Origin of the sequence: Nocardia sp. NPDC058480, from assembly GCF_042720495.1 — a bacterium.
GTDB lineage: Bacteria > Actinomycetota > Actinomycetes > Mycobacteriales > Mycobacteriaceae > Nocardia.
This window is the reverse complement of the sequence record NZ_JBHXMN010000007.1, coordinates 1-54,734: the sequence shown is the minus strand read 5'-3', so window position 1 is coordinate 54,734 and position 54,734 is coordinate 1. Positions and strand designations below refer to the sequence as shown.

The window sequence follows — 54,734 nt, the reverse complement described above, 5'->3', positions numbered from 1 at the left end:
TCCTCGGGATCGGAATCCAGGACGATCGCGCCGCCCGCGCCGATTCGCCACTCGTCGTCGTAGCGGACGGCCGTGCGGATGACGATATTGAGGTCGGCGGTGCCACCGAGGCCGAGGAAGCCGATGGTGCCCGAATAGATCCCGCGCGCCTCGGTTTCCAGTTCGTCGAGGATCTCCATGGTCCGCAGCTTCGGCGCGCCGGTCATCGAACCGCCGGGGAAGCAGGCGCGCAGACAGTCGATCACACTGGCGTCGTGGCGCAGGGTCCCGCGCACGGTCGACACCAGTTGGTGCAGGGTGGAATAGGTTTCGGTGTCCATCAGCTTCGGGACGTGCACCGAGCCGACTTCGCAGACGCGGCCGAGGTCGTTGCGCAGCAGGTCGACGATCATCAGGTTCTCGGCACGGGTCTTCGGGTCGTCGGCCAGTGCGCGACGCAGGCGCTCGTCCTCGTCGGCGGTCCGTCCGCGCGGTGCGGTGCCTTTGATCGGTTTGCTCTCGACCACCCGGTCCCGGTCGATCTCGAGAAACCGTTCCGGCGAGGAGCACGCCACATCCAGACCGTCGAAGCGCAGGTAGGCGGCGTACGGCGCGGGATTGCAGCGGCGCAGTCGCCGGTAGACGGTGAGTCCGTCATCGGGTGCGGCGGCGACGGCGACCGCGTCGGTCAGACAGATCTCGTAGGACTCGCCCGCGTGTAACCGGTCCTGACACACCGCGATATCGGCCAGATAGCGGTCGCGGCCACGCCCCAGATGCGCTTGCACCGCGTCGGGATCGGCGGGCACGGGCAGATCGGGGGGATTGGCCCAGGTCGGGAGATCGTCGAGGGCATCGGAAGTCTCGCGCAGCCACTGCTCGGCGTCCTGCTCGGTAGCGGGTTCGCTCAGGGCGAGCAGGTGGGTTCGTCCTGCCTCGTGGTCGACGACGATCAGCCGGTCGGCGAAAATCCACTGGGCATCGGGAGTGGGGGAGCGGTGAGCGTCGCGCCCACCGCAGTCGGCCTTCACCTCGTAGCCGAGATAGCCGACGTAGCCGCCCGCGAAATCGAAAGGCAGCGGCGGGGTTTCGCAGTGCCGGGCGCGGAGTTCGCGGTCGAGATAGTCCAGGACCGTGCCCGCGACGGTCCGGGTGCCCTCGACGTCCGTCACGGTGACGGAGCCGTCGCCGACCCGGTAACCCACGATTTCGGCATGCGGCCCGCGCGCGTCACCGAGGAAGGAGAACCGGTCGAGGCCTGGTTCGACATGCTCGCTGTCGAGCCAGAACGCGTACGGAGCGTCGGCACAGCGGCGCAGGAAGATCGCCTCGGTGTCGATCGCTCGCTCGATCACCTTGTGCTGCAAGTGAAATGCGCGTTCGGGCGAAGTAGGGACGACGACCGCGGGTCCGCGCACGACTACAGGTGCGGCAATTCGCACGCGCGCTTTGGTGAGATCGGCGAAGTTGCGCAGCAGCGCGGCACCGAATTCGCTCGATACCGACTCGGGATGGAATTGCACACCCCACTGCGGCCGCTCGCGATGACGCACCCCCATGATCACCCCGTCGCTGGTCGACGCGGTCACCTCGAGCGTCGCGGGCAGCGGGTCCTTGGCCGCGAGCGAGTGGTAGCGCACCACGGTGAAGCCCTGCGGCAGACCGGCGAACAGGTCCCGATCGTCGTGGGTCACCTGATCGAGAAAGCCGTGCCTGGCCTGCGGCGCGCGCTCCACCGTCCCGCCCGCGCCGAGCACGATCCCCTGATGGCCCAGGCACACACCCAGCAGCGGCAGTTCGGTGTGCGCGATCAGCGCCGTCGAGACCCCCATGTCGCGGGCGCGGTCCGGACGGCCGGGGCCGGGCGAGATCACCACATTGTCGAAGTGGTCGAGGTTCAGGGAGCCCTCGGCCTCGTCGTTGCGCACGACGGTCGGCTCGCTCCCGTTGACCTCGCTGATCAGCTGATAGAGGTTATAGGTGAACGAGTCGTAGTTGTCGATCAAGAGCGTGCGCATCGTGGCAGAGACATTACGCCGCGCGTGCGCGTGCGCATTCCCGCGCAGTCCCCACCGGTACCGGGGCAGAATATGTGCCATGGCTGTTTCTCAACCTGTCGATGTTGACCCGGCGATCGCCGATTTCGCGGCGATCGGGCGGTGGATGGACGAACAGGGCTTGCCCGGCGCGGAATTCAGCGCGGTCGCCGCGCTCGGTGGTGGCACGCAGAACGTGATGCTGCGCTTCACCCGGGGCGGGCGCGAGTATGTGCTGCGGCGCGGGCCCAAGCATCTGCGCGCCAAGAGCAATGAGGTGATCGGCCGGGAGTCACGGCTGCTCGGCGCGATCGCCGCGACCGAAGTGCGTTCGCCGCGGGTGATCGCCGCCTGCGACGACGAGTCGGTGATCGGCGCGGTGTTCTACCTGATGGAACCCATCCGCGGCTTCAACCCACAGACCGAACTGCCCGCGCTGCACGCCGGTGATCCCGAGATCCGGCGCCAGATGGGCCTGTCCGCGGTCGAGGCCATCGCCCGGCTCGGCGCCCTCGACTACCAGGCACTCGGCCTCGACGACTACGGCCGCCCGGCGGGTTTCCTCGAGCGTCAGGTACCGCGCTGGCTGCGCGAGCTCGACTCCTACAACGCCAACGAGGGCTACCCAGGCCCGCGGATCCCCGGTGTCGAGCGGATCGGTGACTGGCTCGAACGTCACCGGCCGACGGACTGGATGCCCGGCATCATGCACGGCGACTGCCACCTGGCGAACATGATGTTCGACTACGACGGCCCCGAGGTGGCGGCGATGGTCGACTGGGAGATGTCGACCATCGGCGACCCACTGCTCGACCTCGGCTGGCAGCTGGCCACCCGGCCCGAGCCCGGCACCGTCGGCGCGGGCCTGATGGGCACGCTCGGCACCGTCGGTGGCCTGCCCAGCGCGGCGGAGATGGTCGAGCACTACGGCAAGTTCTCCGACCGCGACCTGAGCGCGGTCACCTGGTACACCGTGCTGGCCTGCTTCAAGCTGGGCATCGTCCTCGAAGGCACCTATGCGCGGGCGTTCGCGGGCAAGGCACCCAAACCGGTCGGCGACTTCCTGCACGCGGTGACACTGGAACTGTTCGAACAAGCGAACCAGCTCGCCGAGTGATGCCCGGATCTCGGCGATAGTTGGCTTGATATTGATGGAGCACAAGAAGCGGACACTCTAGGCTGACTCCCATGATCGTCCCTGACACCAAGAATTGGACCTGGGTCCTCGAACGTGCCTGCTCCGAGTGCGGGTTCGACGCCGAGAACATCGCGTACTCGGCCGTCCCCGAGAGCGTCCTCGACAGCGCCACCCGGCTCGGCTCGGCGCTCGAACGCGACGACGCGCGGGTGCGTCCGGACGAGCTGACCTGGTCCGTTCTCGAATACGGCGCGCACGTGCGCGATGTGTGCCGGATCTTCGACACCAGGCTCGCGCTGATGCTGGCCGGTGACGGTGTCGAGGCGCCGCGGTTCGAGAACTGGGATCAGGACGCGACCGCGGTTGCCGACCGGTACGGCGAACAGGACCCCGCTGTCGTCGCACGGGAATTGACCGTGGCCGCTGATCGGGTGGCGGCCGCGTTCGCCGCGGTGCCGTCGGATCGGCTCGACCTGCGGGGTGCGCGCAGCGACGGATCGCTGTTCACGGTCACCTCGCTGGGTCGGTACTTCCTGCACGACCTCGTGCATCACGTCCACGACGTGCGCGGATAGAAAACAATCGAAATTTTTCTAGAACGTGTTTCAGAAATCGGTGATTTGTCGCTAGGGTGAGTGCAGTCACAACGAGGCACGAGCGAGCTTGGCGAGAGGTCTACCGGCATGAAGACGAAGGGCGCGATCCTGTGGGGCACCGATCAGGAATGGTCGGTCGAGGAGATCGAGGTCGGCGACCCCGTCGCCGGTGAAGTACAGATCCGGATGGAAACGGCGGGCATGTGCCACTCCGACCATCACATCGTCACCGGGGCGACGCCGATGCCGTCCTACCCTGTGATGGGCGGGCACGAGGGCGCGGGTGTCATCACCAAGCTCGGCCCGAACTGTCCGGCCGACCTGGCCGTGGGCGACCACGTCATCCTGTCGTTCATCCCCGCCTGCGGGCGCTGCCCCTCCTGCGTCGCAGGCAACATGGCGCTGTGCGACCTGGGTGCGGGGCTGCTGATGGGACAGGCGATTTCGGACGGCACCTACCGCGTGCAGGCACGTGGCGAGAACGTCATCCCGATGTGTCTGCTCGGTACGTTCACTCCGTACATGACGGTGCATCACACCTCGGTGGTGAAGATCGATCCCACCATCCCGTTCGAGGTGGCTTGCCTCGTGGGCTGCGGCGTGCCGACCGGGTTCGGTTCCGCGACCCATGTGGCGCAGGTGCAGCCGGGCGAGACCGCGGTCATCGCCGGTATCGGCGGCGTCGGCATGAGCGCGCTGCAGGGTGCGGTGCTGGCGGGTGCGGCGAAGGTCGTCGCCATCGACCCGAACCCGTGGAAGCTCGAGCAGGCGCAGAAGTTCGGCGCCACGCACACCTACGAGAGCATGGCCGCCGCGATCGTGCCGCTGATGGAGGCCACCGAGGGCCGGATGGCCGAGAAGGTCATCCTCACCATGGGTGAGATGCACGGCGACTACGTCGAAGAGGGCTTGATCCTCACCGCGAAGGCGGGCACGCTGGTCGTCACCTCCATGGGTCGCCTCGACGAGAGCGACGTGAAGATGAACAGCTTCCTGCTGTCCATGCTGCAGAAGACGGTGAAGGGCTGCATCTTCGGCGGCGGCAATGCCCGTCAGGACGCACCGCGCCTGCTGCAGCTCTACAAGTCGGGTCAGCTCAACCTGGACGACATGGTCACCCGCAGCTACTCGCTGGAGGAGATCAACCAGGGCTACAAGGACATGCTGGACGGCAAGAACATTCGCGGCATCATCCGCTTCACCGAAGCCGACTGGTAGTCAGCTCTTGCGTGCCCGCTCGGCGAGGCGGACCGCGACCTGGGCGATCAGGTCGTACGGAATCGGTTCGCCGAGTGGGAATTTCAAGGTGCCACGACCCGAGTTGTAGGGCTCGATGGCCTGATGGAGCGCCGCGTCCCCGTCGGGGATGGGGTACACGCTCACGTGGGACTTCCAGCCCGCGAAGAAGATGAACACCCGGCCGTCGATGGTGGCGGCCGGGATGGCGTAGCTGATCTTCTCGCCCGTGTCGGGCACCGCGCGGTGGATGGTTTCGCGGATCTGCTGCAGGACAGCGCGTTCGGCCGGCGGCTGGGCCGCCAGATAGGTGTCGACGGAGTCGGGTTTCTCGGTCATGTTTCGACTTTAAGCTCTGACCAGCACTTTCTTCGGGTGCCCCGCGGCCTTCAGTCGACCGTCGCGCAGGAGCAGACAGTGGTCGGCCCTGCTCGCCTCGTCCAGGTCATGGGTGGCCTGCACGACGGTCACACCGGCCGCGCTGATCTGCGCCAGAGCGCGGGAGATCTCGGCCTGCGAGGTCTCGTCCAGACCCGCCGCCGGTTCGTCGAGCAGTAGTAGATCGGACTGCTGCGCCAAAGCCTGCGCGAGCAGAGTGCGCTGGCGTTGACCGCCCGACAGGGTGTCGAGCCGCCGAGTCGCCAAGTCGGTGAGCTCCATTCTTTCCAGGCAGGTGCGTGCGATCTCGCGATCCGCACCGGTCAGTCGCCGCCACGGTCCGCGGTGCGCCCAGCGTCCCATCGCCACCGCTTCCCGCACGGTGATCGGCAGGGTCGGCGGAATCGCTGTGTGCTGCACTACGAAGGCCGGGCGTCCGGTGGTGGTCCGGTGCACTGTGCCTTTTTGCGCCGCCACGGTTCCGGCGAGGACGCCGAGCAAGGTCGATTTTCCCGAGCCGTTGGGTCCGACGATCGCGGTCACCCGCCCGCGCGGGATCGTGGCGGTCACTTCGCGGAACACGGGTCGTCGGGCGTAACCGGCACTCAGGTGCTCGATCCGGATTGCTGCGTCATCTGTGTTCTGCATCTCACCTCAATTGAAACGATAATCATTTTCAGTATATCGTCTCGCGCTATGGATTGGCTGTTCGCCCCGTTCGAGGTGGCTTTCGTGCAACGCGCGCTGTGGGGTGGGCTGCTCGTGTCGTGCGTGTGCGCCCTCGCCGGGACCTGGGTGGTGGTGCGTGGCATGGCATTTCTCGGCGACGCGATGGCGCACGGGATGCTGCCCGGCGTCGCGGTCGCGGCGTTGCTCGGGGGGAACCTGATGATCGGTGCCGCGATCTCTTGCGCCGCCATGGCCGCGGGGGTGTCGGTGCTGAGCCGCGGCAAGCGTTTCGCGCCGGATACCGCGATCGGGCTGCTGTTCGTCGGGATGCTCGCGGCCGGGGTGATCATCGTGTCGCGGTCGCAATCCTTCGCGGTGGATCTGACCGGGTTCCTGTTCGGCGATGTGCTGGCCGTGCGTGCCGTCGACCTGTGGTATCTCGTTGCGGCCCTTGGTATCGCGCTGGTGGTGGCGGTGCTCGGCCATCGTGCGTTCGTGGCGCTGACCTTCGATCCGCGCAAGGCGCACACCCTCGGGCTGCATCCGAAGGTCGCGCACGCGGCGCTGGTGGGGCTGGTGACAGTGGCGATCGTCGCGTCCTTTCATGTGGTGGGGACGCTGCTGGTCTTCGGATTGCTGATCGCGCCGCCCGCCGCCGCGGTGTTCTGGTCGAACCGGGTACCGGTGGTCATGGCGATCGCCGCGCTGATCGGCGGGCTGTCCACCGTTGGGGGACTGGTCATTTCGTGGCACGGGGAGACCGCCGCCGGGGCGACTATCGCGGCGGTCGCTGTCGGCTCGTTCTTCCTGTCCGCGCTCGTCTCCGCGCTGCGGGAACGGGTCGGTCGGGTGGGAGTGCTCGCGCTTGCCGCCGTGCCACTGGTCGGCTGCGGGGCGGGGGAGGTGCCGGTTGTCGAAGAAGCGGTGCCGCACGGGTTCGTCGCCGGTGCGGAGGAGATGAGCGAGGCTCAGACGCGGCTGGTCGTCGCCGATGCGGCCGGAGCTGTTCGGGTGATCGATCTACTGACCGAGACGGTCACTGCGATCGACACCGCCACTCCGGAAAGTGGTCGAACACAGCCACATCCGAGTTTGCCGGGTGGCGCAAGCGGCGATGAGCCGGGTCAGGATTCTTCGCAGTCGCCGAGCGGTGGCGACCAGCGGGCAGCGACTCGTGGAGCGGTTGGTGACGGGCGCTTCGCGTATCTGAGCTCGGGTGCGTCGGTTCGGATCGTGGACAGCGGGGCGTGGACGATCGACCACGGCGACCACCGGCATTACTACCGGGCACCTATCCGGGACGTTGGTGCGGTCGCCGCGCCCGAAGGTGGTGCGGCTGCCGGGCCTGGCGCCGGAAGTGTGTCTACGGGGCCTGGTGGTTCCGGCGGGCCGGAAGGTGCCGGCGGCGCGGATGGTTCCGGGGACCCGGGTGCCGGGCCGAGCGGCGGTTCCGGGGACCCGGGTGTCGGGCCGAGCGGCGGTTCCGGGGACCCGGGTGTCGGGCCGAGCGGCGGTTCCGGGGTTGCTGGTGCGTACAGCGACGCCGCCGTCGCGTCCGTTGTGCTGGATTCCGGGTCGACGCTCTTGTTCGACCGTCCGGCGCTGGACGGCGGTGTCGCCCAGGAACAACGTCGGGTCGAGGGCATCGCGGTGCCGTATGCCGAGCGGATTGTTGTCGCCGACGGCTCGGGTCGCGTCGAGGTGCGCGGGCGTGACGGCGCGGCGGGACAAGTGCAGCCCGCCACGTGTCCGCAGCCGCGGGGGCAGGCCGTCACCAGGCGCGGAGTCGTCTTCGGGTGTGCCGACGGCGCGGTTGTGGTGGCGCAGCGGGATGGCGGGTTCGTCACTGAGAAGATCGCGTACCCGGTGCCGACCGGTACTCGTGCGACGGCATTCACGCATCGGCCCGGCAGCACCACGCTGACTGCCCTCGCGGGTCGTGATGGTGTGTGGACTCTCGATATCAGGAGGAAGACCTGGACGCGGACCGCGATCGTCGATCCGGTCGCGGTGAACACCGCCGGTGAAGGATCGCCGCTGCTGGTGCTCACCCGTGACGGTGTCCTGCGCGGGATCGACCCCGTATCCGGCACGGAGACAGCGCAACTCGCCGTATTGAGCGGGCCTGTCGAAGGGCGCCCGGTGATCCGCGTCGATCCGGATCGCGCCTATGTCAATGACATTCGTGGGCGCAAGGTCCACGAGATCGCCTACAACGACAACCTCCGTGTCGCGCGCACCTTCGAGTTCGACATCGCGCCCGCGCTGATGGTGGAGACAGGCTTGTGAAGCACATTTCCCTCGACGTCGGGCCGTCGACTCGGCGGCAGCGTTCTGACGCAAGCGGCCCAGCCGGGGTTGAACGGGTTCTCGCGGTGGTTGCGAGTTCTTTGTCGTCGACAAACCATGTTGTCCGAATCCTGCTGGCGGCCCGCACTTTCCGTGTCCGCCGCGCACCGGGAGCCGAATCGAGACTCGGCGTGGCGATGAGCCGGACGGCTCGACTGTTCGTCGCGGCTGCCATGCTCGTGCCGTTGATCGCCGCGTGTACAAGCGGGACCGAGCGGTCCGGGATCGTGGTGACCACGAACATTCTCGGCGACCTGACCAGGGCGGTCGTGGGTGACACGGTGCCGGTGACGGTATTGATGCAGGCGGGGGCCGATCCGCATTCGTTCGCTATTTCCGCTCGTCAGGCGGCCGAGATCGAGCGAGCCGCACTGGTGGTGCACAACGGGCTCGGGCTCGAGGAAGGCGTGGCGCGGCATGTGGGGGCCGCGGCGGAAGCCGGCGTTCCCACCCTGGCGGTCGCCGAGCGGGTGGATCCGATCGCCTACACCTCCGATGAGTCGGCGGGGCAACCTGATCCGCACTTCTGGACCGATCCGCGTCGCGTGCGCATGGCCGTCGAGGCGATCAGCGGCGAGGTGCTCGCCGAGATCGACGGCGTCGATGCCGGTGCGGTGCGGGCGAATACGCAGCGCTACCTCGGCGAACTCGACGAGCTGGACCGGTGGATGACCGAGCGGTTCGCCGCTGTCCCGGCCGAGCGCAGGCAGTTGGTCACCGATCATCACGTCTTCGGCTATCTCGCACAGCGATTCGGGTTCCGGGTGATCGGCGCGGTGATTCCCAGCGGCACCACCCTCGCCTCGCCGAGCGCTGCCGATCTCGACGACCTCGCGACCGCGATCAGGACCGCCGGGGTGAGCGCGATATTCGCCGATTCCGCACAGCCCGATCGGCTTTCGCGCGTTCTCGCCGAACACACCGGCCTGCGGGTGCAGGTGATCGCCCTGCACACCGAGTCGCTCACCCCGCCGGGCGGCGGTGCGGGCACCTATCTGGAGATGGCTCGTGTCAATACCGAGGCCATCGCCCGTGGCTTATCCGGGCCGACAACGTAATTCACGCACAAGAGATGGAGCATTACATGAACAGGTCACGGACCACCACGATGGTGGCCATGTCCGGCGTTCTCGCCTCGGTGGTGGCGCTGAGCAGTTGTGGCACAGACGATTCCGGACACGGTCATGAGCACACACCGGGTGCCGAACCGATCGCCCTCACCTACGACGGCGGGATCTACGTCCTCGACGGCGCGTCGCTGACCCAGCGTGCCGATGTGAAGATCGACGGATACAACCGGCTCAATCCGGTCGGCGACGACGACCATCTGATGGTGTCGACCAAGGACGGGTTCCGGGTATTCGACGCCTACGATGCCGCGTTCACCGGAACTCAGTTCCCCGCCGTCAAGCCGGGCCACGTTGTCCGGCACGCGGGCAAGACGGTGCTGTTCGCCGACGGGTCCGGCGAGGTAACCATTCTCGATACCGCGCAGGTCGACGCCGGTAAGTCGACGGAGGTATTCAAGGCGGCCGCGCCGCACCACGGCGTCGCGATCGAGTTGAGCAACGGGAATCTGGTGCTCACCCTCGGCACCGAGGACAAGCGGATCGGTGTCGTCGCACTGGACAAGGGGCGCAAGGAGCTCACCCGCAACGAGGACTGCCCCGGTGTGCACGGCGAAGCGGCTGCCAAGGGCGAAGCGATCGTGATCGGCTGCCAGACCGGCGCTGTCGTGTACCGCGACGGCAAGATCACCAAGGTCACCAGCCCGACCCCCTACGGCCGGATCGGAAACATGGCCGGTAGCGAGGCGTCGCCGATCGTGCTCGGCGACTACAAACAGGACAAGGATGCCGAACTCGAACGCCCCCAGCAGATCTCGCTGGTGAACACCGCCGACGGCACCCTGCGCCTGGTCGACATCGGCACCAGCTACACCTTCCGTTCGCTCGGTCGCGGCCCGCGAGGTGAGGCACTGGTGCTCGGCACCGACGGCAAGATCCATGTGATCGACCCCGTCGCTGGCAAGGAAGTTCGCACCATCCCGGTGATCGGCACCTGGCAGGAGCCGCTCGACTGGCAGGACGCTCGCCCGGCGCTGTTCGTGCGCGACGGTATCGCTTACGTGAGCGACCCGGCATCCAAGCAGGTACACCGCGTCGACCTGGCCGACGGAAAGGTCACAGCCACGGCCACCCTCGCCGCATCGCCGAACGAGATCACCGGCGTCACCGCGCACTGAGACCAGTGCGCGTCCGGCTCGGTGTGAGCTGGACGTGATCGCGGCATCGAGCCGCGGACCGGTCTATTCGTACAATCGGGCCCGTCTCAGTCGAAATACTGACTGGGCGCGGCCCGATTGCGCGAATAGGCCGGTCGATCGGCTCTCTACCGGTCGGCGCACCGCACAACGACCTCGCGCAGGTTGCGGCTGCGCACATCGTCGAGAATCGCCATGCCGAGGCGGTTCATGCTGTAACCGAAGCCCAATCCGGTTGTCGGGTCGGCGAATCCGAACGACCCGCCCAAACCGGTGGTGCCATAGGCGCGTTTGTCCGAGCCGAAGCGGAAAGTGCCGCGCGACTTGCGGAAACCGAGGTGGTAGCGGCTCTTGGTGTGCAAGACCAGGTCATCGGCGGGCACATCGTCGGCGGTGTCGGCGGCGGCGAGCAAGTCGAGAACATCGTCGCTGATCGGCAGCGCGCCGGTGCGGCCCGCCGCGGCGCCGTAGACCTTCGCCAGCGCGCGGGCATTGCCGACACCGTTCATGCCGGGCCATTCGATTTCGAGGAACTCCCGCCGCGCGGCACGTGCGGGCGCGCCAGGGCGCGGGTTGGTCAGTGCCGCATACGAATACCCGCGCTTGGCGTAGACCTCACCGCCGATGCGCAACGGCAGATCGCGACGCTCGTAGCGCCAGATGTCCAAGCCTTTGGTCGCCGACAGCTGGGCGACCCGTTCCATCGGCTCGGTCTCGGGCAGCCCGATGAACAGATCGGCGCCGACCAGGCCCGCGATCTCCTCGGCGAAGAACCGCCCGAGGCTACGACCCGCCGGATCCACCCGCCGCAGCAATTCGCTCTGATACAGCCCCAGCGTCAGCGCGTGATAGCCGTGCCGGGTGCCGGGCTCCCACGCCGGTTTCTGCGCGGCGAGCAGCTCGCCGAGGGCGTCGCGATCGCTCAGTTCCCGCAGTTTCACGATCCGGTCGAGCCCGGACAGCCCGGCCTGATGATCGATCAGCTGACGCACGGTGATCCGCTCCTTGCCGTGCGCGCCGAACTCCGGCCAGTACGTCGCCACCGGCGCCTCGTAGTCGAGCAGCCCCCGCGACACCGCCGTCGCGAGGGTGAAGGCCGACATTCCCTTCGACGAGGAGAACACCGGCACGATCGTGTCGCGCTCCCACGCCACCTCGCGTGTGCGGTCGCGATGGCCTGCCCACAGGTCGACCAGTGGCTGGTCGCCGGAGTAGACGGCAACGGCGGCGCCGATCTCGCCGTGGTCGGTGAAGTTACGGCGGAAGGCGTCGGCGACGGGACCGAAACCGGCCGCCACGTCGCCGTGGATCGATGGTGCGAGACTCATGGTGTTCTCGATCGTAGCCGCGTCTCGTACGCTGCCGATATGCGATCGTTGCAGCAGGTTCAGCACTGGCCGGTCAAGAACGCCGCCGCAGCCGTGGTCACCGCCGACGGTGCGTCGACCATCGGCGATACCGAGCGGGTGTTCCGGCTCGCCTCGGTCACCAAACCGCTCGTCGCCTATGCCACGCTCGTGGCGCTCGAGGAAGGCGCGGTCGAACTCGACCAGCCGGCGGGTCCGCCCGGTTCGACCGTGCGGCATCTGCTCGCCCACACCTCCGGCGTCGCGTTCGCCACTGTCGAAGTTCTCGCCGCACCCGGCACCCGCCGCATCTACTCGAGCGCGGGCTTCGAACTGCTCGCCGATTTCCTCGCCGACCGGACCGGGATCGAATTTCCGCAGTATCTGAGCGAGGCGGTTTTCGAGCCGCTCGGCATGCGCACAGCGGTCCTCGATGGCTCCGCGGGCCATGCGTGCAGCGCCTCCCTCGCCGACCTCACGCTATTCGCCGCCGAGTTGCTGACGCCTCAATTGATATCTCGGCAAACCTTGGACGACGCGACCTCGGTGCAATTCCCCGACCGCAACGGAGTCCTCCCCGGATACGGCTCCCAGCGCCCCAACGACTGGGGATTGGGATTCGAAATCCGCGACGGGAAAACCCCGCACTGGACGGGAACAGCCAATTCCGGCCGCACCTACGGGCACTTCGGCCAGTCCGGCACGTTCCTCTGGGTAGACCCGGAAATCGAGGTGGCGACAATCGCGTTGAGCGACGAGAATTTCGGTGACTGGGCCAGAACAGCGTGGCCGAAATTCAGCGATTCCGTTATCGCAGAGACACATAACACGCAGTAAAGTAACACGCGCAACACCGCACACTTCAGTACACTCGTGCCACGCCAGACCACGACGGGCCGTTGGGGAAGACGTTCCTAGTCGAGGCTGGAGGTGTTGGTAAGTGCGCGCATCGAGTCAGTTCGCTGACGCGACGGCGGGTGTGGTTTACATCCACTCATCGCCCGCCGCGTTGTGCCCTCACGTGGAATGGGCGCTGTCCACCGCGCTCTCGTCGCCCGCGAAATTACGCTGGAACACCCAACCCACCGACGGGCAACTCCGCGCCAGCAGCGACTGGATCGGCCCGGTCGGCACCGCGGCCCGGATAGCCCAATCATTGCGCACCTGGCCGGTCCTGCGCTTCGAAGTCACCGAGGACCCGAGCGAAGGCGTCGACGGCGAACGCTACAGCTTCGTCCCCACCCTCGGTCTCTGGCACGGATCCACCGGTGCCAACGGCGACGTGATGCTGGGCGAAATGCGATTACGCGCCTTACTCCAAGCCGCCGAAGAACTCGACGTCCACGGAACCTTCGACCTCGCCACCGAACTCGACCGAGCACTGGGCGCGCCGTGGGACGAGGACCTCGAGGCATACCGGCAGGGGACCGACAGCGTCGGCGCGGAAGTCACCTGGCTGCGGCGAGATGTGGGCTGAGTGCCTACCACCGGCGACGATTCCGCTGCCCCGCCCCTAGAGCGATCACGAAGATCGCCACGGTGACCGCGAGGAAGTAGACGAGGGAACCGTTGCGGCCGAAGCGCGGCAGGAAGGCCAACTCCTGGCCGGTGGCGGCGACCGCGTTGAGAAACGGTGCGTACCCCTGCAGGGTGTACCCGTTGGGGAGCAGGCTGATCGAGTTCTCGCCCACATACACCCAGAACAGCAGTGCGGCGATCGCCGCGGGTGGGGTGCGGATCACCGATCCGATCGCGATCCCGATGCCGCAGGCGGCGAAGGCGTAGATCGGGACGGTCCACAGGAAACGCAGACCGGCCGGGTCGTCGATCCGCACCTGTCCGTAGACCTGGGGGAAGAACCTCGGCAGCACGGTCATGACCAGGGTGAGCAGCGCGAGGGTCGAGACCGCGGCGATGGCGCCGTAGAAGACCCATCGCGCCAGGGCGGCGATCCACGTCCGGGGGAACAGAAAAGCGTTGAGGTCGCGGATGTTTCCGCGCAGTTGGGTGGCGTGGGCGAAGGCCGCCGTCACCATCATGATGCCGGTCGCGAGCGTGATCACCCAGTAGACGGCGTTGGTGGTGCTGACCGAGGTCACCTGCACCTGCCCGGGGATGGCGGCGAATCGTTCTGCGACAGTGGCGATTCCGAAGGTGATCAGCAGTGGCAGGGCGATCGTCAGCGGAACGGCGACCGTCCACAGGAAGCTGCGTCCGCTGGTCCGGGTCCACTCGGCCGCGATACCGCGGGTGAGCTGGGTGGTCATCGCTGCGTTTCCTTCGCGAGTGCTGCCCCGGTGATGCTGAGATACGCGTCCTCGAGTCGGCCGCCGCCGTGATCGTCCACGAGCTGGGCCAGTGGTGCGTCCGCGAGGACCCGGCCTGCACCGAGAACGACGACACGATCGGCATTACGTTCGGCTTCGTCGAGCAGGTGGGAGGTGACCAGCACGCAAGTTCCGGCGTCGGCGAGCTCGCGCAGCAGCCCGCGCATCCAGTGGATCCCCGCGATATCGAGACCATTGAGTGGTTCGTCGAGCAGGATGGTCCGCGGCGACGACAGCAGGGCGGCAGCGATGCCGACCCGCTGGAGCATGCCGAGTGAATACTGCTCCAGCCTGCGGTCGGCGACCTCGGTCAGATCGGTGGTGTGCAGTACCTCGCCGACTCGGCTCGCGGGCAGACCACGGGCACGGGCGATCCAGCGCAGATGTCTGCGGGCGGTATGGCGGGGGTCGAAGGCCCGGTGATCGAGATGCATGCCGAGCCCCGCTGGGGTGGCACGACCGGATCGCACGGCGGTCCCGTCGACTTCGATGGTGCCGGTGGCGGGGCCGATGATTCCGCATATGCAGCGCAGCAGTGTGGATTTGCCGGTGCCGTTGAGCCCGAGCAGGTAGGTCACCGCCGCGTCGGGCACGGTCAACTCGGCGACCTCGAGCACCGTGACGTTCGCGTAGCGCACGGTGAGACCGCGAATTTCGATCATCGGTCCAGCACCGTCAGAAGTCGCAGGGGATCGGCAGGCCCACGGTCTTCACGCCGGCGCACAGCGAGTTGTTGGCCAATTTCCAGGTGCCGTCGATGCGTTTCCATGTCACCTTCATGGTGATGCTCGGGCGTCCGGCGGAGCTCGAGTGCAGGATCGCGGTGTGCTCGTTGCCGCTGTGGGTTTCGGGTCCGGTCACCTCGTTCCAGCCCAGCGGCGCGCGGAACAGGCCCAGGTTGTAGACGGTGCGCGGCACGACGACGGCGTTGGCGCCGCCTTCCAGGTTCACGGCCTTGGCCTCGTCGGATGCCGCTGTCTCAACCAGGAATCGGACCTGCTCGTTGAGTTCGGCCAGGCTGGGAACCTCGCTGGTGATCCGGAAGCCGCCGGGGTCGGCCGCCGTGGTCGGGGCGGTCACCAGGACCGTTGCGGCGATGGCGGCGAGCGCGCCTCCACTCCTGCGGATCGTGCTGCTCATCATTTATTCACTCCCTCGGGTGACCGGAGTTACACTCCAGATTCCTGGCAAAATCCCAGTTGATGGCAGTAAGTTAGCCTAGCCTTACGGCATCGGTCAAGATTCATTTAAATAAGGTCTGCCGCGGATCAGTGGGATCCGGGTCGAGCATCGGGAAGGGTGGTGAAAGTGGCAGCGCAGGGCTCAGCGCGCGAGCGGCGCCGTCTGTGTCGACCTGGTGCTCAGCCGCAGGGTGACACCGCAATCCCCAGTGGTGTCGGGTCGGACCTCGACCGCGAATTGCGAAGCCAGCGCGGGCGAATGCCGCTCGAGAATCCGCTCGATCATCCCCTGCTGGAGGCCGATCACGATCTCGGGCGCATCGCGCGCGATGCGCCGCAGCGGGCAGTTGCACATCTGGATCTCGTGGGTGCCGAAACTCGACACCGCCGAGGACACCTGGAAGCCGAGCCGGGTCAGCGTCGTGGTCACGACCGTGACCGGATCGGGCAGGTCGGTGGTCGGCTCACCGAGATCGGTCAGGGTGTCCGCCCACATCCGTCCTGCCGCAGTGGCTTTCGCGCGCCGGGCCTCGGTGGTGTCGCCCAGCTGTGCCAGCAGGGCGGCCAGCACCGGTGCGGTGGGATCCGTGCCGACCGCCACATAGCCCTTGCGTGGACGACCCACCGTCTCCGACGGCAGCCACGTGCCCTCCACCTGGCCCGCGTCGATCAATGCGTTCAGATGAAAGCGCGCCGTGGTGATGTGGATGCCGAGCGCCTGGCTGACGACCGGCGCGTCCAAGGGTTCGAGGGAATCACGCACCAGCGCGAACACCCTGTCCCGCTGCCGGGGTGTGCTGACCATCGGCGCTCCTCTCGCGCCATGACCGGCGCCGATCCGGTCCGGCGACGACCACCTGACGACATCACTTCTCGCTTGATTGTAGGACCGCCGCATCCCGCGGCCGAACCGACAGGAAGACGCCTGTGAACACACCACTGCCCTTCGACCACCGCGACTCCGCGCACATTCCCGGACACTGGCTGCTCGCCCGCCTCGGCAAGCGCGTGCTGCGCCCGGGCGGAATCGAGCTGACCGAACGCATGCTCGACGCCGCGCACCTGCCCGGTGCGGATGTGGTCGAACTGGCCCCCGGTCTCGGCAAGACGGCCACCGCCATCCTGGGCCGTGTCCCCGCCAGCTATCGCGGCGTCGAAGCGGACGCCGCCGCCGCTGCCCGCAGCGCCGAGGTGATCGGGACCGCCGGGACCGTCACCACCGGGGATGCCGCGGACACCGGTCTGGAGTCGAGCTCGGCCGACGCGGTCGTCGGCGAGGCGATGCTCACGATGCAAACCGACCCGCACAAGTCCGCGATCATCGCCGAGGCGTTCCGCGTGCTCCGGCCGGGCGGGCGCTACGCCATTCACGAACTGGCGCTGACCCCGGACGATCTCGACGACGGCATCAAGACCGAGATCCGCAAGGCGCTCGCCCGCTCCATCAAGGTCAACGCACGGCCACTCACCCGCGCGGAATGGACCGACCTGCTCACCGCGGGCGGATTCGAGATCGAGACAGTCACTTTCGCGCCGATGGCGCTGCTGCGACCACGCCGGGTGCTCGCTGACGAAGGCCTGCTCGGCACCGCGCGGATCGTCCGCAATGTGCTGCGCGACCGGTCGGCCCGGCAACGCGTGCTCGCCATGCGCGCCACCTTCAACACCCACCGGCGCGCACTCATCGCCATCGCCATCATCGCCAGGAAGCCGAGCGCATGACCACCGAGACCAGCACCCCCATCGCCACCGGCACCACCGCGTGGCAGCCCAAAGACGGCGACCTGCCCAACGCGCAGCGCATTCTGCACGGACCGGGAATAACCCTGGTACGCATCAGCTTCCGGCAGGGTCAGGTGCTCGATGAGCACCGCGCGCCCGGTCCGATCTTGATCAGCTGTGTGTCCGGCGTCATCGATCTGGATGTCACCTCCGGTGCGACGACGCAGGCGCACCGCCTCGAACCGGGGACCACGATCTACATCACCGGCGGTGATCCACACCGGCTCGTCGCCCGCGAGGACGCGGTTGTGCACGTCACGCTGCAACGCAACGTGTCGACCGAGTAGTTCGATACTCGGCGCGATCTCAGTCCGCGACCCGGTCCATCCGAAGGAACTCGGTGATGCGCAGGACCTTCGGTGGGCGGGCGACGTCCGCGGGATCGTATGCTGGATGCCGCGATTCGGGTCGCCGACCGTGAGGGAGTCGAAGCCATCACGATGCGGCGGGTCGCGCAGGAGTTGGGGGTGGAGGCGATGTCGCTCTACAACCATGTGCCGAACAAGGACGCGATACTCGACGGCGTTGTCGACGCGGTGTTCGCGGCGATCGAGTTGCCCGAGGCGGACTGTGCTGACTGGCGGGATGCGATCCGAGGCCGGGCCGGCTCGGCGCGTTCGGTTCTGGCGCAACACAGTTGGGCGCTCGGGCTGATGGATTCCCGTCGGAATCCGGGATCGGCGACACTTCGTCATCACGATGCGGTCCTGGGAGTTCTTCGGGAGGCCGGGTTTTCGCTGCCGATGGCCGCGCATGCGGTCTCGCTGATCGACAGCTATGTCGGCGGGTTCGTCCTGCAAGAAGCGAACCTGCCCGTGTCCGTGGCTGCGGACGTCGAGGATGTCGCGGGCGCGATCCTCGCGAACCTTCCGGCAGGCGAGTTGCCGTATCTCACCGAGATGATCGTCGGCCACGCCCTGCGACCCGGTTACGACTACTCGGGCGAGTTCGGTTTCGGTCTGGATCTGATCCTGGATGCACTCGAAGCGCGCCGAGGTCAGCCGACCCCGGCAAGACGGTCGTGACCTCGCTCGACGGCCTCGAGCCCGGCACCGCGATCACCGCACGCGGTGCTGCGTCAACACAGCCGCAGCGGCATGCGGCCCTCTTCAGCTGCCCGTGCGTCGCGCAGGCAGGGCGACACGGTCGAGATCGTGGGCGAGGACGGCGCCGGGAAAGGCTGCCTGTTCGGTGAACAGGTGATCGTCGCGCTCGGTGTATCGCTCCGAAAAATGGGTCAGAACAAGGGTTGTCACGCCGCAGGCGCGCGCTACCTCACCCGCCTGGCGGGCGGTGAGGTGGCCGCGTTCGTGCGCCTGATCTGTCTCGGAGTCGAGGAAGGTGGATTCGATGATCAGCATGTCGACGTCGGCCGCGAGCTCGAAGACGTTGTCGCACAGGCGAGTATCCATGACGAAAGCCACCTTCTGGCCCGGTCGCGGTGCTGAGCATTCCTCGAGCAGTGGCCCCGACAGCTCACGGATCGCGGCGCCGGAGATGCCGTGCTCGCGGAGTTTCTCGGGCAGAAACGTTCGGCTGTCCGGTTCGGCGAGGCGGTAGCCGTAGGTGGGGATGCTGTGGGCCAGGGGAAGTGCGGTGAGGGTGAAACCGTGGCCCTGCAGCGTTTCACCGGGGCCACTCACCGGGTGCTCGACCAGGCCGGGCGAGCCGTAATAGCTCGTCGCGTACCTCAGTCGTTCCCAGTACTCGGCACCCGCTGCGGGGTAGACGGCGTGTACGTCATGGGGCACCCCGTCGCGACCGAGCCGCTGCACGATGCCGGGAACGCCCAGCGAGTGGTCGCCGTGGAAATGGGTGATACACAGCCAATTCAGTTCGGTCGCGGATGCGCCCGCATGTGCCATCTGGCGCTGGGTGCCCTCGCCGGGATCGAACAGCACGCCCTGCCCGTCCCAGCGCAGGAGGTAGCCGTTGTGGTTGCGGCGGCGGGTGGGCACAGCTCCGGCTGTGCCGAGGACGACGAGTTCTCGTGTCGACATCGACCCATCCTGGCGGGTCGCCGCGTCGGTGTCACGTGGATAGGAACGCGGCCGCGATGGCGGGGTGCGCGAACGCGGGGGATGGTGAGATGGACCGAGTGCGTGCCGCCCGCCGAGGCTCGCACCGAAGACACAGCTTCCGGAGGACGACAATGGATCTGTTCGACTACGACGCCGAACTACGTCTGCACAACGTGCACTTTTTCGCCGCCGCGCGATTCGGTAATGCTGATCGTGTGCTCGACATCGGTTGTGGCACAGGGCAGACCACGCGGGAAGCGGCCCGTGTGGCCGTCGACGGGAGTGCGGTCGGGGTCGATATCTCGGCGGTGATGCTCGAACAAGCGCGTCGGATCAGCGACGACGAAGGGCCGTCGAATATCGGTTTCGAGCTGGCAGACGCACAGGTAAAGCCTTTCTCGCCAGCGTATTTCGACCTGTGTATCAGCAGGTTCGGTGTGATGTTCTTCGCCGATCCGGTCGCGGCGTTCACCAACATCGCGCATGCACTGCGTCCAGGGGGTCGTCTCGCGTGGCTGGTCTGGCAAGGCCATGACCGCAACGAGTGGGCATCGGTGTTCAGCGACGTCCTCGCCGCCGCGATAGCCACGCCCGGTCGCGGGCCGTTCTCACTCGCCGACCCGACGGCCACCGAATCCATGTTGGCGACAGCGGGTTTCACCGACATCGGCTTCACCGAGATCGACGAGCCCGTGTACTACGGCCCCGACAGTGCGGCCGCCTACGACAACCTGCTGCGCCTGACGGGGTTCACCGCCTTCCTCGCCGACCTCGAGCCCGTCAAAGCCGAGCGAGCCCGTGCGCGGCTGCGCGAGACCCTGTCCGACCATCAGACCGACAGCGGCGTGTACTTCGACTCCCGCGCTTGGCTCATCACCGCTCGGCGTCGGTGAGTCGCGCGCAGGCCCGGTTCGCGCGAATGCCCGGTTGATCAGGCTGAGCTGTTGATTCGGAGGATGCGGTCGAGCTCCTCCCGTGGGTACAGGGTTTGCCTGCTCTGGTGTTGGAGTCGATGGAAGAAGTCCGCCATGACCACGGAGAGCGGGGCATCGCGAGCGATGATCGATGCGGGTATCTCGGGGATTCCGGTGGGGCGCTCGTCTCGGGCGTACGCGGCTATTCGTTCGGTGCGGTCGTCGCCGCCATACAGGGCGGTGACCAGCCATCGGGTCCGATAGGAGACCGTGTAGCAGTGGTCGTAGGCGCGGTGCCGGTCGTAGAAGTCGATCTCCTGTCGCGACAGGTCGAATCGGGTGGAGATCGCCAGGCCGAAATCGGCGAAATAGAGCCGCCGTCCATCGGTGAGGATGTTCTCGAAGTGGGAGTCGAAGTGCAGCAAGCCTCGGCTGTTCATGAACGCGATCCCAGCGGGCAGTTCGCGTTCGACGATGGCGCAGGCGCGGTCGGTGGCCTCGGCGCCGGCGTCGATCTGCGCGCCCAGCCATTGATGCAAGTTCTGCGGAATGTATTCCAGGAACAGCGCGATGCTCGCGGAGGACTGCCGGTGAGCGTCGAGCCGGCGGCGCACCGCCGATTCACCACCCCAGTACGCCACGACTCGCTCGACATCGGCCAGTTCGTCGGGCAGGGGCGTCGAGTCCGGCAGGATCCGCCAGTGGTGCATCACGGGGAACCCGTCGAACTCGTCCGCCAGCACCCAGCCCGTCGTCATGGCGTGGACGGCGAGTTCTCGCCAGGCGCCGAAGCTGGGCCCGCCGATGCCGTAGTGGCAGATCATCGGCAGCCCGAACAGATTCGCCGTGGACCGGACGTGCTCCGGCTGCCGCTCCCAATCGGTCAGCGGCACCCGCTTGACGAAGACCGGAACCCCACAGACCTCCAGCAAAGCCGATTTCCCACCGATCCCGGACCCCAGCGGCACTGCGGCATCGACGAGTTCGCTCAGTTCGGCATCACTGTGCAGCGCAAGGGAAGCAGAGACGGCACCGTGAGCCGCCATCCGCGCCCCGCGCGACATCTCAGAACTCTGCTTGCGCAACTGTCGTCCTCCCGAAGGGTGCTGGTATCTCATTGTCGCCGTCGGTGGCGGCTTCAGGTGAGTGGAAGGTGGGGCCAATGGGATAGGTCGGTGAGCATTCGGCGGTCGTGGGTGGCGACGACGATGGCGGCGGGGGTGGTCGAGAAGGCGGTGGTGAGTTCGTCGACCAGGGGTATGGACAGGTGGTTGGTCGGTTCGTCGCAGAGTAGGAGTTGGGGGCGGGCGGCTAGCTGGATGGCCAGGTGGAGGCGGCGTTGCTGGCCCTGCGACAGGCGGGCGACGGGGGTGTGGCGGGATCGTTGTTCGAGCAAGCCGGTGGCGGTGAGCGGAATCGGGTCGATGGTGTTGTGTAGTTGTAAGTTTCGGGTGTGCTGGTCGTAGAGGTCCTGGGCGGTCAGGTCGGGGTCCCAGGCGGGGACTTCTTGGCCGATCAGCGCGATGCGGGCAGACCCGTGGTGGCGGACGGTGCCGGTGGACGGCTCGAGCGCGCCCGCGAGTGCGGCGAGCAGGGTGGACTTGCCCGCGCCGTTGTGGCCGGTGATCAGGAGACGTTCGCCTGCTTCGAGAGACAGCGTCACGGGGGAGCCGAGGCGACCGGTCACCGTGATGTCGTCCGCGCTGAGGATGGGTGTGCCGGGGCGCACGCGCAACTCGGGAAAGCGCAGTCGCAGAGGAGGTTCGGGGACGGTGACGACATGAGCCTCGAGATCGGACTGTCGTCGCTTCAGGGCCTGTACGAGACCGGGTGACCGCGACTGGCGTTGATGCTTACCGTGTCCTTTGTCCGGTCGCCAGCCGGTGCTGAGACGGTCACGGGCACCGGCTACCGCTTCTTGCAGGCGCGCACGCTCGGTCCGTTGCTCCTCGTATTCGTGCTCCCATCGGTCGCGCGCGCGAGCCCGGCCCTCCTGCCAACCCGCGTAACCGCCTGCGAAGAGCTGAGCGCGACCGTCCTGGCTGGGATCGAGGTCGAGGAACTCCTCGGCGACATCACGCAGGAGCGCACGGTCGTGGCTGACGACCACCAGTCCGCCGGAATGGGCCCGCAGGCGAGCGGTCAGGAATTCGAGTCCGTCCCGGTCGAGGTGATTCGTCGGTTCGTCGAGCAGCAAGTTGTCCTGGGTGGACCCGAGCAGGCACGCCAACCGGACTCGGTAGCGTTGCCCGACGGACAGCGTCGCCAACGGGCGATCCCGGTCGGTGCAGGCGTGCAGCGCCGACAGCGCGATGTCGACGCGGCGTTCGGCATCCCAGGCGTCGAGCCGGGTGGCGGCGTCCAGGGCCGCCGCGTAGGCGTCGTCGGCCCCCGGTTGTCCGTCGGTGAGCGATCCGGTGGTGGTATCGAGGTCGCGCAGTGCGCGCAACGCCGGTTCGATCGTCTCGGCGACCAGGTCGCCCACGGTCTCACCCGCGCGAAAAGCTATGGCCTGCTGGGCAACACCCGCGGTGCCGACCCGGGTGACCGAGCCGCCATCCGGGATGAGCAGCCCAGCCAGCACATGCAACAACGTGGTTTTGCCACGCCCGTTCTCCCCGACGATGGCGAGCCGTGAACGGGCCGACACCGTGAGTGAGACGTCGCTGAGCACCGCTCGCGATCCGAGGGTGACCTGGATCGACGTCGCCCTGATGTGGGCGTGCGCGCCGGCCGGAAGATGGGTGGACATGCCGGATCGGCCGATATGAGAGATAGACACAGATTCTCCGCAGCTCGAGGAAGGAGCCGGGACAGCACAAATGACCGCCCGGCATGAATACCCGGGACAGCGGCGTCAGAAAATAGAGGGAATGCGGGTCGCCGCCGTCAGCGGAGCGACCAGGGCTTCATCATCGCGGTGCCTGTGTGCATGATTCGAACGATACCGAGATGCGCGTCGGTTGCCAACGAGATTTCGGGCACGGTGCGGTGGTGGCGAGCCGCGTGCGACATCGTGCCGCGGTGTCGTCTTCGTGCCGAAGCCCTACTTGGATACCCGTCTCGTTGTTGTAGCGGTCCATCTTCTCGGCCGCGGTCGCGTAACGCCGCTTGTCCGGGTCGATCGACTCGGCGTCGGGATGCTTGTGATCGCGCTCGTGTGCTTCGCCGACACAACGCGCGAAGGTCTCGGTCCCCCACGATGTCATCATTGCCAGGAAGATGCAGTCGACCGGAAAGGCTGTGCAACACAACTTTTCGTTCGGGCCCGAATCCCCGGTGAACGTCATCGGCAAATCGCGGAACGATGCACGAATTTCAGCGGCACCAACGGCGTCCGTACTCGGCATCGAGTTCGGCGTAGACATTGGAACTCTTGATCGCGCCCTCACCGATCACTTGCCAGTGATCGGCAATTGTCGACATCATGCCGCCTGCACGTATCACGCCATCGGCGCACGCTTGCGCACACGCAGATTGGCTGAGACCTGCGACTACGTTGTCGATCTCGCGATCGTCCGACGTGCTGCCGATGCGAGTGTTCGCGTCGCTGAAGTTGCGGCCGAGTTCCAGGATGGTCTCCGGAGAAGCAATAAATCGGTCGCTCATTCCGGGCTGACCACCGTGACCGTGTCGGCGCCGCTGTTGGCGACATACGCAGTGCCCGAGGCGGGGTCGACCGCGATCGCGATCGGCTTCGCGCCGACATCGAACTGTTTTGTCACCTTGCCTGTGGCAAGGTCGACAACAGATATGCGATTGCCACCTCTCTCGGCCACGTACAGTGTCCGGCTGTCGACGGCGAGAGCGCCGACGAGGTGGTCGACGTCGATGTCGGCGGTCCGGGCATTCGGCGTGGCGTCGACACAGTGCACCCTGGTGTTGTCGTTGGACGATAGGTCGGAATATGTCGAGTAGCACGCGGCCGGTTCCTCGATGCGGACCGCGAGATCCATCGGTGACGTGTCGACAAATCTGGTTGGGTCGGGCGAACGTAGCGTGGGCAGATTTCGGGCGCGGGTGAATCCATCCGCATCGCAGGTGCCTCTTATGTGTGTCGCGACGGACGTCGGGACGGGACACGGAGGTTTGTTGTGGTCATCGGTATCGGTGTTGTCGTCGGCTTGGTGCTGCTCTGCACGTGCATGGTCGTGGTCAAGCGCAAACGAGCTGGGCGTGAGTGAGTCGCGCTGGCCCGATCAGCAGTTGATCGTCGCCGCGCAGGGTGGGGACGTGGATTCGATCGCGGCGTTGGTGGCGGGTTCGCATCCGCATATTCAGCGGTTCGCTCATTCCCTGTGTGCCACACCGGAAGACGCCGAAGATGCGGCGCAGGAGGCGCTGATCATCCTGTATCGCAAGATCGGGATGCTGCGGGCCTCCGGTGCGCTGGCGTCGTGGATGTTCCGGATCGTTCGCAACGAGTGCCTGCGTCGCGCGCGGACGAGTCTGTCGGTCCGAATCCCCGTGCAGGACAATATTTCTGCTGCTTCGGCCGAAGATGAGGTGCTGCAACGACTGGAAGCGAGCAGGGTGGCGGCCGCGGTCGCCGCGTTGCCCGCGGACCAGCGCAGCGTGTTGATCATGCGCGACATTCAGGGCTACAGCGGGCGGATGGTCGCCGATGCGCTCGGGCTCAGCACGGCGGCGATGAAATCGCGGCTGCACCGGGCGCGGGCGGCAGTTCAACACGCTCTACAGGCCGCACCTGGTGACGCTGCTGGAGGAAACGATGAGCGATGATTTCGCGAGTAAGTCCATGTTCGAGCACCTGGTGCGCGGCGGGGTGGGGTTCGCCGCGCTGGTCGGGTCGGTGGCGCTCATCCCGGTCGTCGGCCCGATCGGTCTGTTGTTGCTGCCCGTCGGTGTGGTCGCACTGCGCGGGTGTCCGACGTGCTGGGCGATCGGGCTGATGCAGACCTTGTCGAGGGGCCGACTCCAGCGCTCCTGCGAAGACGGCCAGTGCACAGTGACCGTCGGCGACACCCATCGAGTCGCTTCCTAGGTGCCTTCGAGCGGCCGATAATCCAGCCGGCCGCTCGAAGGCAGATCACGCGGAGCCGAGCAGGGGCAGACAGGGGATGAGTCCGTCGATCCTGACGGTTGTTCGCTGTCGGCTCTCCCATTTCGTGCGCGGGAGACGCACTCGGCGCATGACGGTGACCTTCTCCCGCACAGTGAGGCGCTGGATCCCGTCGGGTTCGTAGCCGAGCTTCTCGGAGACTCGGAACGAGGACGGGTTGTCAGCGAAGGCACCCGAGACCGCGTCGGTGGCCTGCAATCCTGCGAATGCGAGATGCAGGACCGCTGCACGCATTTCGGTGCCGATGCCTCGGCCTTGGTGTCGAAGGCCGATCCAGGAGCCGGTGTCGACCTCACGCAGGGTCGCGTAGTCGCGGGCGGCGATCGTCTGCTGGCCGACGATTCGGCCGTGCTCGAATACCGCGAGGTTCAGTGCCCAGTTGTCGGGCGCCCAGGTGCCGAGTTGGAGCCAGTGGTGCTGTACCACCGAGCGTGCTCGTTCGGGGGGAGCGAGATCTGTCCACGGGACGGAGAAGGGCATGCGTTCGGGGTCGTGGACGCCTTCTGCCGCGAGATCGGCCAGCGCGGCGAGCTCGTCACCGGAGGGCAGACGGAGTTCCAGACGGGGCGTGGTGAGCCGCAGTCCGTACAGGGGCCAGTGGTCGATGAGCATGAGTCATTCTGCGGCGCGGCCCGCACTCCGCTCACCCCATTTTTCACGGTGAGGTGGCGCGGGTGGTCGCGTGCGGCGGCGACGCTGTGGCCGATCAGGACCGCAAGCACTGTGCGGGTGGCGAGCGATACCCCCGCGCCTCACCACGGCCCATTCGTTGAGGTTTGTTAATCGAAAGGTGAATAACGAATACTTCAAATTTGAGGTGATCGGGATTCGCGCGTTGTTACGGTCGCTCTGCTCGTCCGGCGAGGACGGGCCGAACAAGGAGACCGGGCATGAACATCAGCTCGATGATGCGCCGAATCGGCATCACCGCAATCACTTTCGTCGCAATAGCGGCGGCCACCCTTACCTTCGCGCCGCATCGAGCGGCCGCCGCGCCGGAGCGAAATCCGATCCTGTTGGTGCACGGATGGCAAGGGGCGGACTGGAACTGGGACCTCATGGTTTCCCGTTTCGAAGATGCCGGCTACAGCGCCGCCCACTTGCGCACCTTCAGTTACGACACCGCTCAATCGAACAAGGTGATCGCCCAGGAAGTGAAAGCCGAGGCCGATGCGCTGCGGGTCGCCACCGGCGCCACCAAGATCGACATCATCAGCCACTCGATGGGCGGCGTCAACAGTCGCTGGTATCTGAAGTTCCTCGACGGCGCCCGTTATGTCGACGACTGGGTCTCCATCGGCGGACCTAACCACGGTACGGAAATCGCCTATGGCTGCTGGGACTATTCCTGCGAGGACATGCGACCCGGTTCGAGCTTGTTGGCGCAATTGAACAGCGGCGACGAAACCCCCGGCAGCGTGAAATACGGAACCTGGTGGTCGCCCTGTGACGAGATCATCAACCCGGATGACAGCGTCATCCTCAACGGTGCGGCCAACACCAAGACCGGCTGTATCGGCCACCTTTCCCTACTCGCCGCGAGCACGGTCTTCGCCCAGGTCCGAGACTTCGTCGCCTAGCGGCGTCGGCGAATGAGTACGGTCTCGATCCGCAGCGGTTGCCGCGGATCGAGACCGCTCGAACGTTCGCGCGTTGTTACGCAGTTCCCGACGGCGCCGCTAGGCCGACAACATCCGGCTGACGCAGCTGCTCCCGGTATTGCTCACCCCAGGTCTCCATCAGCGCGATGATCGGGACGAGACCGCGACCGAAGTCGGTCAGCTCGTACTCGACTCGGGGCGGAACCTCCGGATACACGGCGCGGGTGAGCACGCCGTCGCGCTCGAGTTCACGCAGCTGCGCTGTGAGCATTCGCTGGGTCACGTGCGGCATGGCGCGGCGCATCTCGTTGAACCGCGCCGTTCCCTCGCTCAGATGGAAGACGATCATGCCCTTCCACTTGCCGCCGATCACATCGAGGGTGACCTCGACCGGGCAGTCGAAATCGAGATCCTGCTTACGTGTCGCCATGCCACATCCTCGTCTCACCGGCAAAGGTATAAAAAAGGGTACCGAGTAACAGAAATGTGCGTTCTTCCGCGAATATTCCCTGTCGGGCAGGCTCGGTACCGCAAGGCAACCCAGCCCAGACAGGAGTACCTCCACATGGCCCAGCTACTTCAGCTCGATGCCAGCCCGCGCCGGTCGCGCTCACACACCCGCACGCTGGTCCGGGATTTCGTCGACCGTTGGAGCGAGGGTCGGCCCGGTGACACGGTGATCCGCCGCGACCTCGGCCACGAACCGCCGCCACACCTCACCGAGGACTGGATCGCCGCCGCCTTCACCACACCGGGGCAGCGCACCCCGCAGATGCGCGAGGTCCTGGCCTACAGCGACAATCTGGTGGACGAGCTGTTCGCCTCCGATGTGCTGGTGCTCGGCGTCCCCATGTACAACTTCGGGGTGCCGGCGATGCTGAAGGCCTACATCGACCAAATCGTCCGGGTCGGCCGCACCTTCGCCTTCGACCCCGAGGCCGCGGCACCGTACACACCACTCACCTCCGGCAAGCGTGCCTTCGTCATCGTCGGCACCGGCGACGCCGGCTACGAGGTCGGCGGTCCGCTGGCGAGCGCGAATCACGTCGAGCCGTACCTGCGCACGGCTCTGGGTTTCATCGGCATCGATGAGGTCGAGTTCGTCTACACAGGCAACGACGAATTCGGCGGCGAGCGGCTGCGGCGGTCACTCGAGGTCGCCCGGAATCGGGTGGCTGACCTGACGGCCGAGCGCGAAGCCACCGAAGTGCCGGAACCGTTGGTCAGTGTGCGGTGACTCCGAAACCCCGGACAGAGCCCGGGGTTTCGGTCAGCCGACCCTGGGTTCAGCGAGTGGCGATGATGGCCGATCCATGACCGAACAGGCCCTGATTCACCGCGATGCCCGCGCGGGCGTTGTCCACCTGGCGGCCGTCGGCCTGGCCGCGCAACTGCCAGGTGAGCTCGCAGATCTGCGAGATCGCCTGTGCGGGAATGGCTTCACCGAAGCAGGCAAGGCCGCCGCTGGGGTTCACCGGTACCCGTCCGCCCAATGTCGTTGCGCCACTGCGCAGCAGAGCCTCCGCCTCGCCCGTCTCACAGAGCCCGATGTCCTCGTACCAGTCCAGTTCCAGGGCGGTGGACAGGTCATAGACTTCGGCGAAGGACAGGTCGGCGGGACCGAGACCGGCCTCTTCGTAGGCGGCGTGCGCGATGGCCGACCGGAAGGTACGTGACGGGGGCTCGACGGCCACAGCGGAGTCCGTCGAGAAGTCCGGCAGATCGAGCACGGTTTTCGGGAACGTCGGCGTCACCGTCGACAGCGCCGAGATGCGAACCGGATCCGCGATGCCGTGGCGACGCGCGTAGTCCATCGACGTCAGCACCAGCGCCGCCCCGCCGTCGCTGGTCGCGCAGATGTCGAGCAGCCGCAACGGGTCCGACACGACCGCCGAGGCGGAGATCTCCTCGACCGAGACTTCCTTGCGGTAGCGGGCATTCGGGTTGTTCAGGCCGTGCCTGGAGTTCTTCACCTTGACCGCGGCGAAGTCGTCGAGGGTGGCGCCGTGCAATGCCATGCGGCGGCGGGCATAGAGCGCGAAATAGATGGGGTTGGTGGCACCGAGCAGATGGAAGCGCAACCAGTCCGGGTCGTCGCGGCGCTCGCCACCGACCGGCTGGAAGAAGCCCTTCGGGGTGGTATCCGCGCCGACCACCAGCGCCACCTCGCACAGCCCGGCCAGGATCTGGGCGCGCGCGTTGGCGATGGCCTGTGCGCCGGAGGCGCAGGCGGCGTAGCTGCTCGAGATCTGCGCACCCGACCAGCCGAGCGCCTGCGCGAAAGTCGCGCCGGAGACGAACCCGGGGTAGCCGTTGCGGATGGTGTCCGCGCCGGCGATGTAGCCGACATCGCGGTGGTCCAACCCGGCATCGGCCAGCGCCGCACGCGCGGCTACCAGGCCGTATTCGACGAAATTGCGCCCCCACTTGCCCCACGGGTGCATGCCGGCACCGAGGACGGCGATATCGCGATCATTGGTATCAGTCATTGACCGGCCTCCACATCCACACCGTGTGCTCTGCGTCCTCGTCTTCGTACAGCGTGCCGATGGTCAATTCGACCGGCATGCCAACGGCCAGGTCGTACACCGTGAGACCGCGCACGACCTGTCCGAGAATCACCATCTGCTCGACCTCGAGCTCCACCGCCGCGACGACATAGGGCACGAAGGGATCGGCCGAGACATAGGGCGCGGGCGGCTTGTATCGAGCGTCCGCGTACGACCAGATCCGGCCACGCGTGGAGAACAGGTACTCGACGAGCTCGGAGCCGTCATGGGTACCTGTGCATTGCGGATTGCGACAGGCGAGCGTGTTCTTCGGGAAGTACGGCGTGCCGCAATCGTTGCAGCGAGTTCCCTTGAGGCGTACCTGGCCGTCGTCCGCAGTGAACCAGTCAGCCACGGCGGGGCGTTGTTCTTTCTGCACGAGGCCGACGGTATAGGAACACGTTCTACTTTGGGGCGGAATTCCGTTCCGGCGCTGCTCGGGCGCAGGTACGGTGAGCGGATCGAGTAGGTCCTCGACGTCGACCTGGAGTACCCGCGATGGACACCAAAGCTATTGACCCGCAGTCGATCCGCAATGTCACGATCATCGGCGAACCCGAGGCGACGGCGCGAGTGGTCCACCGCCTGCGCCGATGTGTCGGCGACACGGAGAACACGGTCCGCTGGTCGACGGACGGTATCGAGCACACGATTCGCGTCGCCGAGCTATCGAGCGACGCACGCATCGCCGACCTGGAACGATCCATCCGGGTAGCCGACGGAGTAGTCGTGGTCGTGAACGCCGCCACGCACAGCACCCCGCGGCTCGAAACCATGCTGCGAGTCGCCGACGACCACCAGGTCGCCCGCCTGTGCCTGGTCAACGGGCTCGATCACCCCAGCGCCGACTTCGACCGCTGTGTTCGCACGATCGCCGAGACGCGCGGGGCAGCGCCGTTGGTATTACAGATCCCCGTAGGCACCGGCGCCGGCTTCGACGACGTCATCGACCTGGCCCCGATGGTGCTGCTCGAATCCATCGGAAGCCATGGGGAACCCGCCGAACGGTGGTACCGCGAACTCGTCGAGACCCTGACCGACCAAGACCCCGCGGATTCCCTCACCCTCCGAGACCTGCACAACCGCATCCGTCGCCACACTCGCAACGGTGACATCGTGCCCATCCTGTGCGGCACACCCCTCGCGAGCGACGACATCACGCCACTCCTGGACGCCATCGTCCGATACCTGCCATCCCCCTTGTACGTCTGCCAGCCAGAACACGCCCTCGACTACTGACTGCTGTGTTCGGGACATGAGCTGACGGACGTGACTCGGCCGGCGCGGCGGAGGTGTGGCTGACCGCCGCATCTGTCAAGACCCGTGACGCCCGAGCCGGCGAGAAGCGGCGGGTCGACCAAGCTATCCGTCACCAGATATTCATGCTGGTCAGCGCACAGTCGGGCAGGATGACCACGTGGCGCTGACGCAACAGTTCGCTCGGATTTCCGTCGAGCACCTGGCTCTCTGCCGGTCTTCGGCCGAAGAGGTCGACCGATTGTGCTCTTTCGACGGTGCACCTGCATCGGACTACCGAGACTTGGACTGGGCGGGGTCTCCATTGCTGCGCGTGCTTGAACTGGCAGGAGTCGACGCCGACTACCTGGATACGGTGCGGAACGCGCTCGCCGGGCGCGAAGAGCTCAATCCCAACTACCGCCGGCACCCGGACACGATACTGGCGCACCCGATCACCGTGACAGAGCTCTCCGAAGTTGCCCAGATATCGAAGACCCTGCTGGAGGTGGACTTTCAGAGAGCATTGGCAGCGCTTCCCGCCGACGCCGACCAGGCGCGTCAGGCGTTCGACGACCAGACATCAAGCCTGCTGTGCCATCCGGCTGAGTACCTGGCCCCGCACCTCTACACCCTACGAAGCTTCTACATCGAGGCTGCCCAACGTCGTATGGCAGTCGTGACTTGGTGGGATTGAACCCTGCGAAACTGGGATGCGGACCCACCAAAGTCCGCCCCGAACGGGCACCGACTCGGGGCGGGCCGGTCGCTCGTCAGCGTGATGCCCTGCCTCCGGATCGGCGGACATCACCGAACGCACACCTGCCTCGCCTGCTCCACGACCTTCTACTGGCCGCCGATTCATACCGATTGCGAGCACTAGCTCACCTGGTGGTGACGGATTCTGCCGAATCGCGACGGCGCGCAGAGGGGATCGAACCGTTGTCTCATCAGACAGCCGCCGCATTGCTACGTGGCGTTGACCTCGGGGGCCTACCCGTGGCAGTACCCATTGCCGACATGACGCCGGACTTACGCGGGTTTCCATCAGGCTTGTTTAGCGTCCCGACGCAACTCGCCGCGGACGTCCTGTCCTGCCGATGGACCAGCGAGGCCAGGTTTCTGGCCGCGTTGATATCGCGGTCCAGCTCAGCATGGCAATCTCCACATCGAAAGACGCGGTCGGACAGGCGCAGTTTGGTTTTCACTGCGCCGCATCCGCTGCATGTCTTCGAGCTGGGGTAGAACCGGTCGGCGACCATCAGCGAGGTTCCTCGCCAGCCCGCCTTGTAGGTGAGTTGGCGGCGTAGCTCTCCCCACACCGCACGCTGAATGCTGCGGCTAAGCCTTCGGTTTCGAATCATTCCTGCCACGTGTAGATCCTCGATGACTATGGATTCGCAGGCAGCGGTCAGCCGGGTAGTCAGCTGGTGAAGCTTGTCTTTCCGGGCATTCGTCAGCTGTTTGTGCACCCGCGCCATCTCTGCTCGGGTCTTCTCCCAACGTCGAGACGGTGTGCGGCTGATCCGCCTATCGGGACCGCACCGACGTGAGGCGCGACGTTGTAGCCGCCGAAGCTTTTTCGTGGCGCGCTCGACATCCGGTGGTGCGGCGACGAATCCGTTCTCATCGGTGATTCCCGGGATCGGCACCGACAGGATCGCCAAGTGCTTGATCCCGAGGTCGACACCTACAACGGGAATCCGTCGGCCGCGAGGCGCGGGCGGGAGTCCGGACAGCTCGACCGAGAACGAAACCTGCCAACGCTCGTTCCGGAAGCTGACGGTGGCAGAACGGATTCGTGCCACCCCCGCTCGGATGCGCCGTTCCAACGCCCGGGTCGACTCCCAAGTCCTGACCACACCGATCCTGGGGAGTTTGACATGTCGTCGGTCGGCGGCCACCAGACCGAACGCCCCGGTCGAGAATCGGCAAGACTGCCGACTCCGCTTGGATTTGAACTTGGGAAATCGACGAACCCGGTTCATGCCGGAATCCCGCCCGCCTGCCCAACGGCTCAACGCAGTGGCCAAGTTGGCCAGCCCGCTCGCGTAAGCCTCCTTCGAGTTCTCCGACCACCACGGAGCCGCTGCCGGTTTGGCTTCGTTCCATCGTTTGCGGAGTGCGTAGGCCGACCAGTTCACGTGCGGAGTCAGATCTGGCTCCGCGACACCGTACGAGCGCTCGGCGTCACGTTGCGCGAGGACGGCCCGAACCATCGCCAGACCCCAGTTGTAGGCGAACCGCTGTGCACCGCAATGTGACTGGAGCATGTCCTGCTGGGTGGGTGTGGGATCCAGCGCAAAAACATATGCGTGCACCACAGAGTCGGTCGACGCCGAGTGACTCGGAGTCTCAGGATTTGCATCGAGCGAGAGCATGATCCCCCGTCTTGCAGCTGCGGCGGTCACACCGAGAGACCCGATGGTGGACCTGTTCAAAAACCTGTGGGCGCAGTAGGGATCGAACCTACGACCGCTGGTGTGTAAAACCAGTGCTCTACCGCTGAGCTATACGCCCTGGCACCGCCGGGGAGTACCGGCGGTGTCGGGTTATGAATCTAGCGCGGCGAGGGCTTTCTCCCAAGCCGCCTGGTCACGGGCTTGTCCGGGGCCGTTCATCTCCGCGAAAGTGATGTAGCCGGACTTGTCGACGACGAAGGTTCCGCGGTTGGGGTAGCCGGATTTCTCGTTGAAGACGTCGTAGGACTGGGTGACGGCGCCGTGCGGCCAGAAGTCTGACAGCAGGGGGAACAGGTAGCCCTGTTCCGCGGCCCAGATCTTGTGGGTGGGTGGCGGGCCGACGGAGATCGCGATGATCTCGGCGTCGTCGTTCTGGAACTTGGGCAGCTCGTCGCGGACCTTGCACAGCTCGCCCTGGCAGATGCCGGTGAAGGCGAGCGGATAGAACACCAGCAGCACGTTCTTCTTGCCGCGATAATCCGACAGGGTGACGGGCTGGTTGTTCTGGTCCTTGAGCGTGAAATCCGGCGCGAGAGTGCCAACCTCTAGCGGCATACTATGAATCCTCCGTCGTGTCGGGTCCCAGCCGGGCTCGCGAGCCCAACTGAGACCCTAGCGAACGGCGGATTCAGCGCTGTTTCGATGGTGCCTTCGGCTGAACGAGCCGTGAGGCCGTCCAACTGCCGAGGCTGATGGTCGATGTCTGGGTCAGGCCGGCCGTGGGTGCGGCTTCGGCGATCTCGCTCGGATCGACATGGCCTGATTGGCCGGTTTTGGGGGTGAGGACCCAGATGAAGCCTTCATCGGCCAGCGGGCTGATGGCATCCATCAGCTCGTCGGCCAGATCGCCGTCACCTTCTCGCCACCAGAGCAGGACGGCGTCGACGACCTCATCGGAGTCTTCGTCGACCATTTCGCCGCCGCTGACCTCCTCGATCTCGGCGCGCAATGCGTCGTCGGTGTCCTCGTCCCAGCCCAATTCCTGAACAACCAAGCCGTGAGAAATGCCAAGCTTCTGAGCGTAGTTCTGCGCGTCCGCCGCGGCGACCACGGTGGTGTCCTCCCTAAACTTCCGACAGTAAGATAGGTGCAAGCGAACATGGTTATCGGCCGCAGCGCAAGCTGATCGGATGAATTGGGACCGTATGCCGCGTGTCGGCAGGGCAAAATCGACCGTCTCAACAGGCGTCGTGGACTGCGGTGCGTGCCTGGTTGATGGCCTTGCTGGCTTCGTTGAGCTTGCCGACAGGTGAGTTGTAGGTCATCTTTCTGGTCTGCGCGGATAGCTCGCGCGCCGCGACGACATAGGCGGTGAACTTGTCGGCCAGCTCGGTCGGCAAGGCGCCCGCCGCGGCGACGACGCCCGCCTCGACTTTGGTCGCCGCGTTGTCGAGGGTGGTGGCCGCGGACTCGCGCTTGGCGGCGTAGTCGGGGGCGTTCGTGTCGTGCGCGGAGACGAAGTCGTTGTAGGCGGTGACACCGGCGCCGGTGGTGGTGGCGAACTGCCCGCAGTTGTCGGTGATCGCCCGCTCTCGCGCGGCAGCGGCACGCGAGGACGCGGCCGCCGAGGACGACGCGGCGGCCGCCGTCTTGTAGGCGGCCACTTCGGCCGCGTCGGTCGTCGGCGTGCCGGGGATCTGCTCGGCGCACCCCGCTACCACCGAACCCGCGGTCACGGCGACAAAGGCGCAGATCAGCCCCAGCCGGCGCGCGTGCAGCACCCTCATCGTTCGGCGTTCCCTCTCACTCACGTGCGCGACTCGTATTTCCCCGCAGAACCTACCCAATGGTATTCGCGTCGAGGTGATGACCTGGGCAGTCCTTTCGGTAAGGATGGGGGGTGCACCCGAACCTTTCGTCACGGGTGGTCCGCACACCAAGCGGGCAGGCCCGGGGATAGCGACGCCGACCAAGCAGTTCAGCCCCCATCACGAGGAGCAGATTTGACCGACCTGATCCACTCTGCAGCTTCTAACGATCCAGTAGCCAGCTCCACTGCGGGTGGTGAATCCACCACCAAACCCACCGGTGAACGGGTGCGGGTCATCCGTGAGGGAGTCGCGTCGTATCTACCCGATATCGACCCCGAAGAGACCAGCGAGTGGCTGGAATCCTTCGACGACATGCTCGACCGGGAAGGTCCGGGCCGTGCCCGGTATCTGATGTTGCGATTGCTCGAGCGCGCAGGCGAACGCCGTGTCTCGATTCCGGCGCTCACCTCCACCGATTACGTCAACACGATTCCCACCGAGAACGAGCCGTGGTTCCCCGGTGACGAGGAAGTCGAGCGCCGCTTCCGCGCCTGGATCCGGTGGAATGCCGCGATCATGGTGCATCGCGCGCAGCGCCCCGAAATCGGTGTCGGCGGCCATATTTCGACGTACGCGTCCTCGGCGGCGTTGTACGAGGTGGGATTCAACCACTTCTTCCGTGGCAAGGACCATCCCGGCGGCGGCGACCACATCTACATCCAGGGCCACGCCTCGCCCGGTATCTACGCGCGCGGTTTCCTCGAGGGCCGCCTCAGCACGGACCGGCTCGACGGATTCCGTCAGGAATACAGCCACGGCGGCCTCGGCAAGGGACTGCCGTCCTACCCGCACCCGCGGCTGATGCCGGACTTCTGGGAATTCCCGACGGTGTCGATGGGCCTGGGCCCGATGAACGCGATCTATCAGGCCAGGTTCAACCACTACCTCACCGATCGCGGCATCAAGGACACCTCCGACCAGCACGTCTGGGCCTTCCTCGGCGACGGCGAGATGGACGAACCCGAGTCGCGCGGCCTGATCCAGGTGGCCGCCAACGAGGCACTCGACAACCTCACGTTCGTGATCAACTGCAACCTGCAGCGGCTCGACGGCCCGGTGCGCGGCAACGGCAAGATCATCCAGGAACTGGAGTCGTTCTTCCGCGGCGCGGGCTGGAACGTGATCAAGGTGGTCTGGGGTCGCGAGTGGGACGCGCTGCTCGGCGCCGACCGCGACGGCGCGCTGGTGAACCTGATGAACTCCACCCCTGACGGTGACTACCAGACCTACAAGGCCAACGACGGCGCGTACGTGCGCGACCACTTCTTCGGCCGCGATCCGCGCACAAAAGCGCTGGTGCAGAACATGTCCGACAGCGAGATCTGGAATCTCAAGCGCGGCGGCCACGACTATCGCAAGGTCTACGCGGCGTATTCGGCGGCGATGGCGCACAAGGGTCAGCCGACGGTGATCCTGGCCAAGACGATCAAGGGCTACACCCTCGGCAAGCACTTCGAGGGCCGCAACGCCACCCATCAGATGAAGAAGCTGGCGCTGCAGGACCTCAAGGACTTCCGCGATCTGCAGCGCATCCCGATCAGTGATGCCGAGCTGGAGAAGGACCCGTACCTGCCGCCGTACTACCACCCCGGCATGGACGATCCGTCGATCCAGTACATGCTGGCCCGGCGCAAGTCGCTCGGCGGTTTCGTGCCCGAGCGTCGCTCGTCCGCCGAGCCGCTGAAGCTACCGGGCGATGAGGCCTATCGTTCGGTGCGCAAGGGTTCGGGCAAGCAGAAGGTCGCCACCACCATGGCGCTGGTGCGTCTGGTCAAGGAGCTGTTGCGCGACAAGGAGATCGGCAAGCGCATCGTGCCGATCATCCCCGACGAGGCCCGCACCTTCGGCATGGATTCGTGGTTCCCCACGCTGAAGATCTACAACCGCAACGGCCAGCTCTACACCTCGGTCGACGCGGAACTGATGCTCGCCTACAAGGAGAGCACCGTCGGCCAGATCCTGCACGAGGGCATCAATGAGGCGGGTTCCACCGCGTCGTTCACCGCGGTGGCCACCTCCTACGCCACCCACGGCGAGCCGATGATCCCGCTCTACATCTTCTATTCGATGTTCGGGTTCCAGCGCACCGGCGACAGCTTCTGGGCCGCGGCCGACCAGCTGGCACGCGGATTCGTGCTCGGCGCCACCGCGGGCCGCACCACCCTCACCGGTGAAGGTCTGCAGCACAACGACGGGCAGTCGCTGCTGCTGGCGTCCACCAATCCGGCCGTGGTGACCTACGATCCGGCGTTCTCGTTCGAGATCGCGCACATCATCCGCGATGGTCTGCACCGGATGTACGGCGGCGGCGAGGCACCGGCCAGTCAGCTGCCCGGCACCGATGCGCCCGCGGTCGGCACGTTCGGCGGGGAGAACATCTTCTACTACATCACCCTGTACAACGAGCCCTACCAGCAGCCGGCCGAGCCCGACGACCTCGACGTGGCGGGTCTGCTCAAGGGTCTGTACCTGTATCAGCGCGGTGCTGAGGGCGATGTTCGCGCCCAGATCCTCGTTTCCGGCGTGACCGTGCCCGACGGGCTGCGCGCGCAGGAGATGCTGGCGCAGGAGTGGGGAGTGGCCGCGGATGTGTGGTCGGTGACCTCGTTCGGCGAGCTGCGCCGGGAGGCGCTCGACAAGGAGATCATGGCGCTCAAGCACCCTGATTCCGATCCGGGTTCGCCTTATGTCACCCAGGCGCTCTCGGCCGCGCGTGGACCGGTGGTCGCCGCGACGGACTGGATGCGCGCGGTGCCCGATCAGATCCGGCAGTGGGTGCCCGGCGACTACATCACCCTCGGGACCGACGGGTTCGGCTTCTCCGATACCCGGACGGCCGCTCGCCGGGTGTTCAACGTCGACGCGCAGTCGATGGTGGTCGCGGTGCTGGAGGGCCTCGTCCGGGACGGCACGTTCGACAAGGCGAAGGCGGTGGAAGCGGCCGCGAAATACGGCATCGACAGCGTGGCCGCCGCGCCGAAGCCGAGTGCGGACGCGGCAGAGGAACTCGCGTAGCGGACTATTGGACTGTGGAGCGCAAACCGCCGCGGCCCCGTCGGATCACCGAGGGCACCAGCGAACACGAGGTCTATCTGCCGACGGGGGCGCTGTCCCCGAACCGGCAGACCCGTGATCCGCTGCCCGACACGCTGCTCAAGCGGGTCAAGCAGTTCTCGGGCCGGCTGTCCACCGAGGCGGTGGGGTCGATGCAGGATCGGCTGCCGTTCTTCGCCGATCTGGACGCCGCGCAGCGCGCGGGCGTGCAGATGCTGGTGCAGACGGCGGTCGTGAACTTCCTGGAGTGGTTGCAGGATCCCGACTCCGATATCCGCTTCAGCCTGGACGCGTTCCAGGTGATTCCGCAGGATCTGGCGCGGCGGCTCACGCTGCGCCAGACCGTGGACATGGTGCGGGTGGCCATGGACTTCTTCGAACAGTGGCTGCCCGCGCTGGCGCGCAACGATCGTCAGCTGGTGGCGCTTACCGAGGCGGTGCTGCGATACGGGCGTGAGCTCGGCTTCGCGGCCGCCTCGGTGTACGCCAGCGCCGCCGAGTCGCGTGGCGCGTGGGATACCCGCCTGGAGGCCCTGGTGGTCGACGCGGTGGTCCGGGGCGACACGGGCCCGGACATGCTCTCCCGGGCCGCCACGTTGAACTGGGACGCCACAGCGCCCGCCACGGTGCTGGTCGGCACGCCCCCGGCGGACCAGGGTGTGTCCACGGTCGGCGCGGTACACACCATCGCGACCAAACACGGCAGGGCCGCGCTGGCGGTGGTGCAGGGCGCGCGGCTGGTGATGGTGGTCAGCGGGCACCTGGGGGAGTCGGGCATCGGTTCGCCGTTCCTCACCGATCTACTGGCCGAGGTGTTCTCCGGCGGTCCGGTGGTGATCGGGCCGACGATGCGCACCCTCGGCGCCGCGCACGCGTCGGCGATCGAGGCGTTGGCGGGGATGGAAGCCGTTGTCGGCTGGCGCGGGGCGCCAAGGCCCGTTCACGCCACGGAGTTGTTGCCGGAACGCGCGTTGCTGGGCGATAGAGCTGCGATAGAGGCGTTGAACGAGTATCTTGTGCTCCCGTTGGCTGCTGCCGGATCTTCGTTATCCGACACACTCGACGCGTACCTGGATTGTGGCGGAGCAGTAGAAACTTGCGCTCGGCAGCTGTACGTCCATCCAAATACCGTTCGGTACCGACTCAAACGAATCGGCGAAGTCACCGGCCGTGATCCGATGAATCCGCGGGACGCATATGTGCTCCGAATTGCAGCAACAGTGGGCCGTTTGACACGAACGCATAACGAATCGTCTCCTCCCGTCACAGAAGCCCCGCCCATCCCAATGGCTCACGACCCCCTGTAACGGGATTGGTGAATCGGTCGATCCCGACACCCCACCTCGGATTTTGTGGAACCCCTACAAAAGCGATCGGAAAGCTTCATTCGCGCCGACATCTCGTGCGGCGGGGGTCACAGTGTTGTCTTAGGGAGTGATCGCGTTGCTTACCCCTGGACAGGGGTCCCAGACACCCGGCATGCTCACGCCGTGGCTCGCACTGCCCGGTGCGACTGATCGCCTCGAGCTGTGGTCGAAGGCCGCGGGCCTCGATCTGGTCCGTCTCGGTACCACCGCGACGGCCGAGGAGATCGTCGACACCGCGGTGACGCAGCCGCTCGTGGTCGCCGCCGCACTGCTCGCGTTTGCCGAAATCGCCCCTGGGTCGATTCCGGCCGATACAGTCGTCGCCGGACACTCGGTCGGCGAATTCGCCGCAGCCGCTGTCGCCGGTGTCATCACCGCCGACGAGGCAGTCGCCCTCGCCGCTATCCGCGGCCGGGAGATGGCCAAGGCCTGTGCGCTGGAGCCGACCGGAATGTCCGCGGTGCTCGGTGGCGACGAAGCCACCGTGCTCGCACGGCTCGCCGAACTCGATCTCGTCCCGGCCAACCGCAACGCGGTCGGCCAGATCGTCGCAGCGGGCCGCCTGGAAGCTCTGGCGGAGCTCGCCGCGAACCCGCCGGAGAAGGCACGGGTCCGCGCGTTGCCCGTCGCCGGTGCGTTCCACACCGTCTTCATGGCCCCGGCACAGGAAGCTGTCGCCGATGCCATCGCCCAGATCTCGCCGAGCGACCCGATCCGGACCCTGCTGTCGAACTTCGATGGCAAGCCGGTCACCTCGGGCGCCGACGCGATCGAGAAACTCGCGGCTCAGGTCACTCGCCCCGTGCGCTGGGACCTGTGCAACGAGACCATTCGCGCCGCGGCCGTCTCGGCCGTGGTCGAGCTGCCGCCCGCGGGCACGCTGGTCGGCATCGCCAAGCGGGAACTGAAGGGCACGCCCAATCTGGCCCTCAAGACCCCCGAAGACCTCCCCGCGTTGGCCGAACTGACCACCTCGGGCTAGCTTTCCCCCGGCGGCCATGCACAGCGAAGTGCGGGCCGTTCACGACCCTACAAATAGAAACAAGAAGGGAGCCACCAAAGTGGCCGCTCTGACCCAGGAACAGATCGTCGAAGAACTCGGCAAGATCATCGAAGAGGTTACGGGTATCGAACCCTCCGAGGTGACCCTCGAGAAGTCCTTCGTCGACGACCTGGACATCGACTCGCTGTCCATGGTCGAGATCGCTGTGCAGATGGAAGACAAGTACGGCGTCAAGATCCCGGATGAGGATCTGGCCAGCCTGAAGACTGTTGGTGACTCCGTCGCTTACGTCCAGAAGCTCGAGGCCGAGAACTCCGACGTTGCCGCCGAGCTCAAGGCCAAGTTCGACAGCGCCGGCGAGTAGGGCCGAACTTTGACCACTCCTGCTCCCAGTACTTTGAACGGGAACTTCCCCAACGTCGTCGTCACGTCGATGGCGGCGACCACGTCGATCGCTGGTGATGTCGATGCGACGTGGAAGGGACTCCTCAACGGTGAGAGCGGAATCGACGTTCTCGAGGATCCCTTCATCGAGGAATACGACCTGCCGGTGCGAATCGGCGGTCACCTGAAGGTCAGCCCCGACACCCTGTTGAGCCGGGTCGAGATCCGCCGCATGGCGTATGTCGAGCGCCTGGCGACCGTCCTCGGTCGTGAGGTGTGGAAGAACGCGGGCAGCCCTGAGGTCGACAACGACCGTCTCGGCGTCGCGATCGGCACCGGACTCGGCGGCGGCGACGCCCTGATCGACTCGGTCGACAAGCTGAAGAACGGTGGCTATCGCAAGATCTCGCCGCTGGCTGTTCAGATGGTCATGCCGAACGGTCCGTCGGCGGTCGTCGGTCTCGAGCTGAAGGCCAGGGCGGGAGTGGTCACTCCGGTCTCGGCGTGCTCGTCGGGTTCGGAGGCCATCGCCAACGCGTGGCGGATGATCGTGATGGGTGACGCCGACATCGTCGTCACCGGTGGTGTCGAGGGCTTCATCTCCGATGTGCCGATCGCGGCGTTTTCGATGATGCGAGCCACGAGCACCCGCAACGATGATCCGAAGGGCGCGTCTCGGCCGTTCGACAAGGACCGCGATGGTTTTGTCTTCGGCGAAGCGGGCGCACTCATGGTCATCGAGACCGAGGAGCACGCCAAGGCACGCGGTGCGACCATCCACGCCCGCCTGCTGGGCGCGGGCATCACCTCCGACGGGTACCACCTGGTGGCACCTGATCCGGAGGGGACCGGTGCAGGACGCGCCATGCAGCGCGCGATGCGAACCGCCGGAATTACCCCGCGTGACATCGCGCACGTGAATGCCCATGCGACCGCGACCCCGATCGGCGACCTCGCCGAGAAGAACGCGATCCATTACGCCGGGGTGCAGCACGCTTCGGTGTACGCGCCCAAGTCGGCACTGGGCCACTCGATCGGTGCCGTCGGCGCCCTCGAGTCGATCCTCACGGTGCTCTCGATCCGCGACGGCATTGTTCCGCCGACGCTGAACCTGGACAACCAGGATCCGGCGATCGATCTCGATGTGGTGCACGGGGAAGCCCGTCGCCAGGAAATCGAGTACGCGATCAACAATTCCTTCGGTTTCGGTGGGCACAACGTCGCGCTCGCCTTCGGTCGGGCATAAGCCGCCGACTGCATTCCGATCCCCGGTGGGGGTCGTGCCAACTGAATGGTTCGACTCCCACCGGCGGTTCGCCACAGCAGCCGCCGCAGCGGCATCTCTTTTCGAAGGAGTGAGCGCGATGACCATCATTGCTCCCGCGTTTCAAGACACCACCACAGATCCGCGCGACCCACTGGGTCGGCTCCAACGTTTCTTCGACCCCGGCACCGTCCTGCCGCTGCATCCGCGTGACCGCTCCGGCGTGCTCGCCGCGATCGGCGAGGTCGACGGTGTCCGCACCGTGGCCTACTGCTCCGACGCCACCGTCATGGGTGGCGCGATGGGCGTCGAGGGCTGCAAGCACATCGTCGACGCGATCGATACCGCGATCGAATCCGGCATTCCCGTCGTCGGGCTGTGGCACTCCGGTGGCGCACGCCTGGCCGAAGGTGTCGAGGCGCTGCACGCGGTCGGCCTGGTCTTCGAGGCCATGGTTCGCGCGTCCGGCCTCGTCCCCCAGATTTCGGTGGTGCTCGGTTTCGCCGCCGGTGGCGCCGCCTACGGTCCCGCGCTGACCGATATGGTCATCATGGCGCCCGAGGGCCGCGTGTTCGTCACCGGACCCGACGTGGTGCGCTCGGTGACCGGTGAGAACGTCGACATGGCGACCCTCGGCGGTCCCACCACACACTTCAAGAAGTCCGGTGTCTGCCACATCGCCGCCGACGACGAGGCCGATGCCATGCACCGCGCGCGTCGGCTGGTCTCGATGTTCGCCGAGCAGGGCGAGTTCGACCTGGTCGCGGCCGAGCACGGCGATGTGGACCTCAAGGCGATGCTGCCGGAGTCGGCCAAGCGCGCCTACGACGTGAAGCCGATCGTGCACGAGTTGCTCGACAATGTCGACGGTGAGTCCTCCTTCGAGGAACTCCAGGGTGGTTACGCCCGCAGCATGGTCACCGGTCTCGGCCGTCTCGGCGGCCGCACCGTCGGCGTCCTGGCCAACAACCCGCTGCGCCTCGGCGGCTGCCTGAACTCCGAAAGTGCCGAGAAGGCTTCACGTTTCGTGCGCCTGTGCGACGCGTTCGGCATCCCGCTGATCGTGGTCACCGACGTCCCCGGCTATCTGCCCGGCGTCGGCCAGGAACTCGAGGGCGTGGTCCGTCGCGGCGCGAAGCTGTTGCACGCCTTCGCCGAAGCACGCGTCCCCCGCGTCACCCTGGTGACCCGCAAGATCTACGGCGGCGCCTACATCGCCATGAACGCCCGCGCCCTCGGCGCCACCGCCGTCTACGCCTGGCCCGGCTCCGAAGTGGCCGTCATGGGCGCCAAGGCCGCCGTCGGCATCCTCCATAAGAAGGCACTCGCCGCCGCCCCCGAATCCGAGCGTGACGCTCTCCACGAGCGCCTTACCGCCGAACACGAGCAGCTCGCAGGCGGCGTCGAACGCGCCGTAGCCATCGGCGTAGTGGACGAGGTCATCGACCCAGCCAAAACCCGCAGCATCATCGCCACGGCCCTGGCCTCGGCACCGGCCCGCAAGAGCCACCACAAGAACATCCCGCTGTGATCTGACCGCGGTAGTCATTCGACGGCCGTCGCCACCCTCCTGATTCAGGAGACGGCGGCGGCCGTTTCGCTGTCGCTCGTCACTTCCTCCGTGGAATATTCGCGTGCGTTCGAAGCGGTCGGTCCGTAATCTTTCGCCCGATCAGAGGGGTGGCGATCACCGCGACAGCATCTTGATCGGAGCTACCGGACCGATCGACCTCGAGGTTGCCGAGGGATGCGAGGTCGACCTCTTGGGGACGCGATCGAAGTCGCGGACGGCATCCTGGCGGAAGATGCCGGATGTACCGCTGCGCGTGATGGTTGCCTACAAACTGCGGCGCCGCGAACAACGAGTAGGTGGTCGCCCGCGCATAATGGCAGGGTGCGCTATGAGGAACTCGCAGATGTCCCGTGTTCGATCACGCGGCCGCTGGTGATCTTCGGTGACCGCTGGACCTTGCTGATCTTGAAGTACAGCTTCGCCGGAGTGCGCCGGTTCAACGCGTTCCAGAGCGCGCTGGGAATTTCGCGAAGCCGATTAGGCGATCGCCTGGATCGGCTGATCGAACACGAAATCCTGGTGAAACGCCCCGCCGAGGACGGTGCCTACGAGGAGTATCGCCTCACCGAGAAGGGCCACGCCATCTATCCGATCCTGATGGCGATCCGCGACTGGGGCGACACCTACCTGGCGCCGGACGGTCCACCGGTGGAATACCGGCACCGAGGCTGCACGGGCGAAGCGCACACGCATCTGACGTGCGACAAGTGCGCCGTGGAGGTCACCGCTCGTGACATCGAGCCGGAAGCCGGTCCCGGAATGACCTCACGTCCGGCTTGACGCGGCGGCCCGGCTCAGGACGTGTGCCAGGTGATCTGGTCTTCGAGGGGGGCGCGGGCGGTGCGGAAGGTGTTGATGGGGTGGGCCGGGTCGGGGTGGCCGAAGGAGATGCCGAAGACGACCTTGCGGGTGTCGGGGATGGCGAAGTAGTCGCGGATGAACGGGGCGTAGGAGGCCAGCGCCGCCTGGGGGGCGGCGCCGAGGCCGAGGGCTTGGGCGCCGAGGAGGAAGTTCTCGAGCCAGAGGCCGCAGTCGATGGCGCCGTAGATGCCGAGGTCGGCCTCGGAGGTGACGATGGCGACGTGCGGGGCGCCGAAGAATTCGAAGTTGCGCACCATCTGGCGCATGGTCTTCTCGTGGTCGCCCTTGGCGATGCCGACGCTGTCGTAGAGCTGGAATCCGCAGGCGCGGCGACGGTCGCGGTAGACACCCTCGTAGGCGGCGGGGAATTCGAAATCGGGTGTGCTGCCGGAGGTTTGGATGTGTTCGAGCAGTTCCTTGCGGAACCGGTCGGTGCCTTCGCCCGTGGTGACCACGACCTGCCACGGCTGGGTGTTGCACCACGAAGGGGTGCGTTGCGCGAGGGTCAGTACCTGTTCGATGGTCGGTCGGTCGACCTGTTCGGGGAGGAACTGGCGGCAGGTCCAGCGTTCGTCGGCCAGCCGCTGGAGGGTGGCGAAATCGCTGCTGTCGTGGTCGGTCTGCGCCATCGCGCGGCTCCCTCTGGTGCGGAGAACTGGTCTCGTTTCGAGACTAACTTAGCAGTTGGGCCACCCATGCGGAACCCGCCGACACCGCGAACTCGGGTGTCGGCGCGATCGTGGGGAACCTAGCTGCGTCTACGGGCGACAACGAAGATCGCCGTGCCGATACCGGCGAGCAACGCCAGGCCGGCGCCGATCAGGACGTAGACGGTCCACGGCTCGGACGTCGTCGGCGAATCGCTGACGGCCACAGTCTTTTCCGGTGCGGCCTCCGTGCCGGCACCGATATAGGTCGGCCCCGGTTCGGCAGTGCCCGACACGGTGAGATCGAGCTGCACCGGAGCCGGTGGCATGGTGTCCGTGCCGCCTGGAGTGCCGAGTTTGACCGCGATGTAATACCAGCCGGCCACCGACGCACGCTTCACCTGCCCATCGGACTCCTCCCGGTTGGCGTACCGGACCGGCACCGAGGCGAGGGTGAGTTCGGCGCTCGACGTCCCGGTGTAGACCGTGGTGTCGGAGTCGATCTCCCGGCCGAGCGGCGAGTACATCGAGGTCGCCACATTCGTGGCGGTTCCGTACTTCACCCCGTCGGTCTCCGCGAAGCGCACCCGGTAGGCCAAACCCTGACCCCAGTCGAGTCGCACCCGGTAGAAGACGTACTCGCCGGGCTGCAGGGTATCGCTGTAATTGCCGCTGCCCTGCAGCGTCGAGGCGACCGTGAACGAGCCGCCGCCGGTGATCGGCTGCGGGGTGCCTGCCGGGTCGGTGAACGTGATCGCAGTGGTGTCGGCGGCGGGGCCGGGATCGGTGACGCCGGGCTCGATGCCGACGAGGACCTCTATCGGCAGGCGCGCGGGCGAGCCCTTGGACACCAGGTCCCAGTTGAGCTCGAAGTAATAGCGGCCCCCGCCTTTGCATTTGGCGGAGTTGGCGCCGGTGGGTTCTTCGGCCGCACCGTCGAACGCCTTGGCGACGGTGAGCGCGACACCGTCGCTGGCCGAGCCGCCGAGTTCGCGTTCGCGGATATTGCAGTCGATGCCGTCGCGCCCGAAGATGCGCAGTTCCAGCGCGTTCATGTCCTCGGACTGCGAGATGTCCTTCTGCCGGGGGAACGAGACGATCCCGGTGAAGTAGGCGGTGGCGCCCGCGGGCACGTCGACCGCGTAGAAGCGCTTCTCCTGCTGGCCGATGGTGTCGAGGTACTGACCCGGCTTCGCGACCGGGGCGGTGCTGTATTCGCCGGTGCCGGTGATGGGCGTGCCGGTGGCCTGGTAGTTGCGCAGGGCGGCCGAACTCACCCGCGGCAGAATGCGTTCCAGCGCGGCGCCGTCGGCGGCGTCGCTGTAGGTGCCGCCGGTGGCCTGTGCCATGCAGGTGAGCTGGGCCCGCGCCTTGTCGTCGACGGCGAACCCGATCGAATGCACGATCAGGTCGAGGCCCTGCTGCTTCAACTCCGCGGCGACCTCGCACGGGTCCGGCGGCGAACAGGTGTCGTCACCGTCGGAGACGAGCACGATCGAACGTGGCCCGGAATCGGGCAGCGCGTCGGCGGCCTGGCGCAGCGCGGTGCCCATCGGGGTCCAGCCGCGCGCGTGGATGCCGTCGACCGCGGCGGTGAGTGCGGGCTTGTCGATGGTCGTCGGCTGTTGCAGCACCTGGACGTCGCGGCAGCCTGCCGCCTTGTCCGCCTCGGAATTGCTGGTGCCGGTGCCGTAAGTGGTGAGTCCGACCGAGGATTCGGCGGGCGCCGAGGCGACGAAGCTACGGACCGCCCGCTTGGCGGAATCCATCATGGTGCCGCCCTGATCGGGGCGCTCCATCGAGCCGGAGGCGTCGAGGATCAGCATGGTCGGCGCGTATTGTCCGGGGTCGGCCTGCGCAAGCGCCGGGAGCGACGCGGGCAGCACGGTGAGGGCTACGGCGGTGAGTGCGGCGGTCAGCGTGCTGAGTCTCGGCATCGTCCTCGGCTTCGGTGCAGCGGGGTGAAACCGGACAGACGTTACCCATCGCCCGGTGGCCGCTCTACCCCTGTTGAAGTGGTGCAACCCACTGTTTGAAATGCTCGATCGCGTTTGCGCAGGTGAGGTAGTTGCGCCGGGTCTCGGCTCGCGCCTGCGGTGCATCGGGGCAGTTCCGGGGCACAATCGATCGCATGGCTTCGCAGGCCCGCGACGCGCAGGAGCGCAAACGGCACGGCAGGCACTACACGCCACCGGACCTCGCGCGGTTCCTGGCGCGACGGGCGCTGCGGTACGTGCCACGCGCCGCAACGCTGCGTGTGCTCGACCCGGCCTGCGGAGATGGCGAGCTGCTGCTGGCGGTGCATCGGGAAATCGCTTCGGGGGCACCGGATATCGCGGTTCACCTCACCGGATATGACCTGGATCGACAGGCTGTCGACGAGACCGGAGGGCGGGCCGCCGCGCTCGGTGTCGAAATAGATTGCCGTGCGGGCGATTTCCTGTCGGCAGCCGCTCATCTGGCGGACGGCTCATTCGACTTGATCATCAGCAATCCGCCGTATGTCCGGACCCAGCAGCTGGGCGGCCCGACTGCCCAACTGCTGAGCAAACAGTTCGGCCTCCGCGGACGGATCGACCTCACCCATCCCTTCGTTGCCATCGCGCCGCGGCTGTTGGATGCCGGGGGAGTGCTCGGGTTACTTTGTGCCAACCGGTTTCTCACCACTCGGGCCGGGGCGAACCTGCGTCGGATCCTCACCGGTGAACTGACGCCGGTGGAGCTCTACGACCTCGGTGACACCAAACTCTTCACCGCCGCGGTGCTGCCCGCGATCACCGTAGCCGTGCGCGGCACCGGCCCACCCGACTGCCGCTACGTCTCGGTCTATGAGGAGGTGGGGGTCGAACCCGACTGCACCACCGAGCTTTTCGACGCGCTGGCGGGCGAGGACGCCTGTCTTCTCGGCGCCGGGGGGCGGGTGTTCGCGGTGGAGGTCGGCGTGTTGGCGACGGGCGAAGCGCGCGGGTCCGCGACCATCGCTCCGCTCCCGGCAGGCCCGCCGCGGCCGGCGAGTGTGCTGGTCGAGGCGTCCGTCGACTCGCGAACGGTCGACGGTGGCCGGTCCGGTCGTCACGGTGACACCGCTTGGCGCATGTCGCGCCCCTCGGTCGATCACTGGCTCGGCCGGATCGCCGATCGCACCTGGCGCTCGTTCGGGGAGGCCGCGCGCATCAGGGTGGGGATCAAGACGACGGCGGATCGGGTGTTCATCTCGGACCGGTGGGACCAGATGGATCCGACACCCGAGCCGGAACTGTTGCGGGAGTTGATCACTCACCACGATCTGCAGCCGTGGCGGGTCGCGATGGCGCGTGGCACGAGGGTGCTCTATCCCTACGATCTGCTCGAGCCCAGACGCACCCCGATCGATCTTGCCGAATTCCCTTGTGCAGCAGAGTATTTGCGGTCCCACGAGGAGGTGCTGTCGGGCAGGCGTTACGTCCTCGACGGTGGCCGGAAGTGGTTCGAGATCTGGGTGCCACAACGCCCACACCTCTGGGGTGCGCCGAAATTGGTGTTCCCCGACATCAGCGCACGTCCACGATTCGCCCTCGATCGGTCGGGCGCGGTCGTCAACGGTGACTGCTACTGGATCTCGCTCACCGATCTCGGCGTGGGCCGAGCGGCCACCGATCTGGCGTATCTGCTGATGGGCGTGGCGAATTCGGCGCTGGGTCTGCGGTTCTACGACGCTGTCTGCGGTAACCGGCTGTACTCGGGCCGCCGCCGCTGGATCACCCAGTACGTAGCGCGACTGCCGCTGCCCGATCCTGCCGGTGCGGCGGCGGGTGAGATCGTGCGAAGCGTGCGCGCGCTGCTGGAAGATGGTGTGCCGGTGGCTGATTCGGGGATCGATGAGGTGGTGGCGGCGGCGTTCGGGGTGTCAGTGGATGTCGCGGATGCCGACCATCGGTAGCAGTGTGCGCCGCGCGAACTCTCGTCCGGCCTCCGGATCGTCGAGCGGAATGAGCCCGTCGGGGGTCAGCGCCAGCGACAGGGCGAGTCGCGCCATGATCTCGGCGACCAGATCGGGGTCGAATTCGGGTACCCGCAGCTCGCGCAGCTTCTCGGCCAGATAGGCGCGCCCTACGGCGAGGATCGGTCCGGCCTCGGTGGTGAGCCGGGGCAGGATGATCTCCGGTTCGGTGCTGAGCAACCGGCGCAGCAGTTCGTTGCCCGCGATGGTGGTGACGAAGGCGACGAAGATCTCGACGAGCTGCTCGTCGGGTTCGGTGACCGCGCGGACCCGCTCGTCGATATCGGTCACATAGCGTTGCGCCTCGCGCACGCCGACGGCTTCGACCAGTTCGTTCTTGGATTCATAGCGTCGGTAGAGGGTGGCTGGGCTGATGCCGGCCCGCCGGGCGATCTCGCCCATGCTCGTGCGTTTGATCCCGAAGTCCAGAAACGCCGACAGCGCACTGTCGAGCAGCTTCTCTCCGTCGGTGACGGGCTTCTCGAGTATCCGCGCGAGGATCGACGAAACGGTAGGCATTACCCCATTATCCCTGTGGGGGCAGATCGAATGCGGCCATCTCCTGCTCGATCGCATTGGCCGCGAAATGAACTCCACGGGATCGGAGCTCGTGAACGCGGGATTGGAGTGCTTCGATGCCGCCGGGCTGGGCGGCGATATCGGCCACGCTGACCCGTCCCGCCGCTCGGTGCACACCGGAATGCACGTATGCCACCGTGATACCTCCTACCTCGCGTATCCGGTGCCGATCGCCACTCTCATGATCGCCACGCAATACGCAGGATAGATGCTATCAGGTAAACCTACTGGACGCTTGATCAATGTGACGGGTCACAACACCTCGGCATCGCGATGATTGGTCAGATTGTGCAGATACACCGCCGCGTTGAGCTTGATCCCATCCTGTTGGGCGGGGGTGAGCTCGCGACGCACCTTGCCCGGCACGCCCGCCACGAGTGAGCCGGGCGGAATCTGCGCGCCCTCGGGAATCAGGGCATTGGCCGCGATCAGGCTGCCCGCACCGATCACCGCGCCGTTGAGCACCGTCGCGCCCATGCCGACGAGTACATCGTCGCCGATGGTGCAGCCGTGCAGAATCGCATTGTGTCCCACCGAGACTCCGGCGCCGACGGTGAGCGCGAAACCGGGGTCGGCGTGCAGCACGCAGCCGTCCTGGATATTGGTGCGCGCGCCGATGCTGATCTGCTCGAGGTCGCCGCGCAGCACCGCCGAGTACCAGACGCCGACCTCGGCGCCGAGGCGCACCCGGCCGATCACGGTCGCGTTCGGCGCGATCCAGGCAGTGTCGTCGATCTCGGGCGTGAACCCGCTCACCTTGATGATCATGAACGTCATTATTGCGCCGTACCGCGGAACTGCGCGCGGTGGGCCGCCGGAGACGTCGCGGGCATGCGGTGGACGTGGCGGAGCGGGCGCCGGGGTCGGTGCGGGGTGAAATGTTTTCGGTGTGCGCGGCGATTACGAATAGTTCTGCTATCTAATATCTTTCGTTGACCCGCGCCCGCTGCTGTCGGGCGCGGGTCTGTGGGCTGAGGAGAAGAAATGTTGCGGAAGTTACTGCGGGGAAATCTATTCCGTGTGGTGCTCGGTGTGCTGATGGCCTTGGTGGTGTTCGCTGTCGGCGCGTGTTCGTCGGACGGCGGCAACTCCGGTGACTCCGGATCGAGTTCGGTGTCGAAGACTTCGGTGACCGCGACGACATCGGTGGCGCCGACGAGTTCGCCTGCGGCATCGACTGATCCGGGTGGTTCGGGTGGTGGATCGGCGCCGGAGTCGTCGTACTATCACTCGCCGACGCAGGCGGCGCCGGGCTCGCCCGCGCAGAGTGAGATCCCGCCCGGCTACAACTGTGTGCCCGGCCCGGACTGTGGAACAGACAGCTGTGGTCACAACGAATGCGGAATCCCGCCCGGGCACACCTGCGTGCCCGGCCCGGAGTGCGGAACAGACAGCTGTGGTCACAACGAATGCGGCGAAACAGCCCCGCCGGTCACGACAACCGTGGCCCCGACGACCACTACGTCACCCCCGGTGACGACAACGGAGCCGACAACAACTCCGCCGACGACCACCACCGTTGCGGCGACCGCCCCGGAAACCACGTCGAGCACGGCGGTTCCGGCCCCGGCGTAGCTGCCTCGGCCGCGACACGCGATCGAGGCGGCGGCTGAGCTCCGGCGCAGGTCCTAGGCTTGCCGGATGACGCGAACGGGCGTAATCGTCGGGGTGCCGACGGAGGTCAAGCCGCAGGAGTTCCGGGTGGCGCTCACGCCGGCGGGCGCCGCCGAACTGGTCGCGCACGGGCACGAAGTGCTCGTGCAGGCCGGTGCCGGTGTCGGATCGGGATTCGCCGACGACGCCTATCGCGCCACCGGGACGCGGATCGCGGCCGACGCAGATCAGGTCTGGGCTCGGTCGGATCTGGTGGTGAAGGTGAAAGAGCCGATCGCGCAGGAATATTCGCTGATGCGCCGCGATCAGGTGCTGTTCACCTTTCTGCATCTGGCGGCGTCGAAGGAATGCACCGACGCCATCCTGTCCTCGGGGATCGTCGCCATCGCCTACGAGACGGTGCGCGGGGCCGACGGATCGCTGCCACTGCTCGCACCGATGAGCGAGGTGGCGGGCAAGCTGAGTGCCCAGGTCGGGGCCTATCACCTGATGGCGCCGATGGGTGGCGGCGGCATGCTGCTCGGAGGCGTGCCCGGGGTGCGCCCGGCCGACGTGGTGGTGCTCGGCGGCGGCGTGGCGGGGACGAACGCGGCGAGTATCGCGGTCGGGATGGGCGCCAGGGTGAGCGTGCTCGATACGAATCTGGCGCGGTTACGTGAACTCGACGCGCGCTTCGCCGGCCGGGTCGGCACCCTCGCCTCGCACGCGCTCGAGATCGAAAAGGCTGTGGTCGCGGCAGATCTGGTGATCGGGTCGGTTCTGGTACCGGGGGCCAAGGCGCCGAAATTGGTATCCGACGAGCTCGTCGCGCGGATGCGGCCCGGCTCGGTACTCGTCGACATCGCCGTCGATCAGGGCGGTTGCTTCACCTCGACCCGGCCGACCACGCACGCGAATCCGACCTTCCCCGTGGCTGATTCGCTGTTCTACTGCGTAGCGAACATGCCCGGCGCGGTGCCGCACACCTCGACCGTGGCACTCACCAACGCCACTCTGCCGTTCGCGCTGGTGATCGCGGACAAGGGCTGGCGCGGAGCATGCGCCGCCGATCCCGGTCTGGCCGCCGGGCTCACGGCAGTCGACGGCAAACTGCTGTCCGCCGAAGTCGCGGCCGCGCACGGTTATTCGCTCGGCGCATAACGGAGACCGCCCGTTGGGCAAGTGGTCACCAGGCTGCGCAATCGTGCGTAGCCGTAGAGCGCCTGGCCGGCACCGATCGCGCTGGCGACCGGCAATATCGCCCGAGCGGAAATCCGCGCCAGTTCTTGATGATCTAGGTCCGCGCCCGACGTTATTTGCCGCCGCCCAGGTACCAGTCCGGGGCGCCCTCGGTAGGCAGGTCGCGGAGCTTGTCGGGATTGCGGACGATGTTGATCGCCACGACATGACCGGCGTCGATGACGAACGAGAAGACGCCGACGTTGGCGCCGTCGAAGACGACCAGCCCGGGCATGCCGTTGACCAGCACCGCCCGGCCCCAGCCGTTCGCGGTGTTGTACCAGCCGAGCAGCATCTTGGCGATGAGCTCCGCACCGCGCACCGGTTGACGGATGGCGGGCACCTTGCCGCCGCCGTCGGCGGTGAGGACCACGTTCTGGTCGAGCACGCCGAGCAGCGAACTCAGATCACCGGAGCGCCAGGCCAGCGCGAACGCCGAGACGACCTTCTCCTGCTCGGCCGGGGACGCGGGAAAACGTGGGGTGCCGTTCTCGACATGCTTGCGGGCGCGGGAGGCGAGCTGCCGGACCGCGGCGGGCGTGCGCCCGACTACCTCGGAGACCTCGGGGCCGGTCATACCGAACACATCTTGCAGCACGAACGCGGTGCGTTCGGCGGGCGACAACGACTCGAGTACGACCAGGAGCGCGGTGGTGACACGTTCGTCCTGGGAGATACGGTCGGCTGGATCGTCCCAGGAAGTGACCTCCGGTTCCGGCAGCCACTCGCCGACGTACTGTTCGCGGCGGGCGCGTGCGGACCCGAGCTGGTCCAGGGCGAGGCGGCCGATGACGGTGGTGAGCCAGGCGCGCAGGTTGTCGATCTCGTCCGCCTTGCCCGCTTCGAACTGTCGTTGCAGGCGCAGCCACGCGTCCTGCACCACGTCCTCGGCGTCGCTGATGCTTCCGAGCGTGCTGTAGGCGAGTCGTCGCAGGTAGGGGCGATGTTCCTCGAAGCGGCGGGCCAGTTCGGCCTGATCGAGAGGCTGCGGTGAGGTCATGGTGGGCGCCCGTTCGGTTGATCTTGCTCGGTCCCGGCGAGTCTAGAAGCGCCGTCACCGTGATGACGAACCAGCGGTCGCCGGTGTGACATCGCCGCCGCCCGCTACCCTCGGCCGGTGCGAAAAGGGACATCGACGGCGGTCGGGCTGGTGCTGGGATTCGTGCTCGATCGGGTGTTCGCCGATCCACGGCGGTGGCATCCGGTGGCCGGATTCGGGTCGGCGGCAGCGGCATGGGAGAAGGTGACCTATGTCGATGATCGGCGGGCCGGGGTGGTGCACGAGGTTGTCGCGGTCGGATCTGTGCTGGGGATCGGTGTGATCGGCGCCCGGGGTGGCCTGTTGGCTACCGCGCTGGCGACCTGGACCGCGCTAGGTGGGCGAAGTTTGGCGCGGGCGGGGCAGGCGATGGCGGATCGGCTCGATGCCGGCGATATCGCGGGGGCGCGGGAGCTGCTGCCGTCGTTGTGTGGGCGGGATCCTTCGGTGCTCGATGCTGACGGGTTGGCTCGGGCAGCGCTGGAATCCATTGCCGAGAACACGTCGGATGCGGCGGTGGCGCCGCTGATGTGGGGCGCGGTTGCTGGAGTCCCTGGCCTGCTCGGGTACCGCGCTGTCAACACACTCGATGCGATGATCGGGTATCGGAACGAGCGGTACGAGAACTTCGGCTGGGCCGCCGCTCGCACCGACGACATCGCCAACCTGATCCCCGCCCGCGTCACCGGGCTGCTCACTGCCGCCCTCGCCCCGCTGGTCGGCGGCACTCCGATGGCGTCGTTTCGCGCGTGGCGGCGTGACGCGGCCAAGCATCCGAGCCCCAACGCCGGGGTTGTCGAGGCGTCGATGGCGGGTGCGCTCGGCATCCGGCTCGGCGGGCTCACGCAGTACCGATACGGCACCGAATTGCGTCCCACTCTTGGCGACGGACCGGCACCTACGGTTGCGGACCTGCGTCGCGCGGTGCGGATGTCGGCGGCTGTGCAGGTCGGCGCGGTTGTGCTCGCCGGGGTGATTGCCGCGGTGCGGGGTAGGTGGTAGACGCGGCGAGGAGGGAAGGGACGACCAGGGTTCGGTAGTCCCGGTGGAGGGAAGGGACGGCCAGGGTTCGGTAGTCCCGGGCTGTATACGCTGTGTTTTTGGCGCGCTGGCGCGCGCGTGTCCGCGGCCCCAAGGGGCCGCCGGTTAGCGCTCGAGACTAGAGCCTTCGGCTCAGCGCTTTCGAGCGCTAACC

Annotated in this window: 57 protein-coding genes and 1 tRNA gene (1 of these 58 running past the window's edge); 29 read left to right on the top strand and 29 right to left on the bottom strand. The window is 66.7% G+C overall.

Annotation, left to right across the window (positions count from 1 at the left end; genetic code table 11):
• Positions 1-1,997 carry the 5' portion of an aminodeoxychorismate synthase component I gene (pabB, locus tag ACFWO8_RS18505; RefSeq protein WP_378952242.1) on the bottom strand. 64 nt of this gene lie to the left of the window's left edge, so only the first 1,997 of its 2,061 coding nucleotides appear in the window; the start codon lies at positions 1,995-1,997; its stop codon lies off the left edge, out of view.
• 79 nt (positions 1,998-2,076) lie between these two features.
• On the opposite strand from pabB, the gene ACFWO8_RS18500 reads away from it, so the two are divergent.
• From ACFWO8_RS18500 to ACFWO8_RS18490, 3 genes are all read left to right on the top strand, one after another.
• Complete coding sequence (locus ACFWO8_RS18500) at positions 2,077-3,132, top strand: phosphotransferase family protein (RefSeq protein ID WP_378952239.1); 1,056 nt, start codon at positions 2,077-2,079, stop codon at positions 3,130-3,132.
• 71 nt (positions 3,133-3,203) lie between these two features.
• On the top strand, positions 3,204-3,728 hold the full coding sequence (locus ACFWO8_RS18495) for a DinB family protein (protein ID WP_378952236.1): 525 nt from the start codon (positions 3,204-3,206) through the stop codon (positions 3,726-3,728).
• A 108-nt stretch (positions 3,729-3,836) separates the two neighbouring features.
• Positions 3,837-4,967, top strand: a complete 1,131-nt coding sequence (locus ACFWO8_RS18490) for an NDMA-dependent alcohol dehydrogenase (RefSeq protein WP_378952233.1) — start codon at positions 3,837-3,839, stop codon at positions 4,965-4,967.
• Here the strand turns inward: ACFWO8_RS18490 and ACFWO8_RS18485 are convergent, their stop codons facing one another.
• Both ACFWO8_RS18485 and aztA read right to left on the bottom strand, forming a co-directional pair.
• Positions 4,968-5,324, bottom strand: a complete 357-nt coding sequence (locus ACFWO8_RS18485; protein ID WP_378952230.1) for an iron chaperone — start codon at positions 5,322-5,324, stop codon at positions 4,968-4,970. It abuts the gene before it with no gap.
• 9 nt (positions 5,325-5,333) lie between these two features.
• Positions 5,334-6,011, bottom strand: coding sequence for a zinc ABC transporter ATP-binding protein AztA (gene aztA, locus ACFWO8_RS18480; protein ID WP_378952227.1), 678 nt, complete (start codon positions 6,009-6,011; stop codon positions 5,334-5,336).
• A 48-nt stretch (positions 6,012-6,059) separates the two neighbouring features.
• Between aztA and aztB the strand changes: the two genes are divergently transcribed.
• From aztB to aztD, 3 genes are all read left to right on the top strand, one after another.
• On the top strand, positions 6,060-8,321 hold the full coding sequence (aztB, locus tag ACFWO8_RS18475) for a zinc ABC transporter permease AztB (RefSeq protein ID WP_378952224.1): 2,262 nt from the start codon (positions 6,060-6,062) through the stop codon (positions 8,319-8,321).
• Between the two features lie 197 nt (positions 8,322-8,518).
• Positions 8,519-9,439, top strand: coding sequence for a zinc ABC transporter substrate-binding protein AztC (aztC, locus tag ACFWO8_RS18470; protein WP_378952221.1), 921 nt, complete (start codon positions 8,519-8,521; stop codon positions 9,437-9,439).
• A gap of 26 nt (positions 9,440-9,465) precedes the next feature.
• Positions 9,466-10,626 carry a zinc metallochaperone AztD gene (gene aztD / locus ACFWO8_RS18465; RefSeq protein ID WP_378952218.1) on the top strand — a complete coding sequence of 387 codons (1,161 nt, stop codon included), beginning with the start codon at positions 9,466-9,468 and terminating at the stop codon, positions 10,624-10,626.
• Positions 10,627-10,772: 146 nt separating this feature from the next.
• Here the strand turns inward: aztD and ACFWO8_RS18460 are convergent, their stop codons facing one another.
• Positions 10,773-11,972 (bottom strand): serine hydrolase domain-containing protein, encoded by a 1,200-nt coding sequence (locus tag ACFWO8_RS18460; RefSeq protein WP_378952215.1) that lies wholly within the window; start codon positions 11,970-11,972, stop codon positions 10,773-10,775.
• 39 nt (positions 11,973-12,011) lie between these two features.
• Here ACFWO8_RS18460 and ACFWO8_RS18455 point away from each other — a divergent pair, with 39 nt between their 5' ends.
• Together ACFWO8_RS18455 and ACFWO8_RS18450 are read left to right on the top strand one after the other, a co-directional pair.
• Positions 12,012-12,827, top strand: a complete 816-nt coding sequence (locus ACFWO8_RS18455; RefSeq protein ID WP_378952212.1) for a serine hydrolase domain-containing protein — start codon at positions 12,012-12,014, stop codon at positions 12,825-12,827.
• Positions 12,828-12,930: 103 nt separating this feature from the next.
• Positions 12,931-13,467 (top strand): DUF3145 domain-containing protein, encoded by a 537-nt coding sequence (locus ACFWO8_RS18450; protein ID WP_378952209.1) that lies wholly within the window; start codon positions 12,931-12,933, stop codon positions 13,465-13,467.
• 4 nt (positions 13,468-13,471) lie between these two features.
• Here the strand turns inward: ACFWO8_RS18450 and ACFWO8_RS18445 are convergent, their stop codons facing one another.
• The 4 genes from ACFWO8_RS18445 to ACFWO8_RS18430 form a co-directional block, all read right to left on the bottom strand.
• Complete coding sequence (locus tag ACFWO8_RS18445) at positions 13,472-14,257, bottom strand: ABC transporter permease (RefSeq protein WP_378952206.1); 786 nt, start codon at positions 14,255-14,257, stop codon at positions 13,472-13,474.
• Entirely contained in the window at positions 14,254-14,979 is a 726-nt protein-coding gene (locus ACFWO8_RS18440; protein WP_378952203.1) for an ABC transporter ATP-binding protein, read from the bottom strand. The genes ACFWO8_RS18445 and ACFWO8_RS18440 overlap by 4 nt, the downstream gene beginning before the upstream one ends.
• A 13-nt stretch (positions 14,980-14,992) precedes the next feature.
• Positions 14,993-15,460, bottom strand: coding sequence for a hypothetical protein (locus ACFWO8_RS18435; protein ID WP_378952198.1), 468 nt, complete (start codon positions 15,458-15,460; stop codon positions 14,993-14,995).
• 180 nt (positions 15,461-15,640) lie between these two features.
• On the bottom strand, positions 15,641-16,303 hold the full coding sequence (locus tag ACFWO8_RS18430) for a transcriptional regulator (protein ID WP_378952195.1): 663 nt from the start codon (positions 16,301-16,303) through the stop codon (positions 15,641-15,643).
• Positions 16,304-16,425: 122 nt separating this feature from the next.
• On the opposite strand from ACFWO8_RS18430, the gene ACFWO8_RS18425 reads away from it, so the two are divergent.
• From ACFWO8_RS18425 to ACFWO8_RS18415, 3 genes are all read left to right on the top strand, one after another.
• On the top strand, positions 16,426-17,220 hold the full coding sequence (locus tag ACFWO8_RS18425; RefSeq protein ID WP_378952192.1) for a methyltransferase domain-containing protein: 795 nt from the start codon (positions 16,426-16,428) through the stop codon (positions 17,218-17,220).
• The gene (locus ACFWO8_RS18420; RefSeq protein ID WP_378952189.1) at positions 17,217-17,567 is read left to right on the top strand and encodes a cupin domain-containing protein; all 351 of its coding nucleotides are present in this window, start codon (positions 17,217-17,219) and stop codon (positions 17,565-17,567) included. The genes ACFWO8_RS18425 and ACFWO8_RS18420 overlap by 4 nt, the downstream gene beginning before the upstream one ends.
• A 99-nt stretch (positions 17,568-17,666) precedes the next feature.
• Positions 17,667-18,305, top strand: coding sequence for a TetR/AcrR family transcriptional regulator (locus ACFWO8_RS18415; RefSeq protein ID WP_378952186.1), 639 nt, complete (start codon positions 17,667-17,669; stop codon positions 18,303-18,305).
• A gap of 84 nt (positions 18,306-18,389) precedes the next feature.
• Here the strand turns inward: ACFWO8_RS18415 and ACFWO8_RS18410 are convergent, their stop codons facing one another.
• On the bottom strand, positions 18,390-19,280 hold the full coding sequence (locus ACFWO8_RS18410; RefSeq protein WP_378952183.1) for a ribonuclease Z: 891 nt from the start codon (positions 19,278-19,280) through the stop codon (positions 18,390-18,392).
• A 152-nt stretch (positions 19,281-19,432) separates the two neighbouring features.
• Between ACFWO8_RS18410 and ACFWO8_RS18405 the strand changes: the two genes are divergently transcribed.
• Positions 19,433-20,194, top strand: a complete 762-nt coding sequence (locus ACFWO8_RS18405; protein ID WP_378952180.1) for a class I SAM-dependent methyltransferase — start codon at positions 19,433-19,435, stop codon at positions 20,192-20,194.
• Positions 20,195-20,232: 38 nt separating this feature from the next.
• Here ACFWO8_RS18405 and ACFWO8_RS18400 read toward each other — a convergent pair whose 3' ends face one another.
• The 5 genes from ACFWO8_RS18400 to ACFWO8_RS18380 form a co-directional block, all read right to left on the bottom strand.
• Positions 20,233-21,279, bottom strand: coding sequence for a protein kinase family protein (locus ACFWO8_RS18400; protein ID WP_378952177.1), 1,047 nt, complete (start codon positions 21,277-21,279; stop codon positions 20,233-20,235).
• A 74-nt stretch (positions 21,280-21,353) separates the two neighbouring features.
• Positions 21,354-22,967: an ATP-binding cassette domain-containing protein gene (locus ACFWO8_RS18395; RefSeq protein ID WP_378952936.1), complete on the bottom strand. Its 1,614-nt coding sequence runs from the start codon at positions 22,965-22,967 to the stop codon at positions 21,354-21,356.
• A gap of 160 nt (positions 22,968-23,127) precedes the next feature.
• Positions 23,128-23,427, bottom strand: a complete 300-nt coding sequence (locus tag ACFWO8_RS18390) for a hypothetical protein (RefSeq protein WP_378952174.1) — start codon at positions 23,425-23,427, stop codon at positions 23,128-23,130.
• Between the two features lie 106 nt (positions 23,428-23,533).
• Entirely contained in the window at positions 23,534-23,824 is a 291-nt protein-coding gene (locus ACFWO8_RS18385; RefSeq protein WP_378952171.1) for a hypothetical protein, read from the bottom strand.
• Positions 23,821-24,171: a YncE family protein gene (locus ACFWO8_RS18380; RefSeq protein ID WP_378952168.1), complete on the bottom strand. Its 351-nt coding sequence runs from the start codon at positions 24,169-24,171 to the stop codon at positions 23,821-23,823. The genes ACFWO8_RS18385 and ACFWO8_RS18380 overlap by 4 nt, the downstream gene beginning before the upstream one ends.
• Before the next feature lie 220 nt (positions 24,172-24,391).
• Between ACFWO8_RS18380 and ACFWO8_RS18375 the strand changes: the two genes are divergently transcribed.
• Together ACFWO8_RS18375 and ACFWO8_RS18370 are read left to right on the top strand one after the other, a co-directional pair.
• Complete coding sequence (locus ACFWO8_RS18375) at positions 24,392-24,958, top strand: RNA polymerase sigma factor (RefSeq protein WP_378952165.1); 567 nt, start codon at positions 24,392-24,394, stop codon at positions 24,956-24,958.
• Positions 24,948-25,220: a hypothetical protein gene (locus tag ACFWO8_RS18370; RefSeq protein WP_378952162.1), complete on the top strand. Its 273-nt coding sequence runs from the start codon at positions 24,948-24,950 to the stop codon at positions 25,218-25,220. The genes ACFWO8_RS18375 and ACFWO8_RS18370 overlap by 11 nt, the downstream gene beginning before the upstream one ends.
• A gap of 45 nt (positions 25,221-25,265) precedes the next feature.
• Here ACFWO8_RS18370 and ACFWO8_RS18365 read toward each other — a convergent pair whose 3' ends face one another.
• On the bottom strand, positions 25,266-25,910 hold the full coding sequence (locus ACFWO8_RS18365) for a GNAT family N-acetyltransferase (protein ID WP_378952159.1): 645 nt from the start codon (positions 25,908-25,910) through the stop codon (positions 25,266-25,268).
• Between the two features lie 278 nt (positions 25,911-26,188).
• On the opposite strand from ACFWO8_RS18365, the gene ACFWO8_RS18360 reads away from it, so the two are divergent.
• Positions 26,189-26,878, top strand: a complete 690-nt coding sequence (locus tag ACFWO8_RS18360; RefSeq protein ID WP_378952156.1) for an esterase/lipase family protein — start codon at positions 26,189-26,191, stop codon at positions 26,876-26,878.
• A 76-nt stretch (positions 26,879-26,954) separates the two neighbouring features.
• Here the strand turns inward: ACFWO8_RS18360 and ACFWO8_RS18355 are convergent, their stop codons facing one another.
• Positions 26,955-27,329, bottom strand: coding sequence for a winged helix-turn-helix transcriptional regulator (locus tag ACFWO8_RS18355; protein ID WP_378952153.1), 375 nt, complete (start codon positions 27,327-27,329; stop codon positions 26,955-26,957).
• Between the two features lie 135 nt (positions 27,330-27,464).
• On the opposite strand from ACFWO8_RS18355, the gene ACFWO8_RS18350 reads away from it, so the two are divergent.
• A complete protein-coding gene (locus ACFWO8_RS18350) occupies positions 27,465-28,136 on the top strand; it encodes an FMN-dependent NADH-azoreductase (protein ID WP_378952150.1) in 672 nt (223 codons plus the stop codon).
• A 49-nt stretch (positions 28,137-28,185) separates the two neighbouring features.
• Here ACFWO8_RS18350 and ACFWO8_RS18345 read toward each other — a convergent pair whose 3' ends face one another.
• Together ACFWO8_RS18345 and ACFWO8_RS18340 are read right to left on the bottom strand one after the other, a co-directional pair.
• A complete protein-coding gene (locus ACFWO8_RS18345) occupies positions 28,186-29,388 on the bottom strand; it encodes a lipid-transfer protein (protein WP_378952147.1) in 1,203 nt (400 codons plus the stop codon).
• Positions 29,381-29,827, bottom strand: coding sequence for a Zn-ribbon domain-containing OB-fold protein (locus tag ACFWO8_RS18340; protein WP_378952144.1), 447 nt, complete (start codon positions 29,825-29,827; stop codon positions 29,381-29,383). Before ACFWO8_RS18340 ends, ACFWO8_RS18345 begins: the two co-directional genes overlap by 8 nt.
• A 119-nt stretch (positions 29,828-29,946) precedes the next feature.
• Between ACFWO8_RS18340 and ACFWO8_RS18335 the strand changes: the two genes are divergently transcribed.
• A complete protein-coding gene (locus ACFWO8_RS18335; protein ID WP_378952141.1) occupies positions 29,947-30,687 on the top strand; it encodes a GTP-binding protein in 741 nt (246 codons plus the stop codon).
• A 178-nt stretch (positions 30,688-30,865) separates the two neighbouring features.
• Positions 30,866-31,381 carry a hypothetical protein gene (locus tag ACFWO8_RS18330; RefSeq protein ID WP_378952138.1) on the top strand — a complete coding sequence of 172 codons (516 nt, stop codon included), beginning with the start codon at positions 30,866-30,868 and terminating at the stop codon, positions 31,379-31,381.
• A 253-nt stretch (positions 31,382-31,634) separates the two neighbouring features.
• Here ACFWO8_RS18330 and tnpB read toward each other — a convergent pair whose 3' ends face one another.
• The 5 genes from tnpB to ACFWO8_RS18305 all read right to left on the bottom strand — a co-directional run bounded on the left by tnpB (position 31,635) and on the right by ACFWO8_RS18305 (position 34,873).
• Positions 31,635-33,065 carry an IS607 family element RNA-guided endonuclease TnpB gene (gene tnpB / locus ACFWO8_RS18325; RefSeq protein ID WP_378952135.1) on the bottom strand — a complete coding sequence of 477 codons (1,431 nt, stop codon included), beginning with the start codon at positions 33,063-33,065 and terminating at the stop codon, positions 31,635-31,637.
• A gap of 67 nt (positions 33,066-33,132) precedes the next feature.
• Positions 33,133-33,204 (bottom strand) — tRNA-Val (locus ACFWO8_RS18320).
• 32 nt (positions 33,205-33,236) lie between these two features.
• Positions 33,237-33,701, bottom strand: a complete 465-nt coding sequence (locus ACFWO8_RS18315) for a peroxiredoxin (protein WP_056821170.1) — start codon at positions 33,699-33,701, stop codon at positions 33,237-33,239.
• 73 nt (positions 33,702-33,774) lie between these two features.
• Positions 33,775-34,197, bottom strand: coding sequence for a DUF3052 domain-containing protein (locus ACFWO8_RS18310; protein ID WP_266299004.1), 423 nt, complete (start codon positions 34,195-34,197; stop codon positions 33,775-33,777).
• Between the two features lie 127 nt (positions 34,198-34,324).
• Positions 34,325-34,873 carry a hypothetical protein gene (locus ACFWO8_RS18305; protein WP_378952130.1) on the bottom strand — a complete coding sequence of 183 codons (549 nt, stop codon included), beginning with the start codon at positions 34,871-34,873 and terminating at the stop codon, positions 34,325-34,327.
• A 216-nt stretch (positions 34,874-35,089) separates the two neighbouring features.
• On the opposite strand from ACFWO8_RS18305, the gene aceE reads away from it, so the two are divergent.
• The 7 genes from aceE (at position 35,090) to ACFWO8_RS18270 (ending at position 44,382) form a co-directional block, all read left to right on the top strand.
• Positions 35,090-37,972, top strand: coding sequence for a pyruvate dehydrogenase (acetyl-transferring), homodimeric type (aceE, locus tag ACFWO8_RS18300; protein WP_378952126.1), 2,883 nt, complete (start codon positions 35,090-35,092; stop codon positions 37,970-37,972).
• A gap of 44 nt (positions 37,973-38,016) precedes the next feature.
• Positions 38,017-39,318 (top strand): PucR family transcriptional regulator, encoded by a 1,302-nt coding sequence (locus ACFWO8_RS18295; RefSeq protein WP_378952933.1) that lies wholly within the window; start codon positions 38,017-38,019, stop codon positions 39,316-39,318.
• Positions 39,319-39,445: 127 nt separating this feature from the next.
• Positions 39,446-40,360, top strand: a complete 915-nt coding sequence (locus tag ACFWO8_RS18290; protein ID WP_378952123.1) for an ACP S-malonyltransferase — start codon at positions 39,446-39,448, stop codon at positions 40,358-40,360.
• A 79-nt stretch (positions 40,361-40,439) separates the two neighbouring features.
• Positions 40,440-40,745, top strand: a complete 306-nt coding sequence (gene acpM, locus ACFWO8_RS18285; RefSeq protein ID WP_062992023.1) for a meromycolate extension acyl carrier protein AcpM — start codon at positions 40,440-40,442, stop codon at positions 40,743-40,745.
• A 9-nt stretch (positions 40,746-40,754) separates the two neighbouring features.
• On the top strand, positions 40,755-42,011 hold the full coding sequence (locus ACFWO8_RS18280; protein ID WP_378952119.1) for a KasA/KasB family beta-ketoacyl-ACP synthase: 1,257 nt from the start codon (positions 40,755-40,757) through the stop codon (positions 42,009-42,011).
• Positions 42,012-42,129: 118 nt separating this feature from the next.
• Entirely contained in the window at positions 42,130-43,560 is a 1,431-nt protein-coding gene (locus ACFWO8_RS18275; protein WP_378952116.1) for an acyl-CoA carboxylase subunit beta, read from the top strand.
• Between the two features lie 363 nt (positions 43,561-43,923).
• Positions 43,924-44,382 carry a winged helix-turn-helix transcriptional regulator gene (locus ACFWO8_RS18270; protein WP_378952113.1) on the top strand — a complete coding sequence of 153 codons (459 nt, stop codon included), beginning with the start codon at positions 43,924-43,926 and terminating at the stop codon, positions 44,380-44,382.
• A 14-nt stretch (positions 44,383-44,396) separates the two neighbouring features.
• On the opposite strand, the gene ACFWO8_RS18265 is transcribed toward ACFWO8_RS18270, so the two are convergent.
• Together ACFWO8_RS18265 and ACFWO8_RS18260 are read right to left on the bottom strand one after the other, a co-directional pair.
• Positions 44,397-45,092: a nitroreductase gene (locus ACFWO8_RS18265; protein ID WP_378952110.1), complete on the bottom strand. Its 696-nt coding sequence runs from the start codon at positions 45,090-45,092 to the stop codon at positions 44,397-44,399.
• Positions 45,093-45,211: 119 nt separating this feature from the next.
• Positions 45,212-47,047 (bottom strand): VWA domain-containing protein, encoded by a 1,836-nt coding sequence (locus ACFWO8_RS18260; protein ID WP_378952107.1) that lies wholly within the window; start codon positions 47,045-47,047, stop codon positions 45,212-45,214.
• Positions 47,048-47,241: 194 nt separating this feature from the next.
• Here ACFWO8_RS18260 and ACFWO8_RS18255 point away from each other — a divergent pair, with 194 nt between their 5' ends.
• The gene (locus tag ACFWO8_RS18255; protein WP_378952104.1) at positions 47,242-49,029 is read left to right on the top strand and encodes an Eco57I restriction-modification methylase domain-containing protein; all 1,788 of its coding nucleotides are present in this window, start codon (positions 47,242-47,244) and stop codon (positions 49,027-49,029) included.
• Here ACFWO8_RS18255 and ACFWO8_RS18250 read toward each other — a convergent pair.
• The 3 genes from ACFWO8_RS18250 to ACFWO8_RS18240 all read right to left on the bottom strand — a co-directional run bounded on the left by ACFWO8_RS18250 (position 48,997) and on the right by ACFWO8_RS18240 (position 50,436).
• Positions 48,997-49,608 (bottom strand): TetR/AcrR family transcriptional regulator, encoded by a 612-nt coding sequence (locus ACFWO8_RS18250; protein WP_378952101.1) that lies wholly within the window; start codon positions 49,606-49,608, stop codon positions 48,997-48,999. The two genes, ACFWO8_RS18255 and ACFWO8_RS18250, sit on opposite strands and share 33 nt — an antisense overlap.
• A 7-nt stretch (positions 49,609-49,615) precedes the next feature.
• Complete coding sequence (locus ACFWO8_RS18245) at positions 49,616-49,804, bottom strand: hypothetical protein (protein WP_378952098.1); 189 nt, start codon at positions 49,802-49,804, stop codon at positions 49,616-49,618.
• Positions 49,805-49,920: 116 nt separating this feature from the next.
• Complete coding sequence (locus tag ACFWO8_RS18240; RefSeq protein WP_378952095.1) at positions 49,921-50,436, bottom strand: gamma carbonic anhydrase family protein; 516 nt, start codon at positions 50,434-50,436, stop codon at positions 49,921-49,923.
• Positions 50,437-51,077: 641 nt separating this feature from the next.
• Between ACFWO8_RS18240 and ACFWO8_RS18235 the strand changes: the two genes are divergently transcribed.
• Positions 51,078-51,281 (top strand): hypothetical protein, encoded by a 204-nt coding sequence (locus ACFWO8_RS18235; protein ID WP_378952092.1) that lies wholly within the window; start codon positions 51,078-51,080, stop codon positions 51,279-51,281.
• 28 nt (positions 51,282-51,309) lie between these two features.
• Complete coding sequence (gene ald, locus ACFWO8_RS18230) at positions 51,310-52,422, top strand: alanine dehydrogenase (RefSeq protein ID WP_378952089.1); 1,113 nt, start codon at positions 51,310-51,312, stop codon at positions 52,420-52,422.
• A 151-nt stretch (positions 52,423-52,573) separates the two neighbouring features.
• Here the strand turns inward: ald and sigJ are convergent, their stop codons facing one another.
• The gene (gene sigJ, locus ACFWO8_RS18225) at positions 52,574-53,500 is read right to left on the bottom strand and encodes an RNA polymerase sigma factor SigJ (protein WP_378952086.1); all 927 of its coding nucleotides are present in this window, start codon (positions 53,498-53,500) and stop codon (positions 52,574-52,576) included.
• 117 nt (positions 53,501-53,617) lie between these two features.
• On the opposite strand from sigJ, the gene ACFWO8_RS18220 reads away from it, so the two are divergent.
• Positions 53,618-54,541, top strand: coding sequence for a cobalamin biosynthesis protein (locus ACFWO8_RS18220; RefSeq protein ID WP_378952083.1), 924 nt, complete (start codon positions 53,618-53,620; stop codon positions 54,539-54,541).
• Positions 54,542-54,734: the final 193 nt, after the last annotated feature.

Excerpts from the sequence above, each read along its gene's own strand:
- aztA (WP_378952227.1), bottom strand. The coding sequence starts at position 6,011 with ATGCAGAACACAGATGACGCAGCAATCCGGATCGAGCACCTGAGTGCC.
- ACFWO8_RS18250 (WP_378952101.1), bottom strand. The coding sequence starts at position 49,608 with ATGCCTACCGTTTCGTCGATCCTCGCGCGGATACTCGAGAAGCCCGTC.
- ACFWO8_RS18360 (WP_378952156.1), top strand. The coding sequence starts at position 26,189 with ATGAACATCAGCTCGATGATGCGCCGAATCGGCATCACCGCAATCACT.
- ACFWO8_RS18460 (WP_378952215.1), bottom strand. The coding sequence starts at position 11,972 with ATGAGTCTCGCACCATCGATCCACGGCGACGTGGCGGCCGGTTTCGGT.
- aztB (WP_378952224.1), top strand. The coding sequence starts at position 6,060 with ATGGATTGGCTGTTCGCCCCGTTCGAGGTGGCTTTCGTGCAACGCGCG.
- ACFWO8_RS18390 (WP_378952174.1), bottom strand. The coding sequence starts at position 23,427 with ATGATGACATCGTGGGGGACCGAGACCTTCGCGCGTTGTGTCGGCGAA.
- ACFWO8_RS18260 (WP_378952107.1), bottom strand. The coding sequence starts at position 47,047 with ATGCCGAGACTCAGCACGCTGACCGCCGCACTCACCGCCGTAGCCCTC.
- aztC (WP_378952221.1), top strand. The coding sequence starts at position 8,519 with ATGAGCCGGACGGCTCGACTGTTCGTCGCGGCTGCCATGCTCGTGCCG.
- ACFWO8_RS18435 (WP_378952198.1), bottom strand. The coding sequence starts at position 15,460 with ATGATGAGCAGCACGATCCGCAGGAGTGGAGGCGCGCTCGCCGCCATC.
- ald (WP_378952089.1), top strand. The coding sequence starts at position 51,310 with ATGACGCGAACGGGCGTAATCGTCGGGGTGCCGACGGAGGTCAAGCCG.
- ACFWO8_RS18430 (WP_378952195.1), bottom strand. The coding sequence starts at position 16,303 with ATGGTCAGCACACCCCGGCAGCGGGACAGGGTGTTCGCGCTGGTGCGT.
- ACFWO8_RS18410 (WP_378952183.1), bottom strand. The coding sequence starts at position 19,280 with ATGTCGACACGAGAACTCGTCGTCCTCGGCACAGCCGGAGCTGTGCCC.
- ACFWO8_RS18345 (WP_378952147.1), bottom strand. The coding sequence starts at position 29,388 with ATGACTGATACCAATGATCGCGATATCGCCGTCCTCGGTGCCGGCATG.
- ACFWO8_RS18355 (WP_378952153.1), bottom strand. The coding sequence starts at position 27,329 with ATGGCGACACGTAAGCAGGATCTCGATTTCGACTGCCCGGTCGAGGTC.
- ACFWO8_RS18420 (WP_378952189.1), top strand. The coding sequence starts at position 17,217 with ATGACCACCGAGACCAGCACCCCCATCGCCACCGGCACCACCGCGTGG.
- ACFWO8_RS18240 (WP_378952095.1), bottom strand. The coding sequence starts at position 50,436 with ATGATCATCAAGGTGAGCGGGTTCACGCCCGAGATCGACGACACTGCC.
- ACFWO8_RS18235 (WP_378952092.1), top strand. The coding sequence starts at position 51,078 with ATGCGGCGAAACAGCCCCGCCGGTCACGACAACCGTGGCCCCGACGAC.
- ACFWO8_RS18485 (WP_378952230.1), bottom strand. The coding sequence starts at position 5,324 with ATGACCGAGAAACCCGACTCCGTCGACACCTATCTGGCGGCCCAGCCG.
- ACFWO8_RS18380 (WP_378952168.1), bottom strand. The coding sequence starts at position 24,171 with ATGGATCTCGCGGTCCGCATCGAGGAACCGGCCGCGTGCTACTCGACA.
- ACFWO8_RS18335 (WP_378952141.1), top strand. The coding sequence starts at position 29,947 with ATGGACACCAAAGCTATTGACCCGCAGTCGATCCGCAATGTCACGATC.
- ACFWO8_RS18370 (WP_378952162.1), top strand. The coding sequence starts at position 24,948 with ATGAGCGATGATTTCGCGAGTAAGTCCATGTTCGAGCACCTGGTGCGC.
- ACFWO8_RS18400 (WP_378952177.1), bottom strand. The coding sequence starts at position 21,279 with ATGTCGCGCGGGGCGCGGATGGCGGCTCACGGTGCCGTCTCTGCTTCC.
- ACFWO8_RS18385 (WP_378952171.1), bottom strand. The coding sequence starts at position 23,824 with ATGAGCGACCGATTTATTGCTTCTCCGGAGACCATCCTGGAACTCGGC.
- ACFWO8_RS18315 (WP_056821170.1), bottom strand. The coding sequence starts at position 33,701 with ATGCCGCTAGAGGTTGGCACTCTCGCGCCGGATTTCACGCTCAAGGAC.
- ACFWO8_RS18275 (WP_378952116.1), top strand. The coding sequence starts at position 42,130 with ATGACCATCATTGCTCCCGCGTTTCAAGACACCACCACAGATCCGCGC.
- sigJ (WP_378952086.1), bottom strand. The coding sequence starts at position 53,500 with ATGACCTCACCGCAGCCTCTCGATCAGGCCGAACTGGCCCGCCGCTTC.
- ACFWO8_RS18265 (WP_378952110.1), bottom strand. The coding sequence starts at position 45,092 with ATGGCGCAGACCGACCACGACAGCAGCGATTTCGCCACCCTCCAGCGG.
- ACFWO8_RS18350 (WP_378952150.1), top strand. The coding sequence starts at position 27,465 with ATGGCCCAGCTACTTCAGCTCGATGCCAGCCCGCGCCGGTCGCGCTCA.
- ACFWO8_RS18365 (WP_378952159.1), bottom strand. The coding sequence starts at position 25,910 with ATGCTCATCGACCACTGGCCCCTGTACGGACTGCGGCTCACCACGCCC.
- ACFWO8_RS18255 (WP_378952104.1), top strand. The coding sequence starts at position 47,242 with ATGGCTTCGCAGGCCCGCGACGCGCAGGAGCGCAAACGGCACGGCAGG.
- ACFWO8_RS18395 (WP_378952936.1), bottom strand. The coding sequence starts at position 22,967 with ATGTCCACCCATCTTCCGGCCGGCGCGCACGCCCACATCAGGGCGACG.
- ACFWO8_RS18415 (WP_378952186.1), top strand. The coding sequence starts at position 17,667 with ATGCTGGATGCCGCGATTCGGGTCGCCGACCGTGAGGGAGTCGAAGCC.
- ACFWO8_RS18305 (WP_378952130.1), bottom strand. The coding sequence starts at position 34,873 with ATGAGGGTGCTGCACGCGCGCCGGCTGGGGCTGATCTGCGCCTTTGTC.
- ACFWO8_RS18495 (WP_378952236.1), top strand. The coding sequence starts at position 3,204 with ATGATCGTCCCTGACACCAAGAATTGGACCTGGGTCCTCGAACGTGCC.
- tnpB (WP_378952135.1), bottom strand. The coding sequence starts at position 33,065 with ATGCTCTCGCTCGATGCAAATCCTGAGACTCCGAGTCACTCGGCGTCG.
- aztD (WP_378952218.1), top strand. The coding sequence starts at position 9,466 with ATGAACAGGTCACGGACCACCACGATGGTGGCCATGTCCGGCGTTCTC.
- ACFWO8_RS18405 (WP_378952180.1), top strand. The coding sequence starts at position 19,433 with ATGGATCTGTTCGACTACGACGCCGAACTACGTCTGCACAACGTGCAC.
- ACFWO8_RS18490 (WP_378952233.1), top strand. The coding sequence starts at position 3,837 with ATGAAGACGAAGGGCGCGATCCTGTGGGGCACCGATCAGGAATGGTCG.
- ACFWO8_RS18445 (WP_378952206.1), bottom strand. The coding sequence starts at position 14,257 with ATGACCACCCAGCTCACCCGCGGTATCGCGGCCGAGTGGACCCGGACC.
- ACFWO8_RS18440 (WP_378952203.1), bottom strand. The coding sequence starts at position 14,979 with ATGATCGAAATTCGCGGTCTCACCGTGCGCTACGCGAACGTCACGGTG.
- ACFWO8_RS18500 (WP_378952239.1), top strand. The coding sequence starts at position 2,077 with ATGGCTGTTTCTCAACCTGTCGATGTTGACCCGGCGATCGCCGATTTC.
- ACFWO8_RS18455 (WP_378952212.1), top strand. The coding sequence starts at position 12,012 with ATGCGATCGTTGCAGCAGGTTCAGCACTGGCCGGTCAAGAACGCCGCC.